We start from the raw sequence: 56833 nt of genomic DNA, 5'->3' as shown, positions 1-56833 counted from the left end.
GCCAGGTCATCGGGGCGCACCTCGCTGAGCGCGCCGCCCACGCGCCCGATCGGCGTGCGCAGCGCGTCGATGATCACGACTTCGGTCATGGGTCAAACCCCTGTGTAGAACAAATGGGCAAATACAAACATACTGATATAATAACATCATAGAACCTGAACAGGAGATCCGTGCTAGGCTGAAATACCAATGTCCAATCATCCATTAGCTGAGGTATTCGGATTCCCCACCAGCAACCAGTCGCAAAGGGCAAAGCAACATCGGGAGCACCGTTTGTGCCCTTACAACAATCATGTACCTAACTGCACAAAAGACAAAGCAGATGATCCACTAGGCGTCTGCAGCATTTTTGAAGACTCTGGAATTGCTATCACCTGCCCAATCAGATTTCGGCAGGATTGGCTCATAACGATAGATGCAGCGAAGTTTTTCTTCCAACCGTCAGTCAGTTGGACATCCCTAACAGAAGTACGCCTCAACGACAAGTATGGAAAATCAGCAGGTAATATCGATATCGTCCTTGTAGCCTATGAGAACGGGCGTGTTGTCGACTTCGGTTCACTGGAAGTCCAAGCTGTGTATATATCAGGCAACATTCGACGCCCCTTCCAGAAGTATATGGAAAATCCCGAAAAACATCAGAATATGGACTGGTCTACCCAGAGAAACTATCCACGTCCCGACTATCTCTCTTCATCTCGAAAGAGACTGGTCCCCCAGCTACTCTACAAAGGTGGAATTCTGAAGAGCTGGAGGAAAAAGCAGGCAGTCGCAATCCATTCGGGATTCTTCGATACTTTGCCGAGTCTGCAGGAAGTTGAATGTGAACAGGCCGATATCGCCTGGCTGATCTATGATCTGGAGTTGGATGAGCAGACCAACGTTTACCAACTGCGGCTGAAGCGCACAGTCTACACCATGTTTAAGCCGGCCATTGACCAGATCATAACCGCTGAGCCAGGCTCACTTGATGAGTTTGTAGATGCATTGCAGGAGAAGCTTGAGCAAAAGCTTGAAAACAGGGACGCTGAACTGAGCGACCTGACCTTATCTGACTTACTGTGAAACAGGCAATCCAATGATACAGCTGGAACTACCACTAATGCCCGCCGGGCAGGAAGACACCCATAGGATAGTCAATGTCGCTTCGGTAAAACAGCGTAGTCCCTTCAGATATCCTGGTGGGAAAACGTGGCTGGTACCTCGCGTGTTCCGTTGGCTGGGCAGTCTACCGGAAAACAGAAGGGTCGAATTCATTGAACCCTTCGCAGGAGGGGCAATTGTCGGACTCAGCGTTGCGTTCGAGAAACTCGCCTGGCATGTGACGCTGGTTGAGCTAGATGACCAGGTCGCGAGTGTGTGGAATACTATTCTGACTCATAACCAAGGAGAGTGGTTGGCAAACAGAATCCTGAGTTTCAGACTTACCTCCGAAACCGTTGACAGCCTTCTTTCTAAAGAACCGGCTTCTGAGCGCGAACTCGCTTTTCAGACTATTGTGAAGAACCGCGTCAATAGAGGAGGCATTCTTGCAGAAGGAGCCGGGCGGGTCAAGCACGGGGAAAATGGAAAAGGAATCAAGTCTCGATGGTATCCGAACACACTGAGCAAGCGCATACTGGATATTGCGGGAATCAGGGATCGCATTCACTTTATCCATGGTGATGGTCTCAAAGTCATACAGGACACCGCAGAACGCAGCGATGTCGTCTACTTTATTGATCCGCCCTACACTGCAGCAGGCAAGAAACCTGGAAGTCGCCTGTACACCTTTTCTGAGTTAGACCACGCAGAGCTGTTCCGACTCGTATCACAAACTCGCGGTGATTTTCTGATGACTTATGACAATGTTGAAGAAGTAAGAGAGATGGCCAAGCAACACAATTTCGACATTGAAGCTATTGCAATGAAGACCACCCATCATGCCAGGCTCACTGAACTGCTTGTTGGTAGAAACCTAGACTGGATCAGAAGATATTGACAGTCGGCTGGCAATGTCCAGTTTCGAGCCTTCCCATGCACCTGTACATCACCGCCACCTACAAGGGGACGGACAACCGCGCCGAGATTGAGCGCCTGTGTGAACTGGCCGCCCAGGCTGGCTGGGAAGCTTTCTGCTTTGTCCGCGATATAGAGGGCTGGGCGCACATCTTTGACGACCCGCGCGCATTGATGGCCCGCACGCTGGCCGAGATCGCCGCCTGCGACGCGCTGCTGATCGACCTGACGGAGAAACCCACCGGTCGCGCTTACGAGGCCGGGATGGCTTACGCCCTTGGCAAGCGCGTGATCGTGATGGTGCAGCGCGGCATACCGATCAAGGACACCACGCGCGGGATCGCTGCCGCGATCATCGAATATGATCAGATCGAGGACATCGTCGCGCCACTGCGCCTGATGCACATGAACTGGGCTGCGACACCGTAGAGTTACAGGACGAATCGAGACTCTGATGTTCACTCCACCCGATCCTGATGCCTTCAACCCCCTCGTCTGGCAGATCGTGCGCCTGATCCCGTATGGCAGGGTCAGCAGCTACGGCCAGATCGCCAGCATGATCCCCGCGCCGCCTGGCTACGACCCGCTGCGCTACAACCACGTTCGCGCCCGCTGGGTGGGCACAGCCATGCGCCTCTCCGTCGGCAGCGGCATCCCCTGGCATCGCGTGATCAACAGCCAGGGCACGATCAGCAACCTGCCCTTCCCCGGTGCGCGGGAGGAACAGCGCCGCCGCCTGGAAGCGGAAGGCGTGCAGTTCGACCTGGAAGGGCGCGTCGATTTCAAGCGCTTCGGCTGGGAAGGCCCGCCGGAGACATGGCTGCAGGAGCGCGGGCTGCTGCCGCCCACCCGCCTGCGCTGAAGAAAAGCCCGCTTTCGCCCACCATTTCGGCGGCCGACACTTTCCTCTGCCTCTGGCCTCCCCATTTGCGGTATCATCGGGCCAGCATTTACCTGTAACCGTTCCTTCAGGGGAGGGCGTCTCATGCCTGTATTTGAGCGAATCAGTTACGGCGGCTGGCCGAACTGCTACCGCCTGTCCAATGGCCGCATGGAACTGGTAATCACCGGCGATGTCGGACCGCGCATCATCCACTGCGGCTTTGTCGGCGGGCCGAACCTCTTTGCCACGTACCCGGATATGTTAGGCCAGACCGGCGGAGACGAATGGCGGATCTACGGCGGGCACCGCCTGTGGGTCGCGCCGGAAATCCAGCCGCGTACTTACTACCCGGATAACGTGCCAGTCACCATCGAGCAACAGGCGGGTTTTGTGCGCGCCAAAGCGCCCGTTGAGACAGGCAACGCCATCAGCAAGGAGATCGATATTGCTCTGGCGGATGACGCCGACCGGGTCACGGTCACGCATCGCGTCCGCAACCATGGCCCCTGGGCGATCCAGCTCGCCCCCTGGGCGCTCTCAGTCATGGACGCCGGCGGTACAGCTATCGTCCCTTTGCCGCCGCGTGGCTCTCACCCGGAGAACCTGCTGCCCGCCCACACGCTCACCCTGTGGGCCTATACTGACCTCTCCGACTCCCGCTGGACGCTGGGGGAGAAGTACATCCTGCTGCGCCAGGATCGCGGTGGTAAACCCCAGAAGCTTGGCGCCATGATCTCCGCCGGCTGGGCAGCCTGTGCCATCCACAACGCTCTATTCCTGAAGACATTTGGCTATATCCCTGGGGCGACCTACCCTGACCTGAACAGCAACCTGGAGGTCTTCACCAACCAGCAAATGCTGGAGCTGGAGACGCTTGGCCCGCTGACTACCCTGGAACCGGGCGCGGCGGTTGAGCATGTCGAAAGCTGGCACCTCTTCCGCAATGTCCCTCAGCCCGCCAGCGATGTTGATGTCGAGACGCACATTCTGCCGCTGGCGCAGCAGGCGCTGGGCCAGCCATAATTGCACACCCATGACCACCTGTTACTATTTCGGCATCGACGCCGGCAACAGCAAGACCCAGGGCCTGATCGCCGACTCGGAAGGGCATGTTCTGGCCCTGATCCACGCCGGGGGCGGCAACTGGGAGGGCATCGGCCTGGAAGGGGCGCGGGCGGTCTATGCGGATGTGCTGGCGCGCGCGCTGGCCACCGCCGGGCTGACGATCAACCAGATCGCCGCCGCCGGATACGGGCTGGCCGGCTACGACTTTCCCAGCGACGACGCCCGACTGCGCCCGGTGATCGAATCGCTGGGCGTGCCAGGGCCGTTTTTCCTGGAAAACGACACCCTCATCGCCCTGCGCGCCGGGACTTCCCGCCCCTATGGCGTGGTCTGCATCTCCGGCGCCGGATCCACCAAGGCCGGGCGCAACCGCGCCGGGCGCATCTTCCGTACCTGGGGGCTGGCCTCCGACTTCGGCGATTGGGGCGGAGGTGGCGATCTGTGTCGGGCGGCACTGGCGGCCGTCGCCCGCGCCGAAAAGGGGATCAGCCCTCCTACTGCCCTGACCGCCGCCCTGCTGGCGCACTACGGCGCGGCAGATGTAACCGGTCTGATGGAGCTGATCAGCCGCGCTCGCGTCTATCGCAATGACTATACCCCTCTGATCTTTGCAGTGGCGGCGGCAGGCGATCCGGTGGCCACGGAAATCCTGCTGCATGCCGGTCAGGGCCTGGCGCGGGGGATCAACGCCGTGATCCGTGCCCTGGATATGCAAAACGAGGTCTTTGAACTTGTGCTGGCTGGCGGCGTCTTCCGGGCGGAATATCCGCTGCTGCGCGATACCCTGGCGGCTGAAGTACGCGCCTTCGCGCCCGGCGTGGAGATCGTGCGCCTGACCGCGCCGCCGGTAGTGGGCGCAGTCCTGCTGGCGATGGACGAAGCCGGCCAGTCACCGGACGAGACTATCCGCCAACGCCTGATCGCGGAAGTGCTGGCGCAGCTGGCGTGATCCCGGCCAGGCGGCAGACTCTCTGCTGATACCACAAGAGCACCGGCCGGAAGGTTCCCCCCTCCGGCCGGTGTTCAGTCTCCGCTACGGGTTAGCGCCCGCGGCTGTTGAGATACGGCATCACGAAATCGTAGGCTGCCTGGGTGTCCACGCGGTAATGGAAGCCCACACCAACACAATTCGAATTTAACCCGAACGATACCACCGCCACGATCTGGTTACTGTCTTCGGGGTGGAAGATCGGGCCGCCGGAATCGCCAAAACAGGTACCGCCATAGTTGTTGCCGCCGCCCGCATCCTCACCGAGTTGCAGGTTGTAGCCATCGGTCAGAGCGTTGCGCAGGTTGACCAGCCGCGACAGCGTAGTGTAGCGCACCCGCACACTTTGCGGCTCAGGCACCACCGCCTGGCGGCCATAACCCACCGCCCGGAACTGGGTATCCTGCTGGCCGCGCCGGGTGGCAAAGCCGTCGAGATAGCCCAGCGGCGCAATCGTGGCCGTGCCGGGGAAGTCCTTATGCTTGATCTGCTCGGTCAGGCGTACCAGGCCGACATCGCCGGTGTTGGGGAAGCTGAGGCCGTAGATCGGATTCTGAATCGGAACGCCCTCATATGACGTGTCGCCGCCGTAGGGATATTCCGGATTAGCCGTCAGGTCGCTACCGAACCACACCCGCGCCCCGGTCGCGCCGGCGGTGCAATGGCCGGCGGTGAGCACCAGATCGCGCGCGATCAACGTCCCGCTGCAGCGCCAGGCGGGCACGCCATTGACATCGAAGACGATCAGCCCCACATAGGGATGCCGCTCGCCGTCCGGTTCGCCGCCGGTGATGGCCCAGGCGCCGGTCACCGCCGTCAGCAACAACGCCAGCACTACCAGTGGCATAAACTTCTTGAACATTGACTTCCTCCTCTGGAAGCAAAAACTAATACTGCTGACAAGAGATACCTGTCTATAACACAAAGATAGTATATCATAATCTGATTAGCGTAATCCACAATTACCGCCATCAACGCACCCCTCCCGGCGGCCAGCGTTTTGACTCGCACCGGGCAGATGCGTAGACTCGCGGGCAGCGATCGCACACAGAAGGGCGTCCCATGAGCGCGCTGATCGGGCGGGTATTTCGCTCCTATGAGATTCTGCAGGAACTGGGCCGGGGCGGCATGGCGATCGTTTACCTGGCCCACCAGCAGAATATGGATCGTCTGGTAGCGATCAAGGTGATCAGCGCCGCCTATTCACAGGAACCGGACTTCCGTGCCCGCTTCGACCAGGAAGCGCGCATCATCGCCCGCCTGGAACACCCGCACATCCTGCCTGTGATCGACTATGGTGAGGAAGACTTTGGCGCATACCTGGTGATGCGCTATGTCGGCGCAGGCACGTTGGAGACACGGCTGGCGGCGGGGCCGTTGCCCCTGCCCGCCGCGCGCAACATGTTCAGCCGCATCGCCTCCGCGCTGGCTTACGCCCATGCCAAAGGGGTGATCCACCGCGACCTCAAACCGGGCAACATCCTGCTGGATGAAGCCGACAACCCGTACCTGACCGATTTCGGCATCGCCAGGATCCTGCAGAGCGCCACTCACCTGACCCGCACCGGCGCGGCAGTCGGGACGCCCGCTTACATGGCCCCCGAACAATGGAAAGCCGAGCCGATCGGGCCATACACCGATCAATACGCCCTGGGGGTGCTGCTCTACCAGATGGTTACCGGCGTACCGCCGTTCGACGCCGGTACCACCTACGGCTTCATGCACAAGCACATCTACGAAGCGCCGCCCCCGCCCCGGACTATACTGGAGGCGCTCCCGCCAGCGGCAGAGACGGTCATCCTCCGCGCTCTGGCCAAGGAGCCGGGTGAGCGCTTCCCCTCTGTACAGGCCATGAGCGAGGCCCTTGAAGCTGCCGTGCCAGCAACGCCAACCGGCGAACTTGCCGCTGTGCCATGGCCAAAGGTCTCAACCACGCCTACCCCATCCCCGGCAGGCAACGTCCTCCCCACCGGCCAGGAGGTAGAACAGACAGCACCCGCAGCCCGGCGAGATGGCGGTGGGCGCGGCCTGATCGCGCTGACCGCCATCGTGACCGTCGCCCTGTTGCTGATCGCCGCCCTGCTGCTGGGCGGAGGCGTGGGACTGTTCGGCACCGAAGGATCGCCAACCATGGCTGCCATCGTGGGTCTGGCAGGAACCAGCGCCGGCGACAGCGATATTGTCGAGCAGACGGCCACGCCTTCGCCGACCTCAACCGCGACGGCCACGCCAACCGCAACGCCGACGCCGTCTCCGGATGTTTACGCCACCGCCGATGCGCTGGACCTGGCTACGTTCCACCGGCTGGTGCGCCACCTGACGGCGACCGCCCGCGCCGTCGTGGTTGATCTGGCGACGTCCCAGGCCGCCCAGACAGCTACCGCCAGCGCCATGCCATCCACCACACCCACGCAGACGCCGCCTCCATCACAGACGCCAGTGGCTTCACCAACCGCCCCGCTCAGGGTCACAGCACCGCCCACCCCAACGCTGACATCAGTAGCCACCGTGACGCTGGCTTCCTGCGCCGGGTTGCTGCCATCCCGCCTGACCACCGGCCAGATCGGCATCGTCAGCGATGATGACCCGCGCCCGGTCAACGTGCGCGCCGAGCCAGGCCTGGAAGCGGTACGACTGGGCCAGTTCCCGGTCAACACCCAGTTCCGCGTGGTCGAAGGGCCGATCTGTCTAGACGGTTACCCCTGGTTCATGGTTCAACGCCTCAGCGACGGCCTGACCGGCTGGATCGCCGAATCGGGCCAGGACGCCTACTTTGTGGAGCCGCTGATCACCGCGCCCGGCGAGGGGCGCTGCCCTGGTGTGCTGGCTTCACGCCTGCATGTTGGCGCAACGGCGCTCGTGGATACTCCCGACGGCCTGCCCCTCCGCCTGCACAGCGATCCCGGCAGCAACGCGCCGGTGACCGCCAGCATCGCCAATCGTGTGCGCGTCACCCTGCTGGACGGCCTGGTCTGTTTGGAAGGGTATGGCTGGTGGAAGGTACGCGCCGCCACCGGTCACATTGGCTGGACGGCTGAGGCTGACGCAGACAGCTATTTCCTCGCTCCAGCGCCATAGGAGGGTGGCCGCGACCACACCGGCTCGATCCCCATCAGAACCTGATCTGGTCGCTTACTTCCTCGTCCTGCTCAGGAAGGGGCCGATCTGGTCGCCGGAAGTGGCGCCACAGGTAGAGGCAACGCAGGCGGCTCACCTGGCTAATATCGCTGCGCTATATGCGCAGGGCAAAGTTGCACGGACTAGGCCACTGGCAGCAATACTACCCCGCACGGATCACCTGCCTCATTGACGACTTCCTGGCGGTCAACCCAACCCTGCGCCCGGCGTTGCGCCAGTACGCCCTCAGCGCCCGCCGGGGCTGTGTCCTCTAGGGCGGCGGCGGCAGGCAGCGCAGCGGGAAGTCACCGGAGGAGGGATCGTTGAGCTTCAGGCCCAGGTATGGAGTCGGGTCCAGGGTATTGGCGAAGACCGCTTCATTGAGGTAATGGCCCAGCGCATCACTGCGGACGATACTGAAATGCAGGTGCATGCCGATCGGCCGCGCGCCGGGGCCGCCGTTGTAGCTGCCCTGATAGCCGAGTAACTCCCCCTGCCTGACCGGCAACCCTGCCACGCCGGGCGGGAAACGATCGACAATGTACGACCGCCGGCCATCAACGCTGGCCATGTGCGTGTAGTACGTCCAGATCACGCGGCCCGGCTGCAGCGGATCATCATGGCGGATGATCACTGTCGCAACCCAGTCCTCTTCCCGGGTGAGCAAGCCATCATACGCGGCGTACACGGGGACGGTCCCCTCCGGGCCGTCGCCGAAAACGTCGATGCCGGGGTGCGGGTGGAAGATGTCATACGCATCGTAAGCCGCATTCCAGGGCAGGCCGCCCACCAGCCCTGCCGACGGCGTCAGGAAGGGGTAGCCGGGGCACGGCGCGGCAAAACCGGTGCTCAATATGGCGCGAGCCGATGGCTCGCGGAACCAGCGGAGCAGGGCCTCGTTGGGCGGGCGACGGATGATCACCCCTGCGACACTGCGCAGACCTCGGTAGCCAGCGATCAGCGTTGCGCTGAGCAGGATCACCAGCAGCAGGAGCAACCGCCTGCGGCGGCAGGACTGAGTATTCGGCGGGCGATGATCCATGCGGTCAAACCCCTTTGCCAGCGCCAGCCGTGCCGGATCCAGCAAATGGGGCGATCATAGTCTGGATGAGACTATCCGGCCAGAAAACGCTGCCGGGCAAGAAAAAGCCCCGGCGCCGAAGCAAACCGGGGTTTTTTGCTGGTGGGCATCAGCAGGCCGCGCTAGAACTCCAGGTCGTCGTGGCGGGCATCCTCCGCCATCGAGCTATCGGATATCCCGCCCGGATATTCATCCTGCCACACGTCCACGCGCTCCGGCGCTTCCGGCACGATCGCCCACATGATCACGTAAAGCAACAGGCCAGGGCCGCCGACCAGTGACAGGAAGATGAAACCCAGTCGTACCAGCGTGGGATCGATGTCCAGGTATTCGGCCAGCCCACCGGCCACGCCAGCGATCTGCCGGTCAGTCCTGCTGCGGTAAAGCCGCTTTTGCACCGTCATGGTTGTTTCCCCCTTCTACCCTCTGCTACACACAGGTCGCACAAACGCTTGCTTTATAGCCGGTCGCTACCGCCACTCTTCGCCGGTTTCTTCCTCCGGCATGATCAGCCACAACACCAGGTAGATCAGCACGCCAGCGCCCTCGGTCAGGGCGGCCAGCAGGAAGATCACCCGCACCAGGGTGACATCCACGTTGAGATAATCGGCCAGGCCGGCAGCCACGCCGCCCAGCACACGATTGTCACGACGACGATACAGCCTCTTGCTCATCGTTCCCCTCTCCCTTGAGCCATTCCAGTGCACTACCGTGTTCTACCCCTTTATACGCGGCCCCCGGATAGGGGGTTGCAGCCGTGGCTGACAGCAAGCTGACAACTGGCAGCCAGCGGATAAACAGGACGGTCTGTGGGAAAGGGGCCAGCAGGAGCGCAGCGGCGCTGCGGCTGGTGGAGACAAGAATCGGCGCGGGCGAACATCGCGGCGCCGGCGCGTTCAGGTCGTGGGTGCGGGGCACGCACCGGGTGCCAGGCCGGCCAGGAGGTGGCCGTCGATCGTGGCGACGGTCAGGAAGCCTGCGCCAAAGCGCACACGCTCGCCTTCCGCAGCCGGGCCGGGCAGGATTTCCAGCAGGCGAGCATTGGGATGGCCCGCCGCGCCGCCAGCGTACAGCCGGGCCTGGCCGAGCGTAGCGCCGTCCGCGGTGCTGATCGCGTAGAGCGTCCCATCGGCGGCCAACACGTAAAGCAGGCAGTCGCGCCCGGCGGCCAGCAGCGGCGGCTGACGATGTTCGCCCGGCAAGATCGCCTGCCAGCGCAGCGCCCCATCGGGCGCGTAGGCGTACAGCACGGCCTGATCGAGGGCCATAAAGACATAGACATTGCCCGCGCTGTCAGCGGCCAGCGCCGTGCTGCGCCCGGCAGCCTGTGGCAGGCGCGCCAGCGGCGCAGGGACATACCCGGCGTTGATGTGGTAAAGCTGATCCCCGGCCAGCAGGTAAGCATCTCCTGCCGGGCTGAAAGCCGCGTAAGGGGTGGCCGGCGCCGCGACCTGATACAGCACGCGCCCATCAGCGGCCACCACATGCCAGGACGGCGTTGCTTCCGGCCCGGATAGCCGGATGCTCACTGCCAGGCGCCCATCGGCGCTGACAACCACGCTACCGGGCTGGCCTTCCGCCAGCGGCGTCAGCCAGCGTAAGACACCCTCCGGCGTGTAGCCGACCAGTGCGCCCTCAGCCGTCGCAAAGACAACCACGTCATCCAGCCAGTAGGGGCCGCTGACCGGCGTCCAATCAGGCGTCCACAGGCCAACATAACGGCCGTCGCGCATCAGCAGGATCGTGCCGTCAGCAGTCCGGGTCAGGACACGCCCATCAGGCAACAGGATCATCCCGGCTACCGCACTGGAAAGCTCCATCCGCCAGCGCAATGTCCCCTCCGGCCCGATGCCTTCCAGCAGGCGTGCGCGGGCCATGACCAGGCCGCCATCTTCCATGACCAGCGGGGGCACGCCCGGCGCGTTGAGGCCGGTCACGCTGTCCACGTAGGGCGAGCGCTCGCTGGCCGTCTGGAGGCGGAGCTGCCAGCGGGCGATGAAATCGAGCGGATGCTCCCAGCCGGCTTCCAGCGGGTTGATCGCCCAGTAGCCGGGGCCGCCATCATCCGGGCCAAAGTCCCGAATCTCAAAATGCAGGTGCGGCGCGCTCAGCAACGGATCGCCGATCGCGCCGAGAATGCTCCCCTTGCGGACGCACTGGCCAACGCCGGGGAAGAAGTAGTCGCCAATCGGCTCCATATGCCCATAGAGCGAATAGAACACGCTCCCGTCCGGGAAGGTATGCGCCACAATCACGACGCCTTTTTCTGTATCCCAGCCTTCCGGGTCGGCGTAGGTCACACGGCCATCGGCGACCGCATAGACTGGATCGCCATAACGGTAGAAGGCCAGGTCGACGCCCGTATGCAGCCCGCCAAAGCGGCCCCGATACAGGCCGAAGTCATCGCTGCGACCGCTGATGTTTTCCACGGGGTAGCCGATCTCGGTCACCACGCCGCAGTCAGCAGGCGTCTGAGCAGTAGCAAAGGCAGCTGGAAGGACAGCGAGCAGAATCGCCCCCAGAATCAGCGTGATGACAGGGCGACACAGCGGGGAAAGATAGCGCAAAGCAAAATCACCCATAGCGATCAGCGGCAGGCGTCCGTCAGCACGGCCCAGTCAAATCCGATCATCTGGTCAGCGATATGCAGGCGCAGGATTCCATCCGGCCCTAGCCCGGCCCAGGCGTCCGCCGCCCGCCCACCCCACACGCGGAGTTGATCGCAGACTGCACCGGAACCGGCATTCACGACCACCACCTGGCCGTAGCCATCCGCCAGGAGCAGCGCATCGCTTTCCACCAGCAGGAAGGGCCGACCTTTGAGGTCAGGGAGAACCGTCTGCCACAGGAGACGACCGGTAGCATCATAGGCGTACAGCGTCTGATCGGCCAAACCGCTGTACAGGAAGAAGCGCCCACCGGCCCGGCTGTAAAGGGCTACCGTCCCCTGCTGGACGGGCGGCGTGTCGGCTAGGCGTTGCCAGTGCCCGGACGGGTCAACCTGCCACAACGCCGACTGGCTGCGCACGATCAGGCCACCGTCCGGCGCGAGGGCCAGATCGCCAGTCCCACGCAGCGTCGCCCGGTCGATGATTCGCCCATCCGGCCCCAGCACCGTGAGCGCCCCGCGAATCGACATCACGCCGAGCACGGCGTCCGTCGGCGTCACACTGACCGGACGCAGGATATCCGGGACGCGCCACCATTCAGCCCGGTCGGGGCCGTAAGCAATCAGGGTGTTGCTCCCGGCGTCGTGGGTGACCAGCAGATTGCCCCAGGTGAAGACGGTATCATTGGCTGTGGTCGGGAGCCGCCACTGTTCGATAAAGCCGCCTTCCAGGCTCCAGCGCTGCATGATGCCACTGTAATCAGCGACCAGAATGCTCCCTTCATACGGCATTACCGCCACGATCTCCAGCGTCTCGGCCATGATGTAGCGCCACAGCACCGCCCCGTCAGGATTGAGCGCCTTCAGCCGCCCGTCGTCATAGACGATCGTGGCGTTGTCGGCGCGGATGATGGCGGGAAAGCGCGGTCCAGAATCGTCGGTCAGTTCGGCATGCCAGGCGTGAGCCGGGTGCAGCCAGGCCTGCCAGTTCTGGATGAATTGCGACGGGTTGCGCCAGCCGGAGTAGACCGGGTCGGTGCCCCAGTAACCGGGGCCGGGCGAATCGGGGCCGAAATTGCGAATCTCGAAGTGGAGGTGGGGAGCCGGACGCGGGCGGCCAATCGCGCCGATGATCGCGCCGCGCTCGACACAGGTGAACACCGTCGGAAAGGTGTAGCCGTTCAGCTCCTCCATATGTCCGTACAGGCTATACCACCAGGTCCCGTCGGGCAGCAGATGCTCCAGGATGACCACGCCTTTATCGCGTCCCCAGCCAAATGGCGCGGCATAGGTCACCCGCCCGGCGGCGATGGCTCGTACCGGCGAACCGTAAGTCGTCGCCCGCCCACCGAACCAGTCCTCGCCGGTATGCAGCCGGCCATCGTAGCGAGAAGAAGGCTGGCCGAACGGATAGGCGATCCCAAAACGCTCCGGGTCCAGGGGGTAGTCGATGGCGTCAACCACGCCACATGGCCCCTGTGCCAGCGCGGGCGTTGGCGCGCCCAGGGCAAGCAGGAGGAGCGCCACAACAAGACTGCCGCGACTGAGCAACCGGATCATGCGTCAACCAGCCCCTTCTACCAGCGCAGGCTGCTCCCATTGACTGCCTAAGTCCGGAAAATGTACCCGATCCTGTGGTGGGTAGCAACCGGCGCCTTCGCTATAATCAGCGGCGGAAGTAAGCTACCCTCGCCTTTTCAGGAGCGCCCCGTGCTCACGACCCGCCTGGCCAGCATCGCCGATGTTCCGGCGGTGCAGGCGCTGTGCCAAATGCAAACCGTGCGGTTTCACCGCGCCGATCCGCGCCTGCCTGATCAGGTGATCCTGTCCTCCTGGTGGATCCTGCCACAGGATGGCGCGTGCTGGCTGGCCAGGGCGGATGGCGCCCTGCTGGGCGTGGTGATCGCCGAGGCGGAGCACTGGACGGCGGACAGCCCGTACGCCAGCGTCTTCCCGCGTCGCTACCTGCGGCTGCAGCTGGCCCTAGCAGATCAGGCCGATCCGGCGGCGATCCTGCCCCTGCTGCTGGCGCGGGCAGCGCCCGACCAGCTGATGAGGGCAACCGGCGCCCCCTCCAGCCGGCCCGGTCTGATGGTGATGACTCCAGCCTGCGACGCCGCGCTCTCTGCCGTGCTGACCGCCGAAGGCTTCACGCCGTACCATACAATCGCCCACCAACCGCTGCCGGAGGCACTCCCCACTCCGCCACCGGTCCCGGCCCGCGTGCGCCCGGCGGAATGGAGCGACACCAACGCCGTGGCTGATCTGATGGTGGAGTCGTGGCAATTCCACGCGCTACATCAGCCAGCCATCGAGCTATCGCCCCTGATCCGGGAGGGCTGTCGCTGTCAGGCGTCGCAGTTGCTGGGAGATGGCTATAATCAACTCCTGCTGGTGGCCGAGCATGGCGACGAGATCATCGGTTTCTTCGCCATCGGCCTCAGTAGTCAGGATCCGCTTACCCGTCCGGCCCTCTTCTTGCGCGGGCAGTACGGCGACATCTACGAGGTCGGCGTGCGCGGGGACTGGCGCGGCAGGGGTATCGGTACGACCCTCTATCACGCTGCCTGGCGCTGGTTCACTGACCGGGGTGTGGGCGCTATGTTCGTCAACTATGCGCCGACCAACCCGCTCAGCAGCCGTTTCTGGCCCGGCCTGGGCTTCGTGGACGCCTGGATCAACTGGTGGCGGCCCTGAGGGGAAAGCGCTGCTCTGGGAGAAGGGTTACTCATGCCATTCATCACCAAACCGTTAAATGCACAGGCAGGTCGGCGCATGCTGATCCGGGCGCTAGAAGTATTTGCAGAGAATCCAGAGGCGGACGTTGATCCGATCCTCAATGACCTGCAGGATGGCTTGCGCCAGGGGCTGTTGCTCCGGGCCAAAGATAGCAGGGATGCCTGTGGTGTCGCTGTGTGGCATTACGCTGGCCTGACTAAAGCATCCGCCGAAGTGAATCCCCTGTATGTCGATCCGGAGGCTCCGCCAGGTGCAGCGGAAGCACTGACCGACGCTGTGTGGAAAGCGGCGCTGACCAACCCTGATGTCGAAATGATCTCCGTCCGCGTGCGGGAAGGCCAGGACGCCATCCGTGCAGTCCTGCTGGGGCGCGGCGCGGTCATATTCCGGCGCAACCTGATGGCGTTCAACCTGCTGACCGGCAAGCTGCGGCGGGTTCCTCGCCCGCAGGGGTACAGCATTGTCAACTGGAGACGACAACACGACGATCAGGTGCAGGCGCTGGCTCCGCAGGTGATGCGCGGCAGCATCGATGAGGTGGTCGTCGTGGACGCACAGGCGGATCGGGTCGGCGAGGCGCTGCTCAGCATCCGCCACAACAACCATCCGGAATACAGCGAGTGTGTTGAGGAGGCCACGCTGGTGGCCCTGGACGCGACAGGAGCAGTGGTCGGATATGTACTGACCATCGCCGAGCCGCTGTTCGCGGTGTTGCTCGATATGGGCGTGCACCCCGCGCACCGGCGGCGCGGACTGGGTCAGGCGCTGGTGAGCGCGGCCCTCCAGAACCTGACCAGGATGGAGTGCCCAATGCTGGTGCTGATCGTCACAGCCCGGAATACTGCAGCGTTACACCTGTATGAGCAGCTTGGCTTTGAGGTTCTTAACACGGGAGAGATGGCGATCTGGTGGCGTGATGGTCGCCAGCGTGCCTGGCAAAACGGATAGGGAATCCACACGGGAGGGCAAACGATGCGAACGATGAAGCTTGGTACGACGGGCCTGGAAGTCAGTGCGTTATGCCTGGGGGCGATGTACTTCGGCACCCGTCAGGACGAGGCGTTATCCTTCGAGTTGCTCGACCACTACGTTGACGCAGGTGGCGCTTTCATTGATACAGCCAACATCTACGCTCACTGGGTGCCCGGCTTCAAGGGCGGCGAAAGCGAGGCGCTGCTGGGTCGCTGGCTGAAGGCTCGCGGCCACCGCGACCGGCTGGTGATCGCCTCCAAGGTCGGCTTCAACTATTCCGAGCAGACACGCGGCCTCAGCGCCCGGCAGATCGAAACCGAGTGCGAAAAGAGTCTGCGGCGGATGGGCATTGAGACCATCGACCTGTACTATGCCCACGTCGATGATCCCCACACGCCGCTGGAAGAAACGCTGGAAGCCTTCGACCGGCTGGTCAGGGCTGGCAAGGTGCGGGCCATCGGCGCCAGCAATTACTCCGCCTGGCGGCTGGAAAAAGCCCGCTGGATCAGCCGGGTTAACGGCTGGGCGCAGTTTGGCTGTATCCAGCAGCGCTACACGTATGTGCGGGCGCGGCGCGGTCAGGTTTTCACCCCGCAGGTTGAGGCCAACGAAGACCTGCTGGCCTACTGCCAGGCTGAAGGGGTGACGCTGCTCGCTTACTCCGCACTGCTGGGCGGGGCCTACACCCGCAGCGACCGCGAATTCCCGCCGCAGGTACAGGGACCGGACATGGATAACCGGCTGGTTGCCCTGCGGGACGTGGCCCGCGAGCAGAACGCCACCCGCAACCAGATCGTACTGGCCTGGATGCTGGCCGGTGGCGTGCTGCCACTGATCGCCGCCAGCACCCACGAGCAACTGCAGGAGAACCTGGACGCGCTGAACATCACCCTGACCGAGCAGCAGCTTGCCCGCCTGAACGCAGCGGGGTGGTAGAAAGCGGTGAGAGCATCACCCGGCGGGCGGCGGCAGGTGCTGGTTGGCCGGTCGCCTGCCGGGCTATTCGATGGTGAACCCTGGAGGCAGCCTGTCGGTTGCCTGTTGTAATTGAAGGAGCAACATCGGTGAAAATCTTCGTGCCGGGCCGTATTTGCCTGTTTGGGGAGCATTCCGACTGGGCCGGGGGCTACCGCCGGATTAACGCCGCGATCGAAAAGGGCTACGCCCTGATCTCCGGCACCAACCAGGGCATCTATGCCGAAGTCGAGCCGCACCCCTCCGCCCTGATCCTGACCTCAACCACGCCCGATGGCCAGACTATCGGGCCGGTGGAAATCCCGATGGAGCCGCGCGCGTTGCTGCAGGTGGCCGAAGAGGGCGGCTACTGGAGCTATATCGCCGGCGTAGCCTACCAGATCCAGACCAACTACCATGTGCGCGGGCTGGTGATCGACAACTACCGGACAGACATGCCCATGAAGAAGGGGCTATCTTCCAGCGCCGCGATCAGCGTCCTGACGGCGCGGGCCTTCAACCGCGTCTACGACCTCAAGATGACCGTGCGCGGCGAGATGGAGATGGCCTACCAGGGCGAGATCACCACGCCGTCGCGCTGCGGACGGCTGGATCAGGGCTGCGCCTTTGGCGTGCGCCCGGTGCTGATGACCTTCGATGGCGAGCGGCTGGATACCCGCGAGTTGCAGGTCAAGCAGGACCTGTACTTCGTCATCGTCGATCTCAAGGCCCGCAAGGACACGATGGAAATCCTGCGGCGGCTCAACCGCTGCTACCCCTTCGCCCAGAACGAGATCGAGGCCGGTGTGCAGGAGTTGCTCGGCCCGATCAATCGCCGGATTGTTCACCAGGCGATGGATGCCCTGGTCGCCGGTGACGCGCAGCGGCTGGGCACACTGATGATCGAAGCGCAGACTTTCTTCGATCGTTACGCTGCGCCAGCCTGCCCGGAGGAACTGACCGCGCCGGTATTGCATCGCGTGTTGAATTACGAACCGCTCCAGCCGCACATCTGGGGCGGCAAGGGCGTCGGCTCCCAGGGGGATGGCACCGCCCAGTTCATCTGCCGCAGCGAGGCCGACCAGCAGGCTGTGATTGAGATCATCGAGCGTGACCTGGGCATGGAATGCCTCAAGCTCACCCTCTCCTCAGGGCCAAAGGTGCGCAAGGCGCTTATCCCGGCGGCGGGCTTCGGCACGCGGCTGTTCCCGGCTTCCAAAGCCACCAAGAAAGAACTATTCCCGATCGTCGACCGCGATGGCATCGCCAAACCGGCCATCCTTCTGATCGTGGAGGAGGCGCTCAACGCCGGGATGGACGAAGTGATCATCATCGTCCAGGAGCACGACCTGGCCGCCTTCCAGGCATTCTTCAACATCCAGGTGCCGATCGAGAACTACAACAAGTTGCCACCGCACTTTCAGGAATATTCAAAGCGGCTGCTGGAGATCGGACGGCGTGTCCGCTTTGTGATCCAGATGACCCAGGAAGGCTTCGGCCACGCCGTCTACTGCGCCCGTGAAGCGATCGGCGACGAGCCGTTCCTGCTGATGCTGGGCGATCATATCTATCGCTCGGACGGCGAGCGCTCCTGCGCGCAACAGCTAGTGGATGCCTTCAACCAGCACGGCATGAGCGTGGTCGGGCTGCGTCGCACGCCGGAGGAGATGATCGGCAGCTTCGGGACAGTCGGCGGGCGCTGGCTGGATGACGAGCGCCGGACGCTCAACATCACCGAATTCGCCGAAAAGCCCACCGTTGACTATGCCCGTACCAACCTGCGGGTGGATGGCCTGCCGCAGGATGAATACCTGACGCTGTTCGGCCAGTACATCATCAAGCCGCAGATCTTCGACTATCTGGAGGAGCACATCCGGGCCAATGTCCGCGAGCGCGGGGAGTTTCAGCTGACTTCGGCGCTGGATCGCCTGCGCCAGGAGGACGGCTTCCGCGGGCTGGTCATCGATGGCCAGCGCTTCGACATCGGCCTGCCGGAATACTACCTGCGCACGCTGGCGGACTTCAGCAAGTAGGGGTGGGGGGCTAACCCTCCACCCCGGCTACAGGGGCTTACCGCCACCAGCCAATGGCTGAAAGTGCAAAATCAGGGCACAATACAGGTGGGGGACCGTGCCGCAACATTGCCAGACAGGCAGGCGCGTTATGGGATATTACGACGTGACACGCCAGCGGGTGACGCTGGACGGTCAGCGAATTGTCTTCCACACCAAGGCCGGTCTGGAAACCTGGGCGGAAGTGGAGACGGCGGTGAGTCTGCTGGCGGAAAACGCCGACGTCCAGCCGGGCGATCGCGTGCTATTGCTGGAAGCCGGAACCGGCGTGCTGGCAGTCTGGGCGGCCCGGCGCGGCGGAGAAGTGCATTGCTACGATGACAGCCTGATCGCTGCCCGGCTGACGCGGGAGACGCTGGCCGCCAACGGCGTCACCGCGACCGTCTACGAAGCGCCCTGCCCGTCCGGCGGCGCGGGGAGCCTCTTCGACGTGGCCCTATTGACCATCCCCAAAGGCCGCGCCTACACCCGTTCGCTGCTGGGAGCTGCCTTCCATGCCCTCAAGCCGGGCGGGCGGCTGTACCTGGCCGGGCCGAACCCTGCCGGGGCCAAGTCAGTTGTCAAAGACGCCGGGCTGATCCTGGGGCGCTCGGCCACCATCCGCACACGGGCGCGTAACCGTATCGGCGTGGCCGTGCGGCTGGCCGGGGCAAGCGGCGTGGCCACACCCACCGAATCCTACCGCGAGTTCGAGGCCGCCGGGTTGCGGCTGTTCGGGATGCCGGGCGTCTTTAGCTGGGAAGAACTCGATGACGGCACCGCCCACCTGCTGGATACGCTGGATCACGCCCTGTGCGCCGGGCGGCGCGTGCTGGATATGGGCTGTGGCTACGGGGCGATCGGGCTGGCGGCGGCTCGCCATGGCGCGGCAGCAGTGGACATGGTGGATTCCTCCTGGCTGGCCCTGGAGTGCGCCAGCCACGGCATCCGCGCCAATGGCCTGAGCGCGGTATGCCGCGCCTGGGCCAGCGATCTGTATTCCGATGTCGGCCCGGAACCCTACGATCTGATCCTCTCCAACCCGCCGTTCCACGTCGGCCATGCGGTCGATACCGAAGCTGCCGCCGAGTTGATCGGCGGTGCACGGCAGCGGCTGGCTCCCGGCGGGCGCTTAAGGCTGGTCGCCAACCTGTTCCTGCCCTACGACCGGCTGATGGCCGAGGTCTTCGGCGCGGAACAGGTACGCGCTCTCTATGAAGGATCGCGCTACCGCGTCCTGGAAGCGACGCGCTAGATCCCCGGCGGAACCTGCCGGTTTAGAGCAGGGTCAGTGCCACCGCTGCCCCGGTGACGATCAACGCCTGGGCGGTGATGTACGTCCCCCAGATAACATCTCCCAGGTAGGCCCGGCGCAACCCGGCGAACAGCCGCATAGCGATCAGGCCGTCGGAGAGGACGAACAACAGCCCACCGATGGCCAGCGACCACAGCGGCAACGCCTGCAGGGCCAACCCAACCGCCACCCCGGCCATCGTCGCCAGTAGCAGTCCATAGACCAGACTCAGGACGATCATGATCCGGGGAGCCGTGCTACCCCGCGTCGCCCCCCACCACAGGAGTAACCCGACCAGCCACAACAGCACGACGCCCACCAGCAGCGGCGCGGCGTTCGTCAGGCCAAGGATCGTGGCGTATTCCCGCAGCGCCAGCAGATAGGCAATATGGCCAAGACCGAAGGCGAGCATCCCCTTGATTACATCCGGCTCGCCAAACACACCGGCCATGAAAATATCCCCCGCGAAGCCCAGCGCCACGCCGAGGGTCGCCAGCACCGCCGCTGTACTGAGGGCGGTATCGCGCGCGCCGCCCAGCCAGATCGCAGCGGCAAGGCCGATCAGCAGCACCGTCTGCGGCAGCTGGTGCCGCTTGGCCATCCGTCCCAGCCGATCGCTGTCATAGTGTCCCCGTGCCAGGGCGTAAACCACCAGCGCCGCCGCGGCCAGCAAGAGCAGCAAGGCAATCGTCCCCCATGGTGCAGTCAGGCGATCCAGACCGAGCATCGTCTCTCCCTCCTTTTCCACCCTGCCAAGCGCAACACTCCCCTCTATTCTACGCTGAAAACCCCCACCCTACCGGCGGCAGGATTGCCGGGCAGGTGATGGAAATCACGCCAGCCAGGGAGCAATCACCACTGGCTGAGGCCCCGGTTTGGTGTTATCCTTTTTTGTACAGGTTATCTCCTTGGATTGTGCATTTTGACCAAGCCAGGGTCGAAAGGAAGTTCCATGACCACAGCGAGTCCACGCGTAGAAGCCGCGAACCCGTATGAGAACGCGATCCAGCAGCTGGATCGGGCGCTGCGCTACCTGGAAGTCTCCCCCGGCATGGCTGAGTACCTGCGCCGGCCCAAGCGCGAATTCACCGTCAACTTCCCCGTGCGGATGGACAACGGCGAGATCCGGATGTTCACCGGCTACCGGGTGCAGCACAGCATCGCGCGCGGCCCGGCCAAGGGTGGCATCCGCTTTCACCCGATGGTTTCGATGGATGAAGTTCGCGCGCTGGCCATGTGGATGACCTGGAAATGCGCCGTCATGAACCTGCCTTATGGCGGGGCCAAAGGCGGCATCATCGTCGACCCGCGCGAGCTGTCGCAGGCCGAACTGGAGCGCATGACCCGGCGCTTCGCCTACGAACTGACCCCGATCATCGGGCCGGACGATGACATCCCTGCCCCTGACGTAAACACCGGCGCGCAGACGATGGCCTGGATCATGGACACTTATTCCATGATCAAGGGGACCCCTTCGCCCGGCGTGGTCACCGGCAAGCCCATCCCCCTGGGCGGGTCGCTGGGCCGTCACGAAGCCACCGGTCGTGGCGTGATGCACACTGTCGTCCGGGCGCTCAAGCACCTGGATATCCCGGTCAAGGGTGCGCGGGTGGCTGTGCAGGGCTTTGGCAATGTCGGCTCGGTCGCAGCCTACCTGCTGCAGGATCAGGGGGCCAAGATCATCGCCATCAGCGATGTGAGCGGCGGCCTGTACAACCCCGCTGGATTCGACGCCCGTGACGTGCTGGCCTATGCCCGCAAGAACTCCAACCTGATCGAAGGCTACCCCGGCGGCCAGCCGATCACCAACGAGCAACTCCTGACCATCGACTGCGACGTGCTGATCCCCGCCGCGCTGGAGAACCAGATCACCGGGGCCAACGCCGCCGACATCAAAGCCAGAGTGATCGCCGAAGGCGCCAACGGCCCCACTACTCCGGAAGCCGACGACATCCTGCGCGCCAAAGGTGTGATGATCATCCCCGACATCCTGTGCAACGCTGGCGGCGTGACCGTCTCTTACCTGGAGTGGGTCCAGAACCGGCAGAGCTTCTTCTGGACGGAGAAGGAAATCAACGACCGTCTGGAACACATGATGGACGAGAGCTTCTACGCCGTGCTGGGCATCGCCGAAGATATGCATGTCGACATGCGCACGGCGGCTTACATCCTGGCCGTGCGACGCGTGGTAGAAGTCACCCAGTTGCGCGGCTTCTATCCGTAAAAGCAACGATCCCCGGCCTAAGCCACAGGATCAGGCAGACCATCATCACGGGGGCGTGCCTGCCGCACGCCCCCGTCCTTTGGGTAAAGTGCCCCAGCCGATTTGAACGGTTCGCTGTTGTGTTGCGCCTGGCTCTCGCCTTAGAATGAAGGTGTCAGAAAACAGAAACGCCGTTCCGCACTGGGCTACAACAACCAATGGCGTTTCGGCATACCTGAACAAAATAATGTTATTGGGTGAAGCGCGGCTTCCGGGGCGGGGCCGCGTTTCCTGTTGGCCCGGCCCCACTACCCCCTCAGCACATTCACTCGTTGTAATAGCGCAGGTAGCCCAGGGCCTCATCCTGGTCGGTGTTCATAATCAGCTCAAACAGACGGCCCTGGCTGACCGCTGGTACATCGATGACGGTAATGTAGGGTGCCAGCGCCGCATCCTGTGGCAACAGTTCCGGCAACACATTGGGCGCACGCTCAAAGAAAGCGTGGTTGAAGTAGTTGCCCGGCTCGCCGGGGAAGAGCGCCAGCGGGTAGATTCGCGCCTCCACCAGGTCCTGGAAGAAGTGCGTGCCATAAGCCATTTCCGGCGCGCCGTTGCTGCTGGTGGAAATCGCCACTTCGATCAGGGCGCGGCTGTTGTAGATATCCGCATAAGAGACCTTGACGCCCAGGTGGATATTGGACGATCCCCAGCGACCGGGGCCGAGCAACACGAACTGTTCATGCTTCAGCCGTTCGTTCAGGCGGCCTATCACGCGCCCAACCTCCAGCCGCAGATGCGGCTCTTCGATCTGGTTGTAGGTCGGCTTGACCCAGACCAGATAGCGCACGCGCTGCACCACCCCTTCTGGCACCTGCCGGCAGGCGGTGAACAGCTTCAACTCAGGGGGGATATCACGGGGGATGGGCGGCGCGGCCTCCGGATCATGCTGACTGAGCGGTCGACACTGCAGCAGGGCAATCTCAAAGTTGACCGTTGGATAGGTCTGCGTGATCTCCACCGCATATTCGATATCTACCGGACGGTTGTAGTAACTCTGCAGGCAGGCCAGAATCTGCCGCATCATCTCCGCGAAGCGAGTGCCCGTCAACAGCGCATCGAAGGTGAACACCAGCTTATCCGGGTCAACCCTGGTCGGCCTGGTCATGAATGGCTGGATGTAGTCGCCGGCCATCTCCGCCGCCAGCAGGCGCAATGCCGGATGGCTGGAGTCGATCACCTCGGTGATCGGCAATGTGCGGAAGGCGTTGGCCTCCAGATCGATGACATCGATCAGGTGCTGCGAATACTGCTGAATCTGCTTGCTGCGTGTTTCCGGGCGCAGTTGCGGGTGGGAAAGCGCGACCATGCGCGGGTAATCATTGGCGACGCGGTCCACCGCCCGCGTACCCAGCCCGGCCACCAGGCGCAGCAGCCCGTCCTCGCGGCGGATGCGCGGACTCCAGCGGAATGGATTGCGGCTGAAGCCGACCCCGGCCACCGTCGGGAAGTAGTAGCGGCCATGGCGCTGGCCTTCCACCTTCTGGATCAGAATGGCCATGCGCTCATCGAAATCGATCAGGCCCATCTGGGCACGATAGATCAGCGCATCCGGATTGAGTGTGCTTGCGTAGATGCGTAGCATGGCCTGCGCCGCGTCGCGCAGGTTCTCCTCCAGCGTACCCTGATTGGGCAGGAAGTAGCTTTCGTATTTGCCGGCGAAAGACGTATCGAAGCTGTCTTCCAGCAGGCTGGAGGAGCGGAAGATCAGCGGCGTCTTGCCCACCTCCTCCAACAACTCGCGTAGCTTATCCAGGACATACTGCGGCACGCGGGCGCTGGTATAGGCGGCGTAGACCTTCGGATAATCGGCGATGATCTCCTCCGTAGAAAGGTACTTCTGGTTCATATAGCGGAAGAGATCATTCAGTTCCTTGACCTCGTAGAACACGTCCGAGCCGATATACCACGACTCCGGGATACGGATTTTTTCCGGTGGAAAGCCGCAGGATTGCGCGTCCTGCTGGAGCAGCTTCCAGGCCAGCAGCATCCCGGCAGCCTTGCCACCGATCTTGCCGCGCCCGATGCGATGATCACGGATGTAGCGCAGGTCGGCCATGGTGAAGACTTCCCGCGCCAGCCGGGCAAACTGCAGGTGATCGCTGATCATGGCTTTGATCAGCACCACCTTGATCTCGCGCAGATGATGCTGGACCTTGAGAAACTCCTCGTGCGGAAGCCGCTCGTAGCGTTCACCCTCGGCAAAAAGCACATCCCAGGGAGCGATCTCCGGGTTAAAGGTCAGGCGGAACTCGCTATCCGGGACGCGCTGGGTGATGATCCGGGCCACGATCTGCTCAAAGAGCGAATGTGGCAGGTTATAGGCGAAATAAAAATCGGTCAGGTAGTCGCGGACAGTGCTAACGCGGGCGTTCCATTCGCGCGGGCTTTCTTCCGCAAAGGGATCATGCAACCCTTCGCGATGCTGCGATTGGATGGCTTTCTGGTAGACTTCTTTCTCAAAGTCCTCGTCGCTGATGATCCCGCGCGAGAACAACTCTTTGCGCATCTCAGCGCGGATGGTACGGCTGAGGATGGGATACTGGGAGATCTCCAGGTACAGCTTGAAGACTTTAGGCATGTATTGATCGTTGAATTCCATAAGACTCCCTGCCCATCCCGTCACTACTTGAGTCAGACAGTCTGATTATCCATCGGCGGGTAGAAAAGAGGCAAGGGGTAAGCGAAAGCGGAAGGGCCGGTAGGGGCGCAGTACCAGCGCCCAAAGATCAGGTCACCAGGATACGCAGTGAATGCAGGCAAAGGACCGTAGGCATGGGATATTGGGATAGGCGTGTGGCGCTGGTAATCGGTGCCGGAGATGGCCCAGGGCAGGCCATCGCCCTGGGCCTGGCCAGGCGCGGCGCAGCCGTCATGGCCGCCCACATCAACCCGACCCTGGCCGACGCGACGGCGGACGCGATCCAGGCGGCGGGAGGGCAGGCGCTGAGCTACACCGTGGATATTGGCAACCGCTTTCAGGTAGCGGCCATGATCGAGCAATTGCGGGATGCGTTTGGCGGGCTTCATCTTGTGGTCAACGCCTGGTGGGTCAACAAACGCCAGCCGTTCCTGACGCTGGACGAATACGACTGGCGGCGGGTGATCGAGGTCAATCTGACCGGCGCGTTTCTGGTCGGGCAGCTGGCCGGTCGGGTGATGGTTGACGAAGGCGGCGGGGCGATTGTCCAGCTCCTGCCGCCGGTCGCTCCCGGTGCAGTGCAGCAGGCGCCTTACGCCGCCAGTGCGGCGGGCCTGGCAGCCCTGTGCGCGGCAATGGCCGCCGAACTGGAGCCGCTGGGCGTGCGCGTTCTGGCCATCCCCACGCTGGATAGCGTCGACGCAACCGTCGCAGCCGTCCTCAACGCGCTCCAACAGGCGCTGGAATAACGGCTCTCCGGCGCGTTGCATCCTCCCCTGAACTGCGCTATGGTAACAAACAGCAGGAAGGTGATGAAATCAACGGCAACCAGGGGCAGGCTATGACGGACACGGTGCAGGTGGCAATCGACGATCGGATGAGGTTGCTGGCCGCGCTACTAGCGGTCACAACCTGGCCGGAAGATGAGCAGCGGCGCAAAGCGCACGGCACCCACATCCACGCCCGCAATACGCGGCGACGGCTCCAGACCTATGACAAGCATCCCGCCGTGGTTATCCTGCAGGGGTTACTGGATCGCGGCGTGCCGCTGGAGGAGCTATTCGGGTACGTCCTGCAGCTGGAATGGCCGGCGTTGACCGGCGGCGAGCAGCCAACCTGGGCGCCACCCGCCTGGCCGCGCCACCTGGTTGCCTTCTACCAGGATACCGGCCTGGCCCAGTGGTGGCAGGAGGAAGCACGCCACTGGGAAGAAGCCCGCCAGCAGGTGGAAAAGTTGTTCGCTTCGGCGCAGCTACACACCTTTCTGGAGCCATTCGTCGGCCCGATCCCTGACACGCTGATCTTCCTGCCCAACCTGTGCTACCCGACCGACATATCCCTTGGCGCAGCGGTTGATGGCCGTCTGTATTGCATCACGCCGCCGCGCGTCGCCGTCGGCAACAACCCACCCTGGCCCTTTGACGATGACCCGGCCCATCTCTACCGCGCCGCCCTGATGCAGTACGGGCGGTTGCTGCTGCGCCGTTACCTGCGGGCACACGCCGACGCGCTGGCCGAAGCCAGCGCCCAGCCTTTGCCGGTCACGCCCACGTTCACCGCCCTATACCCCACCTGGGAAGCCCAGCTCTTGGCGTTGGTCGGGCTGAGTCTGGTGGTGATCTACCTGCAGGATTGCGTCAGCGAGCAGGAGGCCCAGGCTTACGTGCTGATGGAGCGCAAAGTGCACGGCCTGACCGAGTTGCCCGGCGCGGTCAGCGTGATGCGCCGTTACCTGCGTGGGCGGCAAGACGGCACTTACCGCGAATTCGCCGACTTTCTGCCGCACTTTGGCAAGCATCTGCGCGTTGCCCGCACCATTATGGCGTTGTAGCGGTGCCGCGGGCGCAGCAGTGCTGCGGGCGCAACATATGGCGCTCCTGCCACCGGCATTTGCTGCCTGCCCCCCTACACCCCACCCACCGGAATCGGGTATCATAACGCCCGTATGCGCCAGAGACAGGGTGTGACCCGGCCCATCACGCCGGTGAGGACCAGGAGACAGCCATGAGCTTTGATCTGCGGACATTTGTCGCCCGGCTGCGCCAGCCGGAGGCTGCACCGGGCTGGTCGGCCACGCTGGCGGCGATGCTGGTGCTGGCATACCTGGCAGCGCGTGTGATTGCCCTGGCCATTCTGTCCGTCCTGCTGGATGCTGAGGCAGCAGCGCGGGGGGTATTCAGCCCGCTGGCGGCCAACCTGGCCGGGGTCGCCGCCGCGCTGATGGCGCTGGGGCTGGCCGCGCTGACTGTACGGCCGCGGGTACGCGGGCCGCTGGCGGCGGCTCTGGGCCTGCAGCGCTGGCCCGGCTCAACCCTGCTGCTGATGATCTTCGCCCTGGGCATGGCCATCCTGATCGATTTTGTCCCGCTGCTGTTCCAGACGATCGGCCTGCCGGTCACGTTGCAGGGTCTTGGCGCTGGCGGCCTGGCGGACTGGCTGGCGGCGGCCCTGTACGTGGTGGTGGCTGCGCCGCTGGCGGAAATGACTTTGCTGGCCGGGATGCTCTTCCCGGCCCTGGCTGCCGGAAGCAGCCGCCTGCTGGCCATTGGTCTGACGGCGCTGATTTACGCCGCTGTGCAGAACTTTGACAACCCGGCCAACCCCGTCGCCTGGATCGAGGCGCTGTTGACCGGCGCGTTCCTGATCATCCTGCGGGCGTACCAGCGGTCGACGCGCCCAACCGTCATCGCCGCCGCAATGTTCGGCCTGTTCGCCCTGTTCAAGGCCCTGCGCCTGTTCCTGTAGGGGAATAGACGGGACCTTGCCGCACACGGTCTTGTGGTATGATTGCGCCGGGAAATTCGCAGGAAGCCGTGACGGGGACACGGCCTCCGTCGCACCGTCCAGCCTGGCATCACGGATACTGATGGCTGCCACTGAGATCACCCTGCTCTATACCGCGCGTCTGGCCGGGAGGCTGGATCTGCTGCCGCGCCTGTTCGGGTCTATCCAGGCAGCGCGGGCCGCTTCCGCCGGGCCGGTCATCCTGCTGGATCTGGGCGGATCGTGCCACCCCGCGGCCTGGGAATGCGCCGCGACGGAGGGGCGGGCCGCCCTGTTCGTTCTGGAAGCAATGGGCTATGATCTGGCCTGTCTGTCCGTGGACGACTGCCAGCGGATGAGTCCTGGCGCGGCGCAGCGCCTGCAAGAAGCCACTCACCTGCCGATCTGCGGGGCGGTAGAACTGGGTCTGCCACCGGTTGTCACCGTAGAGGCAGGCGGCCAGCGCATCGCCTGCCAGTCTCCGGCAGCGCCGCAGGCCGCCGTCCCGCCGGGGATCAGCCTGCTGATCCGGCCAGATGAAGCTGGCCAGGCGCCACGTCTGGAATCAGCGGCGCGAACGCTCTGGCTGCCCCTGCCGGATGGGGCGCTGGGAGCCGTTGCAGTGAGCCTGGCACAGGATGATGCGGGCCGCTGGAAGCCGGTAGCCATCGCGCAATTGCCCGTCGTCGCGGTACCGGAACGGGCCGATCCGGTCATCGCCGCCACCGTCGCCTTTGTGCGGGAGGAAGCGCGGCTGTACCGGCGGCGGCTTGAGCAACCACAGGAAACAGGGCAAGGGGGGCGCTCATGAATCAATCAGAGCTGGTTCAGAACCTGGACTCGTTTTTCAACAGCGCGGCCTTCAACGAGGAACCTCACTGGCGGCCCCGCCTTTCCGATCGGGATTTCCACATCCTGGAGCGATTCGCCCTGCCGGAGTTCCGCAACGGCTCCTGGAATGGTCTGTTGCTGGACAACACCGAACGCATCGACCGGGTGTACACCATCGTCTTCCCCACCCAGGACGTGATCGACACGATCATCGCCCGCGAAGTGGCCCGCGGCGCGCCAGGGGCGCTGATCTTCGCCCATCATCTGCTGACCCTGGATCAGGAACGGCGACGCTTCCTGCTGATCTCCGAGGATCAACTGGAAGAGCTGAAGGAGCACCACATCAGTTTTTACCTGTGCCACGCGCCGCTGGATCACCACCCGGAGATTTCAACCGCCTCAGCGCTGGCCAATACGCTCGGCCTACGGGAACAGGCGCGCTTTGCCCAGCGGGAAGGCGGACCGTTCGCCATTCACGGCATGGTCGGCAAACCGACCAGCTTCCAGGCGTTCGCCCAGCGGCTGGCCAAACTGACCGATGTTGACCGCCTGCGTTACGACCAGATTCGCCACAATGGGCTGCCGGTGCAACATGTCGCCGCCGTGCCCGGTAATGGGGCCGATCCAGAGCTGCTGGAACAGGCGATCGCCCTGGGCTGTGACACCTACGTGACCGGCCAGTGGTGGTTTTACGGCGAGACGGACTACGCCGAAACCCAGCGGACGCGCATGCGCGAATTGCTGCTGGGCGGGTTGCGGCTGAACCTGCTGGGCGTTTCCCGTTACGCCACCGAGATGGTAGTCATGCGGGAGCAGATGCTCGGCTGGTTCCGCGCCCAGGGCGTGGATGCCGAATTCATCCCCCAGGGCGATCCCTGGGCGTAGCCCGGCTGGCAGACCGCCAGCCCCCTCATGCGAATTGCGGCAGGTAAGCGGCGTGAGTCCGTAACAGGTCGTCCAGCACGGCGGGAGCGCGGTCGGCGTCCGGGCCAAGCGGATGCGTCACCAGGGCCAGCAGGGCCGCGTCACGGTCGCCGGTCACGGCAGCCTTCGCCGTCAGCAGCTCGTAGCTCTTGATCTGGTGGATCATCCCCGCCATCGGCTCCGGCAGCGGTTCCGCCGGGAGCGGATGCGGCCCCTCCCTGTCGACACGGCACGGCAGTTCCAGCACCCAGTCCTCCGGCCAGCCGGGGACGGCCCCTGCGTGGGGCACATTGACGACATGGGTCATGCCGTCGCCACCGCGCAGGGAACGTAGCAGCAACACCGCCGCCGTCGAGTAGTAAGCCCCACCGCGCTTTTCCAGTTCAGGCGGCGGCTCGGTCAACGTTGGGTCGGCATATTTCGCCAGCAGGGCCTCCTCGATGGCCATGACCTGTTCGGCGCGGCTGGGCGGCCATTGCTCCTGCTGCTGGCGGATGACATGCGGTGCGCGATAGAAGTACCTGAGGTAGTAGCTGGGCACCATCCCCTGAGCGCGCATGAGGTACGGTGGGATGCTGGGATCGCTGCTGGTCTCCTGCTCGCTCAGGTACTGCTGGAAGACAGCCGGCCAGACATCCTCGCCGTCAACTTTCGCCCCCCGGAACCAGGTCAGATGGTTAAGGCCGAGCATGTCGATCTCGACGCGCTCCGGCGCGACATCAAACTGGCGGGCGACGCGCATCCGGTAGCCGATCGGGATGTTGCACAGGCCGATGCTGACGATATCCGGGGCGTAGGTGCGCAGGGCCTGGGTCACCAGGCCGGAGGGGTTGGTGAAGTTGATCAGCGGTGCACCCGGCGCGGCAGTGCGCATTTCCTCTGCCAGGGCCAGCAGAACCGGGATCGTGCGCAGGGCCTTGGCAAAGCCGCCGATGCCGGTCGTTTCCTGCCCGACCAGCCCCCAGCGGCGACCCAGATACTCGTCCTCGCGGCGGGCAGCCATATGCCCGACACGCAACTGGGTGGTCACGTAGGCCGCGCCGGCTACCGCCGCCCGGCGGTCAGTGTGCAGGGTGACGGCGAACGGTTCCCCTCTGGCGGCGACCATCCGCCGGGCAAAGCCGCCGACCACCTCCAGCCGTTCAGCATCGATGTCCATCAGCGCCAGCTCGGTGATCGGAAATGAGTCGTGATAGCGGATGAAACCGGAGACCAGCTCCGGCGTGTAGGTGCTGCCCCCGCCGATGACCGTAACTTTCATCGCCGCTCTCCCCGGCGCCTGTGCGCCGTCAACATTGCCGCGCCCGGCCTAACTATACCCGATCTGATTGCTGGATGGCAGCAAACAAGGGTAGGCCCCGCAATACCTCAGCCCTGATCATGCCGGGTTGGGCAACTGGTAACATCTGATCTTGCTCACGCACATTAACCCCGGCGCCGGGGCGGGTAACGCCGGGCAGCGGCCCCGCGCAGTAGCGGGGCCGTTTGCTTCACCGGCGAGGATTATTCCAGTCTATAATCACCTGTTATGGGAGTGGATAAGTCTAGGGACACCGATACTCAGGGCACGAATCAATGTCTGTACTGCCATACCACGGAAAGTAGGGCGCAATGGCTCAGGAAGCCAGCGCGCGATATCAGATATGTCAGCGGGAATAACTCCGTGCCCTCCCGAACTGTCTTGAAGCTCTTTGTCTGGAACCACCGCCTGTTGTATAAGCACTGCTATCTAAACCGTCTTGACCATGCGAAGTTGCATATCCGTTTAAATATAAACTAATTTGACTAATGATAAAAATGAATATATACTGCTAAATGAGTTGACATAATATATTGTTCCGCGCAGTCCCGCCCACTGATATTGATTGGTATTCTCCCGTTTGCGTCATGGTTCCTCTCATTCCCTAACACTTCGATTCTCCAACGCGAGAGGTTATGTTCGACAGAATCAGAGACATGGAGTGGACCATGAAAAAGCTACTTGTTCTTTGCGCAGCGCTGATCATGCTGGCGATTCCGGCGGTGATTCTGGCGCAGGGCTGCCCGGAATGCGAACAGGGCGATAAGATCACCTGCACCAGTATCCAGGATGGCACGCTGCTGACCAGCGGCGGGTCGGTGATCACCACCGGCTACGATCAATGGGGCTACAATTACCAGGGGCACATGTTCAACGGTTTCTACTGCGATGCTTATCGGAATGCCGACTGGTGCCAGCCTTACAAAGATGTCTCGCTGATCATGAAGTGGAACGATGCCTGGCTCTCCAACCAGGACTGCAATGGTGATGGAAAGCTTGATCGCCACTACGGCTACCCAAGCTATATCGGCTCCGGTGCGTGGCTGACCAATCACCAGTCCGGAAGTTACGACACGAACGGGGTCACCTGCAACTGGACGTACTTCGTCAAGATAGTGGCCGCGCCGGCGGATGCCACGCTTGCTGGGGGCATCTGGTATAACGCTCGTGGTGTCGAGATCGGCCCGGCCATCTGGGGGGAGTTCGCAGTCATTCAGGAGGTCTACAACGATCCATGTGAGGGATTTCATGGCCTGCAATACCTCAGCCCTGACCATGCCGGGCTTGGCAACTGGTAACATCTGATCTTGCTCACGCGCATTAAACCCGGCGCCGGGGCGGGTGACGCCGGGCAGCGGCCCCGCGCAGTAGCGGGGCCGTTTGCTTCACCGGCGAGGATTATTCCGGACTATAACTACCTGTTACATATTCTTGTACCGTTACAGTTTTAAGGCATAAAATGAAGATGACGTTTAGCCCCCTGTTTTGTGTCCCTCACTCACAAGAAGGAGGACAGGATGCGAAAGATGTTTGAGGAATTCAAAGAATTTGCCATGCGCGGCAACGTGATCGACCTGGCCGTCGGCGTGATCATTGGCGCGGCCTTCGGCAAGATCGTCAGCTCGCTGGTCAACGACATCATCATGCCACCCATCGGCCTGCTGCTCGGCGGGATCGACTTCTCCAACCTGTTCATCAATCTCTCCAGCACGCCCTACGCATCGCTGGCCGCCGCCCAGGAGGCCGGAGCGCCGACGATCAACTACGGTCTGTTCATCAACAACGTGATCGACTTCCTGATCGTCGCTTTTGTGATCTTCCTGGTCGTGCGCTGGTTCAACAGCCTCTCCAAGAAGCCGGAAGCGCCCGCCACCCCGACCACCAAGGAATGCCCGTATTGCTACACCCAGATCGCGATCAAGGCCACGCGCTGTCCCAACTGCACTTCGCAACTGGAGCAGACCTCCTGAACGGGCAGCAATCCAACTGGCGAATCTCCACGTATAGATCAGCAGAAAGCGGCGGTCGCCGGGGCGCCGCCGCAAGCTGGTACTCTTGCCGTCGCCGCTGACCTGCGACGGCTGCTTGACAGAAACGCCTAAACAGATGACTATGTGAAGATGAAGCCGGTGCCTGTTTTGCCAGGCGCAAAGGAGGAGGAGTGCAGATGGAAGGGTTCTTCAAGTTCATGGCCAGCACCAATGGCCGTATTGTGCGCGTCATCGTTGGGCTGATCCTGATTGCGATCGGCTGGCTGGCGGTCACCGGGGCCGCTTCGTGGATCCTCGCCATCATCGGCCTGGTGCCGTTGCTGGCGGGAATCTTCGACTTCTGCGTGTTCGCCCCGCTGGCCGGACTGTCCTTCAAGGGGGCTGAAATCCGCGCCAAGAAGTAACACAACAACCTTCACAACACGGGGAGAGCTGACCACATCGCCCTCCCCGTGTTGCTTTGCCAGGTGTGCGCGCCTTAACCGGCGGATGATGACGGCAGGGCTTCTGGCGTCGAACCGCCAGCTTCCTCGTAGACCTCGGAGAAGAAAACCTCGGCCAGTTGCGCGGCGTGGGCCATCAGGTGCCGCCCGGCCTGCACGCCCGCTTCCGAGCGCATGCCTTTGTCCAGCGCGTCCCGGTCAGGGAAGTACAGCTCCAGCGCCCGGTAGAAGACCGGCTGACCCTCCGGCGCGCCATAAATATGGTTCACCTGCCGGCGGATGACGCCGGGGATGCGCTCCATCAGGGCCAGGTTCGCCGTGTAGAATGCTTCAAACGCCTCCGGGTCCGCCGGTTCGCGGTAGAGGATGGTGAGCTTGATCATGGGTCAGCCTTTCATTGCCGCGCGTCACACCGGGGAGATGGTGCTACCCCCTGACCGGTCAACCATACCACGTCCCGCCCCGGCGGCCAAAGCAAAGGCGGCGTGCCTGCCACGCACGCCGCCAGACAACCTGATCGAGCGGACATCCTAACGGCGGCGCATCCCGCCGATCAGCAGGCCCAGCACCAGCCCCAGCAGGAAAGCAATGCCCAGCGACTGCCAGACATTGGCCTGGGCAACCTGCGTCACTTCCTTCCCGATATCCTCAAAGGTGTGATCTTCCAGGTAAGCGGCTGTTCGTTCCAGTTCTGCCGCCAGCTCGTCAGCCCGCTGCTTGGCGCGCGGATCCTCCACACCCTCCACTTCGCGGCGGATGCGATCTGCCGCCCGCTGCAACTCCTCAACCACCTTATCCTTCGCCAGCAGCGCCCGGTTAACCAGGTCGCGGCGCAGTTCGCGCATCTGGGCCTGTACGTCGGCCAGGTCGGCGCGGGCCTGCTCCGCCGCCTGATCCACCCGTGCGCGCACGTCTTCGGCGATCTCCTCGACGCGCTCCTCGATCGGCGTTCCGTTGTCGGCCATAGGCTCCTCCCTGTACGACTTTCACCGCGCTTATACTGATTTGATTATACCCGAAAACCCCAGCGGTGTTTTGCCCGCGACGATCGGCGTCCCCGCGCGGCCACGGCTGCGCCAGGCGCGAGCGTGGTATAATCCCCCGCCATGAGCGCACACCCGTCCTCTGATCGTCTGGCCGTCCTGCGGCGGCGCTGGCGGCGGCTGGCTGTTCTGGCAGCGCTGGCGGCTGTCCTCGTGGCCGGCCTGGGAGCCGATCTCGCCGCCCATGGCCTGGTCTGGCAGGCCCTGTGGAGCATCACCGGCGAGGAGCAACCCGCCGGGCAAATTCGCGGCTTCTTCGAATACCTGGGCAACTTCACCCGCCGCCAGCCAGATACCCGCCCGGAGATCGTCCCGGCGCTGGCGCAGGTCAACCCTTACGGCATCAACACCTTCCTGCAGCAGGAGGTCGAACCGGCCAAGCGCGAGCGCCAGGTGCAGATGATCGCCGAGGCTGGCTTCCACTGGATCCGCCAGGAATTCCCCTGGGAAGATATCGAGATTCACGGGCGCGGCGACTTTGAGGATCGGCGCAATGATCCGCCGCGCAGCGCCTGGGAAAAATACGATCACATCGTGGCCCTGGCCGGGCAATACGGGCTGGAGATCCAGGCCCGGCTGAGCAACCCGCCGGCCTGGAGCCGCGCTGACGGCAACGCGCGCGGCACCTTTGCCCCGCCGGATGACCTGCAGGACTTTGTGAACTACGCGGTCACGGTGGCTGAACGTTATCGAGGGCGCATCCGCGTCTACCAGGTCTGGAATGAGCCAAACATCTACCCCGAATGGGGCGAGCAAAACGTCGATGCGGCGGCCTACACTGACCTGCTCTGCCGTACCTACGAAGCCCTGAAAGCTGTCGACCCGACGATCATCGTCATCAGCGGGGCGCTGGCACCTACCGCCGCGCTCGACGGGCGTAACCTGACTGATGTAGCCTTCCTGCAGCAGATGTACGACGCCGGGGCGGGCACGTGCTTTGACGTACTGGCGGTCAACGGCTACGGATTGCGCAGCGGCCCCACCGACCGGCGCATGCGCCCGATGATCATGAACTTCGGGCGCAACCAGTGGATCCGCGACGTCATGGTCGCCAACGGCGACGCCGAAAAACCGATCTGGATCAGCGAGATGAACTGGAACCCGGTGCCGGGGCCGGAGGAAGTCCCCGATATCGCTGGACGTTACAACTATGGGCAGGTGACCGAAAAGCAGCAGGCCCGCTGGGTGCCGCTGGCCTACGAACGCGCCCGCCTGGAATGGCCCTGGGTAGGCGTGATCAACTACTGGTACTTCAAACCGGCCAGCGACTACGAACGCAACCAGAGCTTCTACTACTTCCGCATGGTGGAGCCGGACTTCACCCCGCTGCCGGTCTACGACGCCATGCAGGCGTACATCGCCGCCCACCCCTACCCGTGATGGCAGTTCCTGGCGGAGCCAGCACACTGGCGCCAACCCGGTCAGATCGGGGCCTGGCGGTGGAAGCGCTCCAGGGAAATGCGCAGGCGATGCTGCTCATTATCGCGAAAGTAATGGAGCAACTCGATCTCCGGCGGCTGAACGCCCATCTGCAACAGCGTGACCGCCACCCGTGCCCGGTAATCCGTCCCCCGATGGAAAAGGTAAGCCAGAATCTCCCAGCGAGCGTTGCGCTGCGGCTCCCCCCAGGTCGTGGTGTAGTCGATGATTTCGCCCAGCTGCGAATCGCGGACGTTCCTGACATAGTCGCGCAGATCGGCTTCTACGGCATCCCAGCGTTTGCGGATCACGTCGCGGTCAGGCAGCATGTCGGGCGTCAGGTTATGCGTCGGCGATATACCGCGCAGCCGGGCCGTCCATAGCCATTCCGCGCCCACCATATTGACCATTTGCTCATGCACCGAAAGCCCCAGCACGTTCTCCTTGCTGGCAAATTGCTCCTCGCCGAGCTGCAATACGCAATCCCAGAGCTGGTGATGCGCCCAGTAGTTATAGTCGCATAGAATCTGAAAGTGCTCGGCAATCATTGGCGGTTTCCTCAAGACCGGGTACAACAACCGGCAGTAGCTGTCAACCCTCATTGTACTGGAAGGTCCCGCCCGGCGATACCACCAGCGCTGCGCGGGGCCAGGCGGAGAGATGCGCTGATGATCCAGCAGTGCCCGACAACGCCTCGCCCACCTGTACAGCGCAGCCTGTGGCTGGCCCTGGCCGTGATCGTCCTGCTGCTGGCTGCCGGGTTGCGGCTGCACCAACTGGACGCGCAATCGCTCTGGAATGACGAAGGCGCCAGCTACGCCATGACCCAGCGGACGCCGGAGGCCATCATCGCCAACGCCGCCGCCGATATCCACCCGCCTGGCTACTATCTGCTGCTGGCAGGCTGGACGCGCCTGGCCGGAACAAGCGAATTCGCCTTGCGCTTTCCCTCCGCGCTGACCAGCCTGCTCACCGTGGCCCTGATCTACACGCTGGGACGGCGGTTATCCGGGCGGGGGGCGGGCATTGCCGCCGCCCTGCTGCTGGCAGCCAACACGTTCGCCATCTACTACGCCCAAGAAGCGCGGATGTACGCCCTGCTGGGTCTGTGGGCGTCGGCGGGCATGGCGGCGCTGGTTGCCTGGCTGGAGCGCGATGGGACGTCCCACGTCCCGTTGATCGCCCTGGCGCTGATCAACACCGCCGGGCTGTACACCCAGTACGCCTACCCGCTGACCATGCTGGCTCAGGGCGCGCTGTTCGTCCTGTGGTGGGTGTGGCGCTCTCCCCGATGGCAACCGCTGCTGCGCTATGTCGCCGCCAACCTCCTGACGCTGGCATTCTTCACCCCCTGGATCGGGGAAGCGCTCCGCCAGGTAACTACCTGGCCGAATAGCGGCGCGGGCACGCCGCCGGAGACGCTGCTGAGTACCGTCGCGTTCGGGCTGGCGGCGGGATCACCGCCGTGGTGGGCCATCTTCGCCGCGCTGACCTGCGCCGCAACCGGCCTGTGGTTCCGCCGCGACCGCCCGCTGCTGGCCCTGCCCGCAATCTGGGCCGCTGTGACGCTGGGCGCTTTCGCCCTGTTGCGACTCCAGCCGGACGACATCAAACAGCTCACGCCCGCCGCCAGTGCGATCGCTCTGTGGCTGGGCGCAGGATTGGCCGCCCTCTGGCGCGAGCGCTGTGCCGCACCGCGTATCGCCGCTGTAGCCGTCACCGTGGCTTTGGGCGCGACCCTGCTGGGTGCCCTGCCCGCGCTCTATAGCGATCCCGCCTTCCAGCGCGATGACTACCGGGCGATGGCTGCTGCCGTCCGGGCTGAGGCCGGTTCGGATGACGCTGTGATCCTGACCGGCCCCGGACAGGGAGAAGTCTGGGCCTATTATTACGATGGCCCGCTGCCAGTCTACCCGCTGCCGCGCGGCCTGGGTGGCGACGATGCGGCTACGCGGGCCGAACTGGAGACTATCCTGCGCAACCACCGGCGTATCTTCGCCCTGTTCTGGGGGGAACAAGAGCGTGACCCGAACGGCATCGTGACCGGAACGCTGGCCAGCCAGGCCTTCGAGGTCAGATCAGTCTGGGTGGGACGAGTGCGCTTTGTAGTCTACGCCGTCCCGCACGAAGCCGCGCATGCACCCACAACGCTGCTCGACCTGCGCTTCGCCGCCGCCAACGGCGACGCGCTGGTGCTGGAAGGCTACGCACTCGACCGGGTGGAGTCCTACGCGCCGGGCAACGCGCTCACCCTGACCCTGTTCTGGCGGGCCGATTCGCTGCTGCAAACCCGCTACAAGGTCTTCGTCCATCTCTACGCCAACCCGGACGCGCCCCCGCCCGCCCAGCATGATAGCGAGCCAGGCGGCGGGCTGGCGCCGACCACCACCTGGACGCCCGGCGCGACCGTGATCGATCGCCACGGCATCTTGATCCCCGCTGATCTGCCGCCGGGAGAGTACACGCTGGCGGTGGGGGTCTACGCCGCGGATGACCCGGCGGCGCGCCTGACCAGCCCGCAGGGGGAACGGGTGGCGATCAGGCAGGTGCACGTAGGGTGAGCCAGCGCAAGTACGGGACACCGCCACACACCGCAAGCGATCGCCGGTCGTCCCGGCCTGTACCCGGCTTACCCCCCTTCCCGGTGAGCGGTGTACACTGGAGCACATCTGGCTGTCAGAGACGCTCCCCCGCCAACAACAAGCAGGGAGCAGCTACCGATCCGAGGCGAAGCAATGCCCGACCAGTTGCCTGAACACCTGACAGACGTGCCGGGGGTGCTTTCCCCGCTAGCCCTGCGTGCCGCCTGGGAGATGCCCTGGAAGGCCCGCAATGAGATCGCCCGCCTGGTCATCCTGCCCTGGGTGCGGCTGCAGTTTGCCCTGACCGGAGTCCGCTGGGGACGCGGCTGGCGGCTGTACGGCGCGCCGATCCTGCAGATTCATCGCCGGGCGCGTCTGACCATCGGCGACCGGCTCAACCTGCGTTCCACGGTACGTAGCAATCCGCTCGGCCCCTCCCATCCGGTGATCCTCAGCGCCCGCCGCGCCGGGGCGCAGATCACCATCGGCGATGACTTCGGCATGACCGGTGGCGTGATCGTGGCCGAGGAACGGATCACGATCGGCGCGCGGGTGATCGTCGGGGCCAACAGCGCCATCGTTGACACCGACTTCCACCCGCTGGACGCCCGCCGCCGCCAGACTGATCCCAGCGCCGGGGCTACCGCGCCGATCGTCATCGAGGATGATGTGTTCATCGGGATGGAGTGCCTGATCCTCAAAGGGGCGCACATCGGCGCGGGCAGCGTGATCGGCGCGCGCAGCGTGGTCACCGGTGTCATCCCACCGGGCGTGATCGCGGCTGGCAATCCGGCTCGTGTCCTGCGCCGCCTGACTGATGGCGAAGCCGTTGTGCGTGAGGTGTAGGCTATGCTCCCGCTGCTCCTGCAGGGTATCAGTTTTGGCTATGCCGCCGGGGTGACGCCCGGCCCGCTGCAAATCTTCCTGGTGATGCAGACTTTACAGTACGGCTGGCGGCACGCCATCTGGTTGATCCTCTCCCCCCTGTTGAGTGACGGTCCGATCGTTGCCCTGATCCTGCTGGTGTTGCAGCAGGCCAGTGACGGCCTGCTGCGGGCAGTCGGATTGGCTGGCGGAGCGTTCGTGCTCTACCTGGCCTGGGGCCTGTGGAAACAGTTGCGCCGCGGCGACTTCAACCCCGTCCCCGTCGGTGCAGCGTCCGCCGCCACCCCGGCCAGCCCCTGGGCGGCGCTGCGCAAGGCGGTGACCATCAACATGCTCGGCCCCGGCCCCTGGCTGTTCTGGGGGACGGCAATGGGGCCGGTGGTCATCGCCGCCTGGCGGGAGTCACGGCCCTCGGCGATCCTGTTTGTGGCCGGGTTCTATGGCACGTTCCTGCTGGTGATGGCTGCTCAGGTGTTGCTTGTGCAACAGGCGCGGCGGCTGGGCACGGGCGTGGTACGCACCGCACTCTGGATCGGGCTGGGGGCGATGATCCTCTTCGCCGGGCGGTTGTGGTGGAGTGCCCTGGTACCCTAAAGCGTTACGGCAGCCACTCGTTGACCATGTCGTACACGTTATTGACGGTCACCTGGTACACGGCGTAGCTGGCGACCTCCACAATGAAAATCTCAAAATCGCCATCCTGGTCGGAGGAATAGGCCAGGAAGCGGCCATCAGGCGACCAGCGCGGGCGCACCGCCCGGCCCAGCGTATCCACGATCAACAGCGGCTGCCCGCCGATCAACGACTGGATGTAGATGTCGATATCATCCGGGTTAGCAGGCGAATAGGCGTCGTAGGCGACCTGCTGGCCATTGGGCGAAATATCCGGGTTGCCCTCAATCAACAGGTTACCGTCGGCCGTCAGGAAGTCGCTCTGGCCACTGAGATCGATCAGCTTGAGATCAACCGTGCCGCCGGCAGGCCGCGCATCATGGACGTAAACGAGGCGCGTTGAATCGCCCCAGGTTGGCGCAACACTGTTGACCGTCCCATTGGTCAGGCGGACAAGGGCGGGTTGCGCCGGCTGGCCATCAGGCGGCGGCGGGGCATCCAGCAAATTGAGCGATAGGATGTAGATATCGTTGTTGGTGCGGCCCGGTTCGCGAGCCGTGAAAGCGATCCGCGTACCATCCGGGGAAAAGCTGCCGTAATCCTGCTTCTGCAGGATGGCGCTACCGATCAACTGGGAAAGGAGCTGCGGCGGGCGCGAGCCATCCAGATAGGCGATCTCCAGGCCCTGCTCACGCGTCCCGACGGAGAAGCGGGTGTAGATCAGCCGATCGCCCAGCGGAGACATATCCGGGGAGCCGCCGCGATCGTCATACAGCGTGCGCGGCGGGTTGCCATCGAGCGGAATCTCCACCACCGGGACGAAGCCTTCCCCGACGAAATCCGGGCCGGAAACGGCCAGCAACCGCCCGCCAACCAGGCCGGAACCGATCACCGTCGGCAGCGGCGTGGCTCCCGGCCCAGAAGCCAGAGTCGGGGAAGCCGCCGGAGTCCAGGTAGGCGGTAGCGTTGGGCGACCGGGGATAGGGGTAGGCGTCGGCGGGTTGGCGGTGGCGGCGGCGAAAGTCGCCTCGTTATCGCGGGCGATCTGGTCGCGCGTCGCCTGCATGGCGGCCAGTGTGGCCTGGGATTGCTGGGCGGCCAGGGCATTGTTGCTGATGATGATCGCCGCCAGTACGATGATAGCCAGGACCAGCACGCCCAGACCGCCGGCGATCAGGATCAGGGTGCGGCGGCTGACGCCCGGTATCAGGTCCCGGCGGTCGTCTTCCCCTTCATCGTCGCCAAACAGATCGTCAACATGGGTTTGCAGTCGTTTCAGAATCTGGCGGGCGCGCTCATTGTGGGGGTTGATCGCCAGCACCTTTTTGAGCGCCCGGATGCGTTCCTGATCGGTCTCCATGACCGCGGCCAGCCAGTACCAGGCTTTCTCGTGATTGGGATCGCGGGCGATAACCTGTTCAAACAGCGCACGGGCGCGCGCCCGATCGCCTTCGCGGGCGGCGCTCATCCCATCGCGCAGGAGCTGCTCAAGGCTGGGCTGTTCGCTCATGGGTTGCCCCCTTCTCCGGTCGACCTCGACCTGCCGCCGATAATCGCCTGTATTGTAATCCTGCCTCCGGGGCGGGCAAGCCGGCTCAGCCCGGCCTCAGCGCCGGAAGGCCCCCGGCAGCCAGGCCGCCTCAATCGCGTCTTCCGCGCCGGATGTCACCGGCAGGACAGCACCACTGTAAGGATCAATCAGGTACAGGCGGAAGTTGGCGCTGGCGCGGTTGGAACTGAAGACAATCCAGCGCCCATCAGGACTCCAGGCCGGGTCGCGATCCTCAGCGCTGTCATTGCGGGTCAGCAACCGCTCGTTGGAGCCATCGGCGTTCATCAGGTACAGATCGGCGTCACGATCGCGGTCAGAGACAAATACGATCTGCTGCCCATCTGGCGACCAGGCCGGCGCGTAACTGCTGCCCTGTGAATCGGTCAGCCGGACGACATCCGTCCCATCAGGACGCATCCGGTACAGCTCGGTCTGGCCGCGGCCATCGCGGTCGGAGACAAAGACGATCGTCTGTCCATCGGGCGACCAGACCGGGTCACGATCGATAATCCCGCTGTTATCGGTCAGGCGAGCCAGGCTGGTGCCCTCCACATTGGTCAGGTAAACATCTTCCTCACCATTCACCCTGGCGCTGAAGACAATGCGGTAGCCATCCGGCGACCATGAGGGCGAGCTAACCCGTTCGGCGTTGCGCAGGTCGGTGAGCGCCACTGGCGTAGCCGCGCTTCCCACACCCTGCCCCGGCTCAGGGGTCGGCGTAGCCGTCCGGCGACCCTCCGGCGGCCCCGGCAGCAGCAGGGCGGCGATCTGGCGCTCCCCCTCAATGGTGGTGACATACACCAGATGGCGGCCACCCGGCCCCGGCGCAGGGGCGCGGTCATCGCCTGTTCCATCGGTCAGGGCAGCCAGGTCGGCGCCGTCGCCCCGCACGGTGGCCAGCCGGTAAGTTGCCGCGCCGGAGACGCGCTGGCTAAAGACCAGGCTGTAGCTGCCCGGTGCAGGCGGCAGAGGGGAGGGCGTGGCGCTGGGGAGCGGGCTGGGCGTGTGGGAAGGCGTCCAGGTGATCGGCAGGAATGTAGGCCGGGGCGGGCCGGTGACGATGACAATCGGGGCGTAAGTCGGCGTCGCCGTAGCCAGCAGAGCCAGACGGGTGGCAAAAGCGGGCGTCGGCGTGGCGGCGCTCAGCCAGGCCGCCAGATCGCCGGGCAGCGCCGTCGCCAGCACAATCCCCATGGCCGCCACCAGCAGAATCACCGCGCCGACGAACCACGGCCAGCGCGGGGCGCGCCGCGCTACAGCCGGGACATAATAGCGGACCAGTTCCGGCTCTCTGGCCTCTTCTTCCGGCGCTACTTCCTCGATCGGGACAACCTCTTCCAGAAAAGGCGCTGCTGGAGTGATCTCAGCTGCGGCCCGTTCAGCCCGTGCGGCGACGATCAGGTCGCGGATCAGGGCGGCGTTCTGCTCCTCCTGCGTGAGTTCCGGCTCAGGCTCCGGCGCCGCCGGACGCTCCAGAACAGGCTGAAAATCGGCCTCGGTGATCGCTTCGTCAGAGCCAATGCGCCGGGCAATATCCTGCGCTTCCTCCGCTTTGCGCCGGGCGCGCGGCCCGCCCAGCCGGTTGAGCGCCTCGCGGGCTTCGCGGTTGGCGGGGTTGATCTCCAGGGCGATCTCCAGCGCCTCGCGCCGCTCGGCATTGGTAGCGACCACAGCCGCCATCCACAGCCAGGCGGTCTCATTGTACGGATCGGCGGTGACGATCTCCTCCAGGATAGCCCGCGCCGCAGCGCGCTGGCCGGTGCGGGCCAGCGCAATACCTTCCTGAAGACGCCTGTCCAGTTCCGGGTTGCTGCTCACGGCCTGTCCTCACAGGGTAATGGGCGACCGCGCGGGCCGGACCGCCCGGCAGGATCGCGCCTGAGACTGGAATCGGGCATGGATGCTGGACCTACGCCACAGCGATGAGCAGCAGCACCGCAGCAACCACCACCAGCACAACAACCAGAATGGCCAGCACGCCGAAAAACAGCGTCCGCCTGGCCCGGGCTTTTTCCATGCGGGCGATGCGCTCAAGCTCGTCGCGGGCGGCCCTGTTGCGAGGGTTGATCTTCAGGACACGCTGCAGGTACTGGCGGCGTTCCCCTTTCTTTTTAGACAGGGCTGCCATCCACAGCAGGGCACGCTCATTACGCGGGTCCTGAGCCAGAACCTGCTGGAACATCACCCGCGCACCCTGAGGATTCTGCTTGCTGGTCTGGATGGCCAGCTGCAACAACTCTTCGCGGTTTAGCCCGCGCGATTCCTCATCATCTATCGCTCGTCTGACCATAACTACATTCACCCATCTGGTACAGGACACCCCCTCGCAATACTGCTTTCGATTATATAGCGAGTCAGGCAGGCGGAGAAACCGTCCTGCAGGGGCCAGGCGACAGGAAACCGCGAGGCCGGATAGCCAGAAAGCCAGGGCAAGATGAACGATACCGCGATCCTTTCCGCGACGATCTCCTGCCTTCCTGGCTTCCTGCCCCTTTTTCCGCTAACCAACCTTGCCCGTATTCTGGTCAAATGGCTCTTTGAAGCCATCCGAGTATAATGAGCATAGTCCGCGTGCCCTCAGGCTTTCTGTGGAGTATAAGGAGCCGACGCCGTGCGCCGCTTGTCGCCATACCTGATCATAGCGCTGCTGGTCAGCGCGCCGTTCATCACGGCGACGCTGGCTGATGTCCATGCCGGCCCGCCCCGGCAGGGCGAGGGGGAACAGCCGATCACGCCGGAAACCGACTTCGGCGCGTTTGTGCTGAACATCCGGCTGGACCTGGAGCTACTGGCTGACGAAGTCAACGGCCCGCGCGTACGCCCGGCTGGCTGGAATGGCAATGCCGACCCGGCCAGCGCCTCCATCCTTAGCGATATCTGGGTGGATCTGGAAGCGCAGGCCGATGAGGTGTTTGAGAAGCCCGGCGTCCGTCCGCCGGACTGGGCTGGCGTGGCGACCACCACCCCGGTGCGCATCGCCCGCAACCTGCGCCACGACCTGGAACTGCTGGCCGATACCGCCTTTGGCGCCCGCCAGCGACCGGAAGACTGGAACGGCGCGCTGCCGATCTATTCCTGCGATATTGCCACGCAGAACCTGGTCGAGTTCGTCACCCGCACCTTTGAGTTCACCCCGGTCACCCTGCCCTCTGTGCTGGATTACTGCCAGGCTATCGCCGGGGAGGCCCAGGATCGTCTGGCCGGGCAGGGCATCACCCTGGTCGAAGGTGACATCCCCCTTCTGCTCTCCAACCTCCGCGGCGATCTGGAACGGCTGGCTGATGAACTGCTGGGCCTGGACGCTCGCCCGCAGGGCTGGCGGCGTACCCTGACCACCGAAACCAACCAGATGGCCACCGATCTGCTCAACGATCTGGAATTGCTGGCCACTGACCGCTTTGGCCTGAACAACCGCCCACCCAACTGGATCGGCAGCCTGGGGCGCAGCCCCGGCCTGTACGTGCGCAATCTGCGCCACGACCTGGAACTGCTGGCCGACCTGACCCTGGTAGGCCGCGAAGATCACCTGATCAACGGCCGCCCGGAAGGCTGGTCCGGGACGCAGGGTTTCGGCGATGAACTGACCTTTTGCCCGGCTGCCGTGCAGGGGCTGACCCTGCTCATGCAGCAGTACTACGGCTACACCATCCCCCAGATCACGGCGGAAACCACAGAGCAGTATTGCCGCACCCTGGCCGCCAGTGTCAACGCCTATGCGGAGACTGACCCCGAACGGGCCACGTTTGAGCAACTGGCCGGGCTGGTTGGCGCTTCCGGGAGGCCGCTGGCTGAATCAGATTACGCTTTCGCCTATCTGGATGTAGCCGCCCTGCAGTACATGGGCATCATGCCGCGCGGCGTGCCCTTTGAGGCGTGGTACCGCAACTATGGCGAGAGCAAGATGATGTATGTCGTCGGGGAAAACTTCGCCCTGTACGTCTCCCAGGAGTGGACAACCCTGCCGGAAGAAGTCTTTTACCGGCTGCCGACGCTGCACGGCGTGATCCCGGAGACGTATTGCTTCGCCGAGTGGTGCTCCGGCCCCGGCCCGACGCCCACGCCGACCGGCATTGCCGTCACGCCAACGCCCGGCGCAGCACCCGGCCAGCCACCGCCCGGCATCGAAGGGCTGCAGCTGGTGCAGTGGAACCAGGTTAACGTCTACTACGACCAGGACCGTCCGGAAACCAACACGGTGCTCGTCCGGCTGGAGCTGTGCGCTATCGTCGGCCAGGGCTGCGAGCCAGTGCAGAACGTCTTCACCACCGCCGGTGTCCCGCTGCCGATCATCACCGTGATCGGGCCGTACCCGGTCTTTGAGCTGCCCTACGGCTACAGCAACAGCTTCATCCTGACCAGCGCCTCGTACTATGCCAACGAGATCTGGGTCAGCGATCCGACGCTGCGGGGCATCACAACCGGCCAGTAGTACCAGGCCTCACAAACCTGAATCCATCAAACGAGGGGAGCCGCATAGCTCCCCTCGACGTTTATCCTTGTGTGCAGCCAGACACCACAACGCAGCTCGAATTCGGAAGAAACTACCTTACGGGCGCTACTTGCGCTGGCCCGGCGCATTCTCGCGATTACCAGGAGCGTCACCACTGTGCCCAGGGTTGGCCGTGCTGGGCGGCGGAGCGCCCTCGCACTGCGCCCGCCAGCCAGCCGCCGGTGCGTTATCCGGAGGCGGATTGCTGCAATCGTAAGTCGGGGTCAGGCCAGGGCGCGGCCCGGTCGCCGGGCGAGAAGTCGGTGTTGGGGTTGGCGATGCAGCTTCCGGCGCAACCTGGCCAGCGTCAGGCGTCGAGGCGGGCACTACTGTCGTCGGCGAGGGAATCGCCGAAGGCGTCGCTGTTGGCGTCGCCGTTGGCGTCAATGTTACTGTCATCGTCGGCGATGGTGATGGCGTAACTGTAGCGGTTGGAGCGGCTGCCTGGTTGCTGATTTGCGGCAGCAGGAACACAGCCAGCGCCAGCATCAGCGCCGCTGCCGCAGCCAGCGGCCAGCTGATCCGCGCCGGGCGGGCCACCCGTTGCGGGGCGGGAGGCATCTGCCGCGCCGCCGCCATAATCCGCGCCAGCATACGCGCCTCGGCCTCCGCGGACAGGCGGGGATGCGGTGCGCTGGCCAGCCGCCGGGCAGCCGCCACCAGCGGATCGTCTTCAGCCGGTGGAGCCTGGTGCCCCCCGGCCAGCATCCGATCCAGCTGATCGGCCAGACTGTCAGGATCATGACGAGGGATCGTCATCGTCGCCTCGCAAATAGTGGCGCTCTTTGTGGGCCAGGCCCAGCAACCCGGCCAGGCGGTTCAGCGCCCGGTACTGCAGCGTCTTGATCGCGTTCTCACTTTTGCCCAGGATGGCCGCAACCTCCCGGTGGCTCTTACGCTCCACAAAGCGTAGCAGCAGGATTGTCTGCTGCTCCTCCGACAAGCGCCCCAGCGCCCGCTTCAGCGCGGCGATCTCGTGGCGCTCCTCCAGCCGATCTTCCGGCAGGGGCGCCTCATCCGGCAGGCTCTCGAACAACTCGGTCTGGCCATGACGGCCAGCCCGGCGGTAGAAATCGGCCACCCGCGCTGCTGCAATACGGTACAACCAGGCCTCAAAGGGGACCCCTTCTGACCGGTAAGCTGGCAACCCTTCCACCATGCGCAGGAAGACCTCCGCCGTCAGGTCTTCCGCGTCCGCCTCCGTCGGGACACGGTAGGCGATGTAACGGAAGATCGCCGGCGCATGGAGGCTGTAAAGGGCCGCCACGGCTTCTGTATCGCCCCTGCGGGCGCGCTCGACAAGCATCTCCAGGTCAGCAGGCTTCATACCCGGTATTATGTGTCATAAAGCCTGCATTGCCAAAGGCGGGCTTGCCAAGCACAGGTTAAGGTTCCGGTATACAATGCACGTGCACTGCCGCTGCCGCAATCATCGCTGCCGGTCATCATCACTCCTTATACCGGTGAAACAGGGGCAATGTCACAGCGAGAATAGTCCTGATTTCCTATGTGACATTGCCCGGCCCGGTGCGGTTTAGTGGGTGCAAGCGTTCGATTCGCATCCAGTGAAATCAGGGAGAGACAAAACCCATGCGCAAGAATATCCACTGGCTACTGGTAGGCGCCGCCGCCCTGTTGCTGGCGGGCCTGTTCGCCCTGCCGGCGGTCGCTCAGGGGGATTTCCCCGTTGGTGTCGAAGTGCTGGCCGTGGTAGACGCGGTAACCGTTGTTGATCCAACGACCACCACCATCGACGTGCATCTCTACAGCGACCCGACCGTCGTCGGCACGTTTGCGCTTGATCCGGCGGTGACCCCGCCTGCCGTTGGCGCGGTCATCCTGATGACCCTCGATGTGGATACCACCGTGGTCACCACCGTTGTGGATGTGACCGGTGACGTGGATCAGGATGGCATCGAAGATGCCCTGGACTCCTGCCCGCTCGTCCCCGATCTGGGTGTTGACGAAGACGCGGACGGCGTCGATGACGCCTGCGATCCAGACTTCCTGGATGGCGACCTGGACGGCGTGGTGGACTCGGCGGATAACTGTCCGCTGGTTGCCAACCCCGGCCAGGAAGATACTGACGGCGACGGTGTCGGCGACGCCTGCGAGGGCGAAGGCGAAGTCACCAGTTGCCTGGCGGAAGGTCATCCAGTGGCGACGGCCATCGCCGAAGCTTTTGGCCTGAATTACCATACTGTTGGCGCCTGGGCCTGCGAAGGCTACGGCTATGGCGAGATCGCTCGCGCTCTGCTGATCGCAGCGGAAAGCGGCTACGGCGATACCCTGCCGCAGGACCTGCTGGATCGCTTCGCGGCAGGCGAGGGCTGGGGCCAGATCATGAAGGACTTCGATATCAGCCCGAGCCAGTTCTCGCTGGGGCGCATCGTCAGTGGCCGCTATGAAGGCCCGATGACCATGGCGCAGTACCAGGAGCAGATTCAGGTACAGGAACAGACACAAAATCGCCCCGGCAACAGCGGCAACGCCCCCGGCCACAGCAATGACGATTGCCCCGGCAATAGCTGCAACGCCCCCGGCCATAGCGATGAGCGCCCCGGCAATAGCGCCAACGCCCCTGGCCAGATCAAGAAGGGTGGCGGCTAAACCGAACGGCTTCATCCTTACGAACAGCGTGGGGCGGGCCTGTGCAGCCCGCCCCATCTGTTTCTGCATCTTCTGTCCGTCCGCGCGCCGGGCCTATGGCGCGCCGATGACGCCCCAGCCCCGGCCCTGCGCTTCCAGTCGCAGCACACTGCCATCGGCGCTGCGCAGGTAGATCGTCTTCGCCTGGCCTTCAGTGGCCGTCTGCAGCGCCCCTTCGTAGGTCACTTCCGGCTGCAAACCCAGGGCCAGCCGGTTACGGACCGGGTCACTGCCACGCCAGATCACACCCAGGATACGCACCGGCTGGTAACGCCCTGGCGGGGGCACGAAGTTGGTGTCTTCGTCGGGCGTCTGCCCGCCCACATAGCGATTCTGGAAGGCCGTCCAGGCCGGGGTGCGGCCATCGGAAAACAGGACGTAAACCTGGTCTTCCGCTTCCACGTAAATCATCCGTCCGCCTTCAAACATCTGCTCGATGTGTGTGCTTTCCACAACGGCGGCGTCAGGACACTCCACCGGCTCCGGCGCAAAGAACCAGCTGTAGGCACATAGCAATGGCACGCTCAACAGTTGTTCGACATAGAACTGGCCATTATCCACGGTGAGCAGGAAATCCGCCGTACCCCGGTCGCGACGGTTGGTCTGCACGGTCAGCGAGCCGCTCGGTTCGACATTCCAGAGCTGGTTGCGCTGGCCGAGCGCGTCCAGCCGGTAGATGGCGGCGCGGTCCGCCCCCCGGATCGACCAGAACAGGGTGACCTGATCGCCGGGGTAGACATAGGCCGGATCAGCCGTGAAGTATTCGATGCGCGGCGCATTGGGGTTCGGGCGTGGCGTGGGCGTCTGCCGGATAGGTTCCGGCGTGCGCGTCGGGCCGATGATCGAGGTCGGGCTGGGGCCGCCGGTAGCTGTCAGGGCATGCGTTGGGACCGGAGTATCGGAAGGGGGGAGAGTCGGCGATGGCTGGCGTGTAGGCGTGACCGTCGGCGTCAACACGGCAGTCGGCAACACCGGATCGACAACCCCACCACAGGCCGCCAGAGACAGGACGATCAGGGATAGCACTGCCAGATTCAGTCGCTTCATGGATGGTCACCCAGCCCCGCAATCGCACCGGAAATCGCCGCCACAGACGCCTGCATCCCTGCTTTTGACCCTGCTTGACAAGGGTTTGGCGCTGTGCTACAGTACCGCAAGCTAAGCTTTCTGCAAGATCAACGCATGGTTTGAAGGATCCTGCATGGTCCCCAGTACCCGGCCTGCAATCCATGCGGCATTGCTCTAGGCGCACAGGCCGGGAAAGGCATACAGGCGATCTGTGGGCCTATTATACATTCAGCCCCCGGCCCGGATCGAACCGCCGGCTGGCGGTGGCAGGGTGATCCCGGCGGGTAACCGCCGGAGCTGAGGAGAGCGCACCTTTGGGCAAGACACGCACCGAACAACTGGCAGAACGTCTGCGTGAGCTGCAGGCCAGCTCCGCCGATGTCGAAGCAGCGGCAATTGTCAGCGTCGATGGCCTGAGCATGGCCTCTTCCCTGCCTGCCAACATCGAGGAAGACCGCGTTTCGGCGATGTCGGCGGCGATGATCTCCCTGGGAGAGCGGATCGCCAGCGAGCTACGGCGCGGCAAGCTGGATCAGGTCTACGTCAAAGGCGAGCGCGGCTACGTGCTGCTGCAGGCCATAGGCGAGGAAGCCGTGCTGACCGTCCTGGCCCGCCAGCAGGCCAAGCTGGGCCTGATCTTCCTGGATATGAACCGCGCTGTCAGCGAACTGGAAAAGCTGGTCTAGGAGCACCCCGGTCAACGCACCCAGGTAGCTATACGGCCTGAGCGGGTCTGGCCGGCGGCTCCGGCGCTTTCAGGTGCGGATCCGCCCACCGCCGCTGCCATCCTGAGCGTGACCATCTTGGCGACTTTTGAGTGAAGGAGGCTGGCGTGCCGATTGATAAGAAGAGCGGCCTGTATTACCCGAACAAGATCGCCCGCATCTACATCGAAGCGATGGAAGATGTCATGGGGGTCAACGGGTTGAATGCGGTGCTGAACCTGGCCGGCCTGGGTCAATACATTGGCAATTATCCCCCGGACAACCTCAACAGAGAGTTCGATTTCGCCGAATTTACCGCGCTCAATGCCGGACTGGAAGAGATGTACGGCCCCCGCGGCGGGCGCGGTCTGGCCCTGCGGGCAGGGCGCGCCTGCTTCAGCCAGGGCCTCAAGAACTTCGGCGCGCTGGCCGGTGTCGGCGACATGGCTTTCAAGGTGCTCCCTCTGCAGGCCAAGCTCAAGATGGGCCTGCCAGCCATGGCCGCCATCTTCAGCCAGTTCAGCGACCAGAAAAGCGACGTGGAAGAGTACGACGATCACTTTAAGTACTACATCCGCGATGTCTGCCCTGTCTGCTTCAACCGCACCACCGACAAACCGCTGTGCCATGCCGCGGTCGGCCTGCTGCAGGAAGGGCTGCGCTGGGTGAGCGGTGGCCACGAGTTCCGCGTTTACGAAAGCGACTGCATCGCCAAAGGCGATCAACACTGCGTCTTCGTCATCTACAAAGAGCCAATTACCTAGCTCTTCGCCCGCACGCGCCCCCGGCCATGACTCTGCCGGGGGCTGCTGCTCCCCCCTGCCCCGACTCATCGCTGGCCCGCCATCCCCGGCCCAGCAGGAGAGCGGCACCGGTGGCCGACAAATTGCAGATCCTGATCGTCGAGGATGATCACGACCTGGCCGACATGCTAACGGCCTACCTGGATGTGCAGGGCTACACCGTCCTGACCGCTTCCCAGGGGGAGCAGGCCCTGACGCTAGCCGCCCGCCACGATCCCGATCTGGTCATCCTGGACATCCACCTGCCCGATATCGACGGCTACGAGGTTTGCCGCCGCCTGCGCTCTCACCACCCCACACAGGACACCCCGATCATCTTCCTGACAGAGAAGCGTGACCGTGTGGACAGGCTGCAGGGCCTGGAATTGGGAGTAGTCGATTACATTACCAAGCCCTTTGATATCCAGGAACTGCGTCTGCGCATCCGCAACACGTTACGCCGCGCCGCCCAGCGGCCATCGCTCAACCGCGTCACCGGCCTGCCGGAAGGCGCAGTGGTGGATGAACAGCTGGCCGCGCTGCTGCCACAACGCGGCTGGGGCGTTCTATGCATCACCCTGGGCGGGCTGGAAGACTTCCGCGAACGCTACGGCTTTGTGACCGCCGATGATGCGCTGCGTGCTGTCAGCCTGATGGTGCGTAATGCGGTGCAGGAAGGCGGCGCGGAGACCGACTTCGTCGGGCATCTGGGGCCATCCGATCTGGTGATCGTGGTCGATGCGGGGCGGCTGGCCGGCCTGCGCACCCGGATCGAGGCCCGGCTCCTGGAGACTCTGCCCTACTTTTACCCGCTGGCCGAGCGCCAGCAGACCAGCCTGACCCTCCAGAGTGGCGTCCTGCCGCCCGGCGCAGGCCCCTTCGCGGATGTTGCCGCCCTCAAGAAAGCTATCCTGCTGGCGCGGCGACCGCTGAGCCGCCCGCCGCAGAGCCGCTAGACCACCACACGGGGGTACAGCCGTGCCCCGATCAGCACCAACAGAATCGCTACGGCCAGCAGCACAACAAAATCCAGCGCCAGGCTGGCCGTGACCGGCTGGCCAAGCATCAGCGTGCGCAGCACATCCACCTCATAGGAGAGCGGGTTGATTGTGGCCAGCACCTTGAGCCAGTCGGGCATGATGCTGATCGGGTAAATGGCGTTGCTGGCAAAGAACAGCGGCATCGTCAACAACTGGCCGATGCCCATGAAGCGCTCGCGTGTCTTGACCAGACAGGCAATGATCAGCGAGAAGGTGGAAAAAGCCGCCGCCCCCAGCACGATCGCCACCAGCACGCCCAGCAGAGCCAGCGGATGCCAGTGCAGCCGCACGCCGATCAGCAGGGCCAGCAGGTAGATGATGACCGCCTGGGTCAGTGCGCGCACACCCGCCGAGAGCGCCTTGCCCAGCACCAGCGCCGTGCGTGGGGTCGGGCTGACCAAGAACTTGTGCACGATCCCCAGGTCGCGCTCCCAGATGACCGTGATCCCGCTGAAGATGGCGATAAACAGCACACTCTGGGCCAGGATGCCCGGCGCCATGAAGTCGATGTAGCGCACATCTCCGGTCGGGATGGCCCGTGTCCGCTCGAACACCTGCCCGAACACCAACAGCCACAGCGCCGGTTGCACCGCCCGTGTGAACAGTTCGGTCGGGTCGTGGCGTAGCTTGCGCGCTTCCAGTTCGGCGATGACCAGCGTCTTCCGCACAAAGCCGCTGACAGCGCCCAGCGCGTTGCCGGGCTGCAGGGCAACCGGACTATCCCAGCCGGCGCGCGGTGCGTCGTGTTCGTGAAGTGTCACGGTAAGTGCCTCCCGAATCCAGGCTACTGCCGGAATAGTAGATAAACACATCGTCCAGGGTGGCCCCATTGCCGCCGATCGACGCCTTGAGTTCCGCCGGCGTGCCGGAAGCCACCACATTGCCCAGGTGCATAATCGCGATCCGGTCGCACAGGGCGTCGGCCTCCTCCATCAGATGGGTGGTCAGGAGGATAGTCGTGCGGTGCTCCGCACTGTAGCGGCGTACCAGCTCCCACACAGCGCGGCGCGCGCCGGGGTCCAGACCGACGGTTGGCTCGTCCAGGAACAACACACGCGGACGATGCAGCATCGACTGGGCGAACTCCAGCCGCCGGATCATACCGCCGGAGTAGGTGCGCACCAGCTTGTCGGCGGCTTCCTCCAGGCCCATGAAGGCCAGCGCATCGCGGACACGCTGCTCACGCTCCTGGCGGGGGATGTCGTACAGCTTGGCCATGATCAGCAGGTTCTCATAGCCGGTCAGGGTGCCATCGGCAGAAAGCATCTGCGGCACGTAACCGATCAGGCGGCGAACCTGCCCGGCGTCCCGCGTGACGCTGTAACCGGCGATCCAGGCGTCGCCGGAGGTGGGCGGGAGCAAGGTGGTCATCATCTTGATCGCCGTGCTCTTGCCCGCACCATTCGGCCCCAGCAGGCCAAAGATCTGGCCCTCCTCCACCGCCAGCGTCAGCGCGTTCACAGCAACCAACCGGTCAAAGCGGCGGGTCAGGGCATGCGTTTCCAGAATGGGGGTCATTGTGTTTCCTGGGCTTCTGTCTCCGTGATGAATATCCGGCGCAGGATCGTCATGGCCTGCACGACAACGGCGCATTCCTCCGCTGGCAGCATCGCCAGGTCCTCCAGCAGACGCGCCCGCGTGAACCGCACAGCCTCCTGCAGGGTCGCCCGCCCGGCTTCCGTCAGGGCCAGGGTGACGCGCCGCCGGTCATCAGCGGCGCTCTGGCGGATCACCAGACCGCGCGCCACCAGCCGGTCAACCAGCTTGGAGACCGAGGGCAGGCTCAGGCCCAGATGCTCGGCCACGTCCGAGAGCGACGCGCCGGGCCGCCGGCTGATATGCAGCAGGGCGCGAAACTGCGGGACGGAGAGATCAGGCGCGCGGTGACGGCGCATCTCCGCGCGGATCACGCGCATGATCAGCGGGACGGTATCCATCACCTGCGCGGCGCAGGCTTCCACCAGCGGTAGATCGCTTTCATTCTCTAATGGTTTCATAATCTAAGTATATCACGACAACCGTCAACGGACAAGGGAGAAGGAAAACCAGCTAGCCATGAAATCGGGGCAACACGGCGAGCGGCGAACTGCGAAAAGGGCGGGAGCCATCCGCCCCCGCCCCTGCTCCGTAGTTCAGGTCTGCCTGTCCAGCGGCTCAGTAGACCGGCTCCATCGACAGGTTGTACTGCACCGCCCAGTCCGGGATAGTCACCGCTTCCGGCCCGGCGGCCAACACTTCGGCCAGCGCGTCGCACAGGCCATCGATCTCGGCTTCGGTATTGTAGAAGCCGCAGGAAACACGCACGCAGTAAGGCGCATGGCTGATGCTGCGGATGATGAAGCCGCGCCGATCCAGTTCGGCCACCAGCCCGGCCATCTGCGCTGCCGACCAGCCCACCGGCAGGAAGTTGACCAGCGACGCCTGGCGTTTTTCCGGGGTGATCAGCCGCACGCCGGGCAGGCTGGCCAGCCGGCGGCGCGCATAGGCAGCGATATGGGCAATGCGGGCATAAGCCCATGCCGGCCCGACTTCCTCCTGGAACCAGCGCAGGCTGGCGCGCATCCCGGCCAGCACCGCCGGGTAGATCGTGCCCGTCTCGTAGCGGACGGCAGTCGGGGTCAGAGTGAAGTCGCCCCGCCAGTCGTGCGTCTGGATGGTGTTGAAGTTCGGGTAAGTCGGTTGCAGTTCGGCCATGCGGTCCGGGCGGATATACAGCGCTCCGACGCCTTCCGGCCCGCACAGCCACTTTTGCCCCGGCGCGGCATAGTAATCTACATTCAGCGCGGTCACATCGACGGGGAACACGCCCACCGACTGCGCCCCATCCACCAGCACCGGGACGCCACGGGCGTGAGCCAGGGCGATCACCTCCTCCAGCGGGAAGCGCGCCCCGGAGCTATAGGAGACGTGGCTGATCGAGAGCAGGCGCGTGCGTGGCGTCAGGATGGCGGCGATGGCCTCCAACGGCTCCTCTCCAACGCCCACATCGGCGATGTTGATCCTGACGCCATAACGTTGCTGAATAATGTACAGCGGGAAGAGACCGGCTTCGTGTTCAAGGTTGGTCGTGGCTACCTCATCGCCCGGTTGCCAGTTGAAGCCCAGCGTGACGATGTTCATGCCATCGGTGGTGTGATGAGTGAGGGCGACACCTTCCAGCGGGGCGTTGAGCAGGGCAGCAAACTCCCGGCGCAGCGCCTCTTTATCCTCCCGGATCGCCTGGATGTGGCTCATGATCGGGCGGCCATGGGCATGCTCAGCCTCGATGCTGGCCCGGATGGCCTCAGCAGCCACATCTGGCAGGGGGCCATACCAGCCCGCGTTGAGGAAGGCTTTATCCTGGACGGCGGGAAGCTGGGCGCGGATCCGGGTGAGTTTATCGGTCATCGTGGTTCGTCCTTCTGGTGGGCAAAAAGCGGCGGCGCTACAGCGCCGGTGGCGCGCAACAGAGCGGCAAAGTCATCGTCCGGCAGGTTATCTCCGGCGGGCGGCCATTCCCGGTGAAACGATTCCAGGCGGCGCAGAGCCTCTTCCACCCGCGCCAGGCCGCGCCGCCGCTTGAACAGGGCGTGCTGGGAGCGATGACACAGCATTGCGGCAATCTTGGCCTCCGCCCAGGGACTGATATCCAGCACCAGATGCGCGGTGCGGCTGGCATTCCACAGGTGATCCTCGACTCCCGGCACACTGGCCGCCACCGAATAGAATAGCGTCGCCGGGGCGTGCTCGCGGACAGCGGCCAGGACCGCCTGATAGATCAGACGGTGGGCCGGATGGCCGTATTCCCCATCAGGGCCATGCGCCAGGACAACACGCGCCCGGCAGCCAGCAATCAGATCGGCAACCCGGGCGGTCAATTCGTCGAAATCAGCGGCAAAGGGGCCAAGCTCGGCGTTCGGCCCGACGACCGGATCGACGTAGCCGAGCAATATGAGCGAAGTCACACCCAGCGCTTCCGCGGCGCAGCGCAACTCGGCCTCGCGAACCGGGCCGAGCGCAGCCTGATCGGGCACGACCGGCGGCTCGCCGCGCTCGCCGCCTTCGCCGCGGGTGGCGCAGGCGATATGCGTGGGCACACCGCAGGCGTGAAGCATGGCCAGCGTGCCGCCAGCCATGATCGTCTCGTCGTCCGGATGGGCAAAGACGCCCAGGACGCCAGTCAGGGGCTGTGTCACTGCCATCAGGCGGCTATCCGAAGTTGACATCCTGCAGGTCTATGGCCGGGCCATCCACGCAAACCAGCCGATCCTTCTCGCGGCAGGAGACAGCGCACCCCTGGCAGGCGCCGGTTCCGCACGGCATGGGCAGATCGAAGATACCCAGCACATACTGCCGGGGCACTTCCGCCCGCAACTCGTGGATTCTGGCCAGCAGGGCGGCATACTGCTGCTCGCGGTAGCGCGGATCGACGACGGCGATCACCTGGTCAGCCCAGCCGACCGTCGTGACCTGGTTCGGCCAGCCCTCCTCGATCGTCCCGGTCAGAATCTCCACCTCCGGCGGCAAAGCCTCCAGCGGGTATTCTGTCGCCGTGCCCCCCAGCACCAGGGTTACTTCGATCTGGCTGCGGATGGCCAGGCTGGCCAGCAAGACCAGCGGAGTCGGCGGGGTATCCTGGGCCAGGAGCAACAGGTTATGCAGGTTATGGCGCATCGGGAAGGGCGCGCCGACCGGCCCCAGCAGGGTGACGATCTGGCCCGGCATATAGTGATCGCGTGCCGGGCGCTCGATGGTGATGGTCAGGCCGTCCGTCGCTACCGGGATCCACTGCTCGGCCAGATAGGGGTCCCAGCCTTCTTCTGACAGGCGGGCCAGCAGAGCGTGGCCGGGCTTGAGCCGGGCCAGGCTGGCTTCTACCCCGATTTCAAGGCGTTGCAGAGTCGGCGAAATACGGCGGACGCGCTCAATCGTAGCCTGGGTCACTCGTGCGCTCATGGTGGGGAGCGTACATCTGATTGCCTGTTTCCGCAAGGAAAACGGTACTGTATCCTTTTCGGTTGAAATTCGTGGAATGGTTTTCATGTTCCTGCAACAGAATGAAGTCGCGTGTCATTTTGAGAGAAAATACACATGCGATTTGGTGCGTAGATGGGCAACCTTCAACC

General features: G+C 64.0%; 57 protein-coding genes (1 of these 57 cut by a window edge). 32 read left to right on the top strand and 25 right to left on the bottom strand.

Annotated features, from left to right (window positions below; translation table 11 throughout):
- Positions 1-89 carry the beginning of a thiolase family protein gene (locus HPY64_11570; protein ID NPV67776.1) on the bottom strand. Its footprint begins 1159 nt before the window's first position, so only the first 89 of its 1248 coding nucleotides appear in the window; the start codon lies at positions 87-89; its stop codon lies off the left edge, out of view.
- A 100-nt stretch (positions 90-189) separates the two neighbouring features.
- Between HPY64_11570 and HPY64_11565 the strand changes: the two genes are divergently transcribed.
- The 6 genes from HPY64_11565 (at position 190) to HPY64_11540 (ending at position 4895) form a co-directional block, all read left to right on the top strand.
- Entirely contained in the window at positions 190-1065 is an 876-nt protein-coding gene (locus tag HPY64_11565; protein NPV67775.1) for a hypothetical protein, read from the top strand.
- 13 nt (positions 1066-1078) lie between these two features.
- Positions 1079-1981, top strand: coding sequence for a DNA adenine methylase (locus HPY64_11560; protein NPV67774.1), 903 nt, complete (start codon positions 1079-1081; stop codon positions 1979-1981).
- Between the two features lie 35 nt (positions 1982-2016).
- Positions 2017-2427 (top strand): hypothetical protein, encoded by a 411-nt coding sequence (locus tag HPY64_11555; protein NPV67773.1) that lies wholly within the window; start codon positions 2017-2019, stop codon positions 2425-2427.
- Positions 2428-2452: 25 nt separating this feature from the next.
- Complete coding sequence (locus HPY64_11550) at positions 2453-2860, top strand: methyltransferase (protein NPV67772.1); 408 nt, start codon at positions 2453-2455, stop codon at positions 2858-2860.
- A gap of 123 nt (positions 2861-2983) precedes the next feature.
- Entirely contained in the window at positions 2984-3904 is a 921-nt protein-coding gene (locus HPY64_11545; protein ID NPV67771.1) for a hypothetical protein, read from the top strand.
- 10 nt (positions 3905-3914) lie between these two features.
- Entirely contained in the window at positions 3915-4895 is a 981-nt protein-coding gene (locus HPY64_11540; protein ID NPV67770.1) for an ATPase, read from the top strand.
- 91 nt (positions 4896-4986) lie between these two features.
- Here HPY64_11540 and HPY64_11535 read toward each other — a convergent pair whose 3' ends face one another.
- Positions 4987-5796: a trypsin-like serine protease gene (locus HPY64_11535; protein NPV67769.1), complete on the bottom strand. Its 810-nt coding sequence runs from the start codon at positions 5794-5796 to the stop codon at positions 4987-4989.
- Positions 5797-5996: 200 nt separating this feature from the next.
- Between HPY64_11535 and HPY64_11530 the strand changes: the two genes are divergently transcribed.
- On the top strand, positions 5997-8012 hold the full coding sequence (locus tag HPY64_11530; protein ID NPV67768.1) for a protein kinase: 2016 nt from the start codon (positions 5997-5999) through the stop codon (positions 8010-8012).
- A 173-nt stretch (positions 8013-8185) separates the two neighbouring features.
- Positions 8186-8326: a hypothetical protein gene (locus HPY64_11525; GenBank protein NPV67767.1), complete on the top strand. Its 141-nt coding sequence runs from the start codon at positions 8186-8188 to the stop codon at positions 8324-8326.
- Here the strand turns inward: HPY64_11525 and HPY64_11520 are convergent.
- From HPY64_11520 to HPY64_11500, 5 genes are all read right to left on the bottom strand, one after another.
- Positions 8323-9093 carry a M23 family metallopeptidase gene (locus tag HPY64_11520; protein NPV67766.1) on the bottom strand — a complete coding sequence of 257 codons (771 nt, stop codon included), beginning with the start codon at positions 9091-9093 and terminating at the stop codon, positions 8323-8325. The two genes, HPY64_11525 and HPY64_11520, sit on opposite strands and share 4 nt — an antisense overlap.
- A gap of 161 nt (positions 9094-9254) precedes the next feature.
- A complete protein-coding gene (locus tag HPY64_11515; GenBank protein ID NPV67765.1) occupies positions 9255-9536 on the bottom strand; it encodes a PspC domain-containing protein in 282 nt (93 codons plus the stop codon).
- A gap of 66 nt (positions 9537-9602) precedes the next feature.
- Positions 9603-9806 (bottom strand): PspC domain-containing protein, encoded by a 204-nt coding sequence (locus HPY64_11510; GenBank protein NPV67764.1) that lies wholly within the window; start codon positions 9804-9806, stop codon positions 9603-9605.
- A gap of 222 nt (positions 9807-10028) precedes the next feature.
- Positions 10029-11714, bottom strand: coding sequence for a peptidoglycan DD-metalloendopeptidase family protein (locus HPY64_11505; GenBank protein ID NPV67763.1), 1686 nt, complete (start codon positions 11712-11714; stop codon positions 10029-10031).
- Between the two features lie 5 nt (positions 11715-11719).
- Positions 11720-13300, bottom strand: coding sequence for a peptidoglycan DD-metalloendopeptidase family protein (locus tag HPY64_11500; protein NPV67762.1), 1581 nt, complete (start codon positions 13298-13300; stop codon positions 11720-11722).
- Positions 13301-13450: 150 nt separating this feature from the next.
- On the opposite strand from HPY64_11500, the gene HPY64_11495 reads away from it, so the two are divergent.
- From HPY64_11495 to HPY64_11475, 5 genes are all read left to right on the top strand, one after another.
- Positions 13451-14437, top strand: coding sequence for a GNAT family N-acetyltransferase (locus HPY64_11495; GenBank protein NPV67761.1), 987 nt, complete (start codon positions 13451-13453; stop codon positions 14435-14437).
- Positions 14438-14470: 33 nt separating this feature from the next.
- Complete coding sequence (locus HPY64_11490; GenBank protein NPV67760.1) at positions 14471-15427, top strand: GNAT family N-acetyltransferase; 957 nt, start codon at positions 14471-14473, stop codon at positions 15425-15427.
- Positions 15428-15451: 24 nt separating this feature from the next.
- Entirely contained in the window at positions 15452-16387 is a 936-nt protein-coding gene (locus HPY64_11485; protein ID NPV67759.1) for an aldo/keto reductase, read from the top strand.
- Positions 16388-16515: 128 nt separating this feature from the next.
- Positions 16516-18438 carry a GHMP kinase gene (locus HPY64_11480; GenBank protein NPV67758.1) on the top strand — a complete coding sequence of 641 codons (1923 nt, stop codon included), beginning with the start codon at positions 16516-16518 and terminating at the stop codon, positions 18436-18438.
- 130 nt (positions 18439-18568) lie between these two features.
- Entirely contained in the window at positions 18569-19711 is a 1143-nt protein-coding gene (locus tag HPY64_11475) for a methyltransferase (GenBank protein NPV67757.1), read from the top strand.
- 22 nt (positions 19712-19733) lie between these two features.
- Here the strand turns inward: HPY64_11475 and HPY64_11470 are convergent, their stop codons facing one another.
- Entirely contained in the window at positions 19734-20477 is a 744-nt protein-coding gene (locus HPY64_11470) for a hypothetical protein (GenBank protein NPV67756.1), read from the bottom strand.
- 225 nt (positions 20478-20702) lie between these two features.
- On the opposite strand from HPY64_11470, the gene HPY64_11465 reads away from it, so the two are divergent.
- Complete coding sequence (locus HPY64_11465) at positions 20703-21974, top strand: Glu/Leu/Phe/Val dehydrogenase (GenBank protein ID NPV67755.1); 1272 nt, start codon at positions 20703-20705, stop codon at positions 21972-21974.
- Between the two features lie 304 nt (positions 21975-22278).
- Here the strand turns inward: HPY64_11465 and HPY64_11460 are convergent, their stop codons facing one another.
- Positions 22279-24612 (bottom strand): hypothetical protein, encoded by a 2334-nt coding sequence (locus HPY64_11460; GenBank protein ID NPV67754.1) that lies wholly within the window; start codon positions 24610-24612, stop codon positions 22279-22281.
- 173 nt (positions 24613-24785) lie between these two features.
- Between HPY64_11460 and HPY64_11455 the strand changes: the two genes are divergently transcribed.
- The 5 genes from HPY64_11455 to HPY64_11435 all read left to right on the top strand — a co-directional run bounded on the left by HPY64_11455 (position 24786) and on the right by HPY64_11435 (position 29130).
- Complete coding sequence (locus HPY64_11455) at positions 24786-25400, top strand: SDR family NAD(P)-dependent oxidoreductase (protein ID NPV67753.1); 615 nt, start codon at positions 24786-24788, stop codon at positions 25398-25400.
- A 92-nt stretch (positions 25401-25492) separates the two neighbouring features.
- Positions 25493-26482 carry a hypothetical protein gene (locus HPY64_11450; GenBank protein ID NPV67752.1) on the top strand — a complete coding sequence of 330 codons (990 nt, stop codon included), beginning with the start codon at positions 25493-25495 and terminating at the stop codon, positions 26480-26482.
- Between the two features lie 173 nt (positions 26483-26655).
- Entirely contained in the window at positions 26656-27396 is a 741-nt protein-coding gene (locus HPY64_11445; protein ID NPV67751.1) for a hypothetical protein, read from the top strand.
- A gap of 121 nt (positions 27397-27517) precedes the next feature.
- On the top strand, positions 27518-28225 hold the full coding sequence (locus HPY64_11440) for a hypothetical protein (protein NPV67750.1): 708 nt from the start codon (positions 27518-27520) through the stop codon (positions 28223-28225).
- Positions 28222-29130, top strand: coding sequence for a hypothetical protein (locus HPY64_11435; protein NPV67749.1), 909 nt, complete (start codon positions 28222-28224; stop codon positions 29128-29130). The genes HPY64_11440 and HPY64_11435 overlap by 4 nt, the downstream gene beginning before the upstream one ends.
- Positions 29131-29155: 25 nt before the next feature.
- Here the strand turns inward: HPY64_11435 and HPY64_11430 are convergent, their stop codons facing one another.
- A complete protein-coding gene (locus HPY64_11430) occupies positions 29156-30430 on the bottom strand; it encodes a 6-phospho-beta-glucosidase (GenBank protein NPV67748.1) in 1275 nt (424 codons plus the stop codon).
- A 707-nt stretch (positions 30431-31137) separates the two neighbouring features.
- Here HPY64_11430 and HPY64_11425 point away from each other — a divergent pair.
- From HPY64_11425 to HPY64_11415, 3 genes are all read left to right on the top strand, one after another.
- Positions 31138-31767, top strand: coding sequence for a hypothetical protein (locus HPY64_11425; GenBank protein ID NPV67747.1), 630 nt, complete (start codon positions 31138-31140; stop codon positions 31765-31767).
- 228 nt (positions 31768-31995) lie between these two features.
- Positions 31996-32439 (top strand): large conductance mechanosensitive channel protein MscL, encoded by a 444-nt coding sequence (mscL, locus tag HPY64_11420; protein ID NPV67746.1) that lies wholly within the window; start codon positions 31996-31998, stop codon positions 32437-32439.
- Between the two features lie 197 nt (positions 32440-32636).
- Entirely contained in the window at positions 32637-32864 is a 228-nt protein-coding gene (locus tag HPY64_11415) for a DUF2892 domain-containing protein (protein NPV67745.1), read from the top strand.
- Between the two features lie 74 nt (positions 32865-32938).
- Here the strand turns inward: HPY64_11415 and HPY64_11410 are convergent, their stop codons facing one another.
- On the bottom strand, positions 32939-33286 hold the full coding sequence (locus tag HPY64_11410; GenBank protein ID NPV67744.1) for an EthD family reductase: 348 nt from the start codon (positions 33284-33286) through the stop codon (positions 32939-32941).
- Between HPY64_11410 and HPY64_11405 the strand changes: the two genes are divergently transcribed.
- Positions 33285-33437 (top strand): hypothetical protein, encoded by a 153-nt coding sequence (locus tag HPY64_11405; GenBank protein NPV67743.1) that lies wholly within the window; start codon positions 33285-33287, stop codon positions 33435-33437. The genes HPY64_11410 and HPY64_11405 overlap by 2 nt on opposite strands.
- Here the strand turns inward: HPY64_11405 and HPY64_11400 are convergent.
- Positions 33434-33868, bottom strand: a complete 435-nt coding sequence (locus HPY64_11400; protein NPV67742.1) for a hypothetical protein — start codon at positions 33866-33868, stop codon at positions 33434-33436. The two genes, HPY64_11405 and HPY64_11400, sit on opposite strands and share 4 nt — an antisense overlap.
- Before the next feature lie 141 nt (positions 33869-34009).
- Here HPY64_11400 and HPY64_11395 point away from each other — a divergent pair, with 141 nt between their 5' ends.
- Positions 34010-35326, top strand: coding sequence for a hypothetical protein (locus tag HPY64_11395; protein ID NPV67741.1), 1317 nt, complete (start codon positions 34010-34012; stop codon positions 35324-35326).
- 41 nt (positions 35327-35367) lie between these two features.
- Here the strand turns inward: HPY64_11395 and HPY64_11390 are convergent, their stop codons facing one another.
- Complete coding sequence (locus tag HPY64_11390; GenBank protein ID NPV67740.1) at positions 35368-35913, bottom strand: hypothetical protein; 546 nt, start codon at positions 35911-35913, stop codon at positions 35368-35370.
- A 120-nt stretch (positions 35914-36033) separates the two neighbouring features.
- Between HPY64_11390 and HPY64_11385 the strand changes: the two genes are divergently transcribed.
- From HPY64_11385 to HPY64_11375, 3 genes are all read left to right on the top strand, one after another.
- On the top strand, positions 36034-37926 hold the full coding sequence (locus HPY64_11385; GenBank protein NPV67739.1) for a hypothetical protein: 1893 nt from the start codon (positions 36034-36036) through the stop codon (positions 37924-37926).
- A gap of 174 nt (positions 37927-38100) precedes the next feature.
- Complete coding sequence (locus tag HPY64_11380) at positions 38101-38793, top strand: acyltransferase (GenBank protein ID NPV67738.1); 693 nt, start codon at positions 38101-38103, stop codon at positions 38791-38793.
- A gap of 3 nt (positions 38794-38796) precedes the next feature.
- On the top strand, positions 38797-39426 hold the full coding sequence (locus HPY64_11375) for a LysE family transporter (protein ID NPV67737.1): 630 nt from the start codon (positions 38797-38799) through the stop codon (positions 39424-39426).
- Positions 39427-39430: 4 nt separating this feature from the next.
- Here HPY64_11375 and HPY64_11370 read toward each other — a convergent pair whose 3' ends face one another.
- The 3 genes from HPY64_11370 to HPY64_11360 form a co-directional block, all read right to left on the bottom strand.
- The gene (locus tag HPY64_11370; protein NPV67736.1) at positions 39431-40954 is read right to left on the bottom strand and encodes a hypothetical protein; all 1524 of its coding nucleotides are present in this window, start codon (positions 40952-40954) and stop codon (positions 39431-39433) included.
- 96 nt (positions 40955-41050) lie between these two features.
- Positions 41051-42814 carry a hypothetical protein gene (locus tag HPY64_11365; GenBank protein NPV67735.1) on the bottom strand — a complete coding sequence of 588 codons (1764 nt, stop codon included), beginning with the start codon at positions 42812-42814 and terminating at the stop codon, positions 41051-41053.
- Positions 42815-42905: 91 nt separating this feature from the next.
- Positions 42906-43286, bottom strand: a complete 381-nt coding sequence (locus tag HPY64_11360) for a hypothetical protein (GenBank protein NPV67734.1) — start codon at positions 43284-43286, stop codon at positions 42906-42908.
- A gap of 321 nt (positions 43287-43607) precedes the next feature.
- Between HPY64_11360 and HPY64_11355 the strand changes: the two genes are divergently transcribed.
- The gene (locus tag HPY64_11355) at positions 43608-45425 is read left to right on the top strand and encodes a hypothetical protein (GenBank protein NPV67733.1); all 1818 of its coding nucleotides are present in this window, start codon (positions 43608-43610) and stop codon (positions 45423-45425) included.
- 126 nt (positions 45426-45551) lie between these two features.
- Here HPY64_11355 and HPY64_11350 read toward each other — a convergent pair whose 3' ends face one another.
- Both HPY64_11350 and HPY64_11345 read right to left on the bottom strand, forming a co-directional pair.
- Positions 45552-46244: a hypothetical protein gene (locus HPY64_11350; GenBank protein NPV67732.1), complete on the bottom strand. Its 693-nt coding sequence runs from the start codon at positions 46242-46244 to the stop codon at positions 45552-45554.
- On the bottom strand, positions 46225-46812 hold the full coding sequence (locus HPY64_11345) for a sigma-70 family RNA polymerase sigma factor (protein NPV67731.1): 588 nt from the start codon (positions 46810-46812) through the stop codon (positions 46225-46227). Before HPY64_11345 ends, HPY64_11350 begins: the two co-directional genes overlap by 20 nt.
- Positions 46813-47075: 263 nt before the next feature.
- On the opposite strand from HPY64_11345, the gene HPY64_11340 reads away from it, so the two are divergent.
- The gene (locus HPY64_11340) at positions 47076-48095 is read left to right on the top strand and encodes a hypothetical protein (GenBank protein ID NPV67730.1); all 1020 of its coding nucleotides are present in this window, start codon (positions 47076-47078) and stop codon (positions 48093-48095) included.
- A gap of 93 nt (positions 48096-48188) precedes the next feature.
- Here the strand turns inward: HPY64_11340 and HPY64_11335 are convergent, their stop codons facing one another.
- Positions 48189-49181 (bottom strand): hypothetical protein, encoded by a 993-nt coding sequence (locus HPY64_11335; GenBank protein NPV67729.1) that lies wholly within the window; start codon positions 49179-49181, stop codon positions 48189-48191.
- 335 nt (positions 49182-49516) lie between these two features.
- Between HPY64_11335 and HPY64_11330 the strand changes: the two genes are divergently transcribed.
- The 3 genes from HPY64_11330 (at position 49517) to HPY64_11320 (ending at position 51644) form a co-directional block, all read left to right on the top strand.
- Positions 49517-49888 carry a hypothetical protein gene (locus HPY64_11330; protein ID NPV67728.1) on the top strand — a complete coding sequence of 124 codons (372 nt, stop codon included), beginning with the start codon at positions 49517-49519 and terminating at the stop codon, positions 49886-49888.
- A gap of 146 nt (positions 49889-50034) precedes the next feature.
- Positions 50035-50670, top strand: coding sequence for a 4-vinyl reductase (locus HPY64_11325; protein NPV67727.1), 636 nt, complete (start codon positions 50035-50037; stop codon positions 50668-50670).
- Positions 50671-50780: 110 nt separating this feature from the next.
- The gene (locus tag HPY64_11320) at positions 50781-51644 is read left to right on the top strand and encodes a response regulator (protein NPV67726.1); all 864 of its coding nucleotides are present in this window, start codon (positions 50781-50783) and stop codon (positions 51642-51644) included.
- Here the strand turns inward: HPY64_11320 and HPY64_11315 are convergent.
- From HPY64_11315 to HPY64_11290, 6 genes are all read right to left on the bottom strand, one after another.
- Entirely contained in the window at positions 51641-52540 is a 900-nt protein-coding gene (locus HPY64_11315) for an ABC transporter permease (GenBank protein NPV67725.1), read from the bottom strand. The two genes, HPY64_11320 and HPY64_11315, sit on opposite strands and share 4 nt — an antisense overlap.
- Positions 52446-53246, bottom strand: a complete 801-nt coding sequence (locus HPY64_11310; protein ID NPV67724.1) for an ATP-binding cassette domain-containing protein — start codon at positions 53244-53246, stop codon at positions 52446-52448. Before HPY64_11310 ends, HPY64_11315 begins: the two co-directional genes overlap by 95 nt.
- Complete coding sequence (locus tag HPY64_11305; protein NPV67723.1) at positions 53243-53725, bottom strand: MarR family transcriptional regulator; 483 nt, start codon at positions 53723-53725, stop codon at positions 53243-53245. The genes HPY64_11310 and HPY64_11305 overlap by 4 nt, the downstream gene beginning before the upstream one ends.
- A 157-nt stretch (positions 53726-53882) precedes the next feature.
- Complete coding sequence (locus HPY64_11300; protein ID NPV67722.1) at positions 53883-55115, bottom strand: aminotransferase class V-fold PLP-dependent enzyme; 1233 nt, start codon at positions 55113-55115, stop codon at positions 53883-53885.
- On the bottom strand, positions 55112-55933 hold the full coding sequence (locus HPY64_11295) for a PIG-L family deacetylase (protein NPV67721.1): 822 nt from the start codon (positions 55931-55933) through the stop codon (positions 55112-55114). The genes HPY64_11300 and HPY64_11295 overlap by 4 nt, the downstream gene beginning before the upstream one ends.
- Positions 55917-56663: a hypothetical protein gene (locus HPY64_11290; GenBank protein NPV67720.1), complete on the bottom strand. Its 747-nt coding sequence runs from the start codon at positions 56661-56663 to the stop codon at positions 55917-55919. The genes HPY64_11295 and HPY64_11290 overlap by 17 nt, the downstream gene beginning before the upstream one ends.
- Positions 56664-56833: the final 170 nt, after the last annotated feature.

The organism is Anaerolineae bacterium, assembly GCA_013178165.1.
Lineage (GTDB): Bacteria > Chloroflexota > Anaerolineae > Aggregatilineales > Ch27 > Ch27.
The sequence above is the reverse complement of the archived record's forward strand: the minus strand, read 5'-3'. Positions and strand labels throughout refer to the sequence as shown.

Coding starts and splice junctions, on each gene's coding strand:
- HPY64_11565 (NPV67775.1), top strand. CDS start 190: ATGTCCAATCATCCATTAGCTGAGGTATTCGGATTCCCCACCAGCAAC.
- HPY64_11560 (NPV67774.1), top strand. CDS start 1,079: ATGATACAGCTGGAACTACCACTAATGCCCGCCGGGCAGGAAGACACC.
- HPY64_11555 (NPV67773.1), top strand. CDS start 2,017: ATGCACCTGTACATCACCGCCACCTACAAGGGGACGGACAACCGCGCC.
- HPY64_11550 (NPV67772.1), top strand. CDS start 2,453: ATGTTCACTCCACCCGATCCTGATGCCTTCAACCCCCTCGTCTGGCAG.
- HPY64_11545 (NPV67771.1), top strand. CDS start 2,984: ATGCCTGTATTTGAGCGAATCAGTTACGGCGGCTGGCCGAACTGCTAC.
- HPY64_11540 (NPV67770.1), top strand. CDS start 3,915: ATGACCACCTGTTACTATTTCGGCATCGACGCCGGCAACAGCAAGACC.
- HPY64_11535 (NPV67769.1), bottom strand. CDS start 5,796: ATGTTCAAGAAGTTTATGCCACTGGTAGTGCTGGCGTTGTTGCTGACG.
- HPY64_11530 (NPV67768.1), top strand. CDS start 5,997: ATGAGCGCGCTGATCGGGCGGGTATTTCGCTCCTATGAGATTCTGCAG.
- HPY64_11520 (NPV67766.1), bottom strand. CDS start 9,093: ATGGATCATCGCCCGCCGAATACTCAGTCCTGCCGCCGCAGGCGGTTG.
- HPY64_11515 (NPV67765.1), bottom strand. CDS start 9,536: ATGACGGTGCAAAAGCGGCTTTACCGCAGCAGGACTGACCGGCAGATC.
- HPY64_11510 (NPV67764.1), bottom strand. CDS start 9,806: ATGAGCAAGAGGCTGTATCGTCGTCGTGACAATCGTGTGCTGGGCGGC.
- HPY64_11505 (NPV67763.1), bottom strand. CDS start 11,714: ATGGGTGATTTTGCTTTGCGCTATCTTTCCCCGCTGTGTCGCCCTGTC.
- HPY64_11500 (NPV67762.1), bottom strand. CDS start 13,300: ATGATCCGGTTGCTCAGTCGCGGCAGTCTTGTTGTGGCGCTCCTCCTG.
- HPY64_11490 (NPV67760.1), top strand. CDS start 14,471: ATGCCATTCATCACCAAACCGTTAAATGCACAGGCAGGTCGGCGCATG.
- HPY64_11485 (NPV67759.1), top strand. CDS start 15,452: ATGCGAACGATGAAGCTTGGTACGACGGGCCTGGAAGTCAGTGCGTTA.
- HPY64_11475 (NPV67757.1), top strand. CDS start 18,569: ATGGGATATTACGACGTGACACGCCAGCGGGTGACGCTGGACGGTCAG.
- HPY64_11470 (NPV67756.1), bottom strand. CDS start 20,477: ATGCTCGGTCTGGATCGCCTGACTGCACCATGGGGGACGATTGCCTTG.
- HPY64_11465 (NPV67755.1), top strand. CDS start 20,703: ATGACCACAGCGAGTCCACGCGTAGAAGCCGCGAACCCGTATGAGAAC.
- HPY64_11460 (NPV67754.1), bottom strand. CDS start 24,612: ATGGAATTCAACGATCAATACATGCCTAAAGTCTTCAAGCTGTACCTG.
- HPY64_11455 (NPV67753.1), top strand. CDS start 24,786: ATGGGATATTGGGATAGGCGTGTGGCGCTGGTAATCGGTGCCGGAGAT.
- HPY64_11450 (NPV67752.1), top strand. CDS start 25,493: ATGACGGACACGGTGCAGGTGGCAATCGACGATCGGATGAGGTTGCTG.
- HPY64_11445 (NPV67751.1), top strand. CDS start 26,656: ATGAGCTTTGATCTGCGGACATTTGTCGCCCGGCTGCGCCAGCCGGAG.
- HPY64_11440 (NPV67750.1), top strand. CDS start 27,518: ATGGCTGCCACTGAGATCACCCTGCTCTATACCGCGCGTCTGGCCGGG.
- HPY64_11435 (NPV67749.1), top strand. CDS start 28,222: ATGAATCAATCAGAGCTGGTTCAGAACCTGGACTCGTTTTTCAACAGC.
- HPY64_11430 (NPV67748.1), bottom strand. CDS start 30,430: ATGAAAGTTACGGTCATCGGCGGGGGCAGCACCTACACGCCGGAGCTG.
- HPY64_11425 (NPV67747.1), top strand. CDS start 31,138: ATGAAAAAGCTACTTGTTCTTTGCGCAGCGCTGATCATGCTGGCGATT.
- mscL (NPV67746.1), top strand. CDS start 31,996: ATGTTTGAGGAATTCAAAGAATTTGCCATGCGCGGCAACGTGATCGAC.
- HPY64_11415 (NPV67745.1), top strand. CDS start 32,637: ATGGAAGGGTTCTTCAAGTTCATGGCCAGCACCAATGGCCGTATTGTG.
- HPY64_11405 (NPV67743.1), top strand. CDS start 33,285: ATGGGTCAGCCTTTCATTGCCGCGCGTCACACCGGGGAGATGGTGCTA.
- HPY64_11410 (NPV67744.1), bottom strand. CDS start 33,286: ATGATCAAGCTCACCATCCTCTACCGCGAACCGGCGGACCCGGAGGCG.
- HPY64_11400 (NPV67742.1), bottom strand. CDS start 33,868: ATGGCCGACAACGGAACGCCGATCGAGGAGCGCGTCGAGGAGATCGCC.
- HPY64_11395 (NPV67741.1), top strand. CDS start 34,010: ATGAGCGCACACCCGTCCTCTGATCGTCTGGCCGTCCTGCGGCGGCGC.
- HPY64_11390 (NPV67740.1), bottom strand. CDS start 35,913: ATGATTGCCGAGCACTTTCAGATTCTATGCGACTATAACTACTGGGCG.
- HPY64_11385 (NPV67739.1), top strand. CDS start 36,034: ATGATCCAGCAGTGCCCGACAACGCCTCGCCCACCTGTACAGCGCAGC.
- HPY64_11380 (NPV67738.1), top strand. CDS start 38,101: ATGCCCGACCAGTTGCCTGAACACCTGACAGACGTGCCGGGGGTGCTT.
- HPY64_11375 (NPV67737.1), top strand. CDS start 38,797: ATGCTCCCGCTGCTCCTGCAGGGTATCAGTTTTGGCTATGCCGCCGGG.
- HPY64_11370 (NPV67736.1), bottom strand. CDS start 40,954: ATGAGCGAACAGCCCAGCCTTGAGCAGCTCCTGCGCGATGGGATGAGC.
- HPY64_11360 (NPV67734.1), bottom strand. CDS start 43,286: ATGGTCAGACGAGCGATAGATGATGAGGAATCGCGCGGGCTAAACCGC.
- HPY64_11350 (NPV67732.1), bottom strand. CDS start 46,244: ATGACGATCCCTCGTCATGATCCTGACAGTCTGGCCGATCAGCTGGAT.
- HPY64_11345 (NPV67731.1), bottom strand. CDS start 46,812: ATGAAGCCTGCTGACCTGGAGATGCTTGTCGAGCGCGCCCGCAGGGGC.
- HPY64_11340 (NPV67730.1), top strand. CDS start 47,076: ATGCGCAAGAATATCCACTGGCTACTGGTAGGCGCCGCCGCCCTGTTG.
- HPY64_11335 (NPV67729.1), bottom strand. CDS start 49,181: ATGAAGCGACTGAATCTGGCAGTGCTATCCCTGATCGTCCTGTCTCTG.
- HPY64_11315 (NPV67725.1), bottom strand. CDS start 52,540: ATGTGTTTATCTACTATTCCGGCAGTAGCCTGGATTCGGGAGGCACTT.
- HPY64_11310 (NPV67724.1), bottom strand. CDS start 53,246: ATGACCCCCATTCTGGAAACGCATGCCCTGACCCGCCGCTTTGACCGG.
- HPY64_11305 (NPV67723.1), bottom strand. CDS start 53,725: ATGAAACCATTAGAGAATGAAAGCGATCTACCGCTGGTGGAAGCCTGC.
- HPY64_11300 (NPV67722.1), bottom strand. CDS start 55,115: ATGACCGATAAACTCACCCGGATCCGCGCCCAGCTTCCCGCCGTCCAG.
- HPY64_11295 (NPV67721.1), bottom strand. CDS start 55,933: ATGTCAACTTCGGATAGCCGCCTGATGGCAGTGACACAGCCCCTGACT.
- HPY64_11290 (NPV67720.1), bottom strand. CDS start 56,663: ATGAGCGCACGAGTGACCCAGGCTACGATTGAGCGCGTCCGCCGTATT.